54 protein-coding genes and 1 tRNA gene (2 of these 55 only partly in view) are annotated in these 56,931 nt (G+C 65.7%); 41 read left to right on the top strand and 14 right to left on the bottom strand.

The window, feature by feature from the left end:
* On the top strand, positions 1 to 460 hold the 3' portion of the coding sequence (locus FBY30_RS00695; protein WP_235009277.1) for a 2'-5' RNA ligase family protein. It extends 242 nt beyond the left edge of the window; only the last 460 of its 702 coding nucleotides appear in the window; its start codon lies beyond the left edge, outside the window; it ends in the stop codon at positions 458 to 460.
* Positions 461 to 518: 58 nt separating this feature from the next.
* A complete protein-coding gene (locus FBY30_RS00690; protein ID WP_235009526.1) occupies positions 519 to 1,490 on the top strand; it encodes a YihY/virulence factor BrkB family protein in 972 nt (323 codons plus the stop codon).
* 46 nt (positions 1,491 to 1,536) lie between these two features.
* On the opposite strand, the gene FBY30_RS00685 is transcribed toward FBY30_RS00690, so the two are convergent.
* Positions 1,537 to 3,825: a hypothetical protein gene (locus tag FBY30_RS00685; RefSeq protein WP_142130715.1), complete on the bottom strand. Its 2,289-nt coding sequence runs from the start codon at positions 3,823 to 3,825 to the stop codon at positions 1,537 to 1,539.
* 301 nt (positions 3,826 to 4,126) lie between these two features.
* On the opposite strand from FBY30_RS00685, the gene FBY30_RS00680 reads away from it, so the two are divergent.
* On the top strand, positions 4,127 to 5,428 hold the full coding sequence (locus FBY30_RS00680; protein WP_142130714.1) for an ABC transporter substrate-binding protein: 1,302 nt from the start codon (positions 4,127 to 4,129) through the stop codon (positions 5,426 to 5,428).
* A 31-nt stretch (positions 5,429 to 5,459) separates the two neighbouring features.
* Here FBY30_RS00680 and FBY30_RS00675 read toward each other — a convergent pair whose 3' ends face one another.
* The 5 genes from FBY30_RS00675 to sdhC all read right to left on the bottom strand — a co-directional run bounded on the left by FBY30_RS00675 (position 5,460) and on the right by sdhC (position 9,946).
* Entirely contained in the window at positions 5,460 to 6,233 is a 774-nt protein-coding gene (locus tag FBY30_RS00675; RefSeq protein WP_142130713.1) for an alpha/beta hydrolase, read from the bottom strand.
* A 175-nt stretch (positions 6,234 to 6,408) separates the two neighbouring features.
* Positions 6,409 to 7,191, bottom strand: a complete 783-nt coding sequence (locus FBY30_RS00670) for a succinate dehydrogenase iron-sulfur subunit (protein WP_142130712.1) — start codon at positions 7,189 to 7,191, stop codon at positions 6,409 to 6,411.
* A gap of 1 nt (position 7,192) precedes the next feature.
* Positions 7,193 to 8,992, bottom strand: a complete 1,800-nt coding sequence (gene sdhA / locus FBY30_RS00665; protein ID WP_142130711.1) for a succinate dehydrogenase flavoprotein subunit — start codon at positions 8,990 to 8,992, stop codon at positions 7,193 to 7,195.
* A 108-nt stretch (positions 8,993 to 9,100) separates the two neighbouring features.
* Entirely contained in the window at positions 9,101 to 9,562 is a 462-nt protein-coding gene (locus tag FBY30_RS00660; protein ID WP_142130710.1) for a succinate dehydrogenase hydrophobic membrane anchor subunit, read from the bottom strand.
* A 3-nt stretch (positions 9,563 to 9,565) separates the two neighbouring features.
* On the bottom strand, positions 9,566 to 9,946 hold the full coding sequence (gene sdhC / locus FBY30_RS00655; RefSeq protein WP_081620212.1) for a succinate dehydrogenase, cytochrome b556 subunit: 381 nt from the start codon (positions 9,944 to 9,946) through the stop codon (positions 9,566 to 9,568).
* A gap of 287 nt (positions 9,947 to 10,233) precedes the next feature.
* On the opposite strand from sdhC, the gene FBY30_RS00650 reads away from it, so the two are divergent.
* The 28 genes from FBY30_RS00650 (at position 10,234) to FBY30_RS00515 (ending at position 39,558) form a co-directional block, all read left to right on the top strand.
* Complete coding sequence (locus FBY30_RS00650) at positions 10,234 to 11,367, top strand: mannose-1-phosphate guanylyltransferase (protein WP_142130709.1); 1,134 nt, start codon at positions 10,234 to 10,236, stop codon at positions 11,365 to 11,367.
* A gap of 100 nt (positions 11,368 to 11,467) precedes the next feature.
* Complete coding sequence (locus FBY30_RS00645) at positions 11,468 to 12,685, top strand: amidohydrolase (protein ID WP_142130708.1); 1,218 nt, start codon at positions 11,468 to 11,470, stop codon at positions 12,683 to 12,685.
* 134 nt (positions 12,686 to 12,819) lie between these two features.
* Positions 12,820 to 13,254, top strand: coding sequence for a MarR family winged helix-turn-helix transcriptional regulator (locus FBY30_RS00640; RefSeq protein WP_142130707.1), 435 nt, complete (start codon positions 12,820 to 12,822; stop codon positions 13,252 to 13,254).
* Between the two features lie 44 nt (positions 13,255 to 13,298).
* Positions 13,299 to 13,730: an organic hydroperoxide resistance protein gene (locus FBY30_RS00635; protein ID WP_142130706.1), complete on the top strand. Its 432-nt coding sequence runs from the start codon at positions 13,299 to 13,301 to the stop codon at positions 13,728 to 13,730.
* Entirely contained in the window at positions 13,727 to 14,743 is a 1,017-nt protein-coding gene (locus FBY30_RS00630) for an NADP-dependent oxidoreductase (RefSeq protein ID WP_142130705.1), read from the top strand. The genes FBY30_RS00635 and FBY30_RS00630 overlap by 4 nt, the downstream gene beginning before the upstream one ends.
* A gap of 256 nt (positions 14,744 to 14,999) precedes the next feature.
* Positions 15,000 to 16,112 (top strand): BMP family lipoprotein, encoded by a 1,113-nt coding sequence (locus tag FBY30_RS00625; RefSeq protein ID WP_142130704.1) that lies wholly within the window; start codon positions 15,000 to 15,002, stop codon positions 16,110 to 16,112.
* Between the two features lie 224 nt (positions 16,113 to 16,336).
* Complete coding sequence (locus tag FBY30_RS00620) at positions 16,337 to 17,926, top strand: ABC transporter ATP-binding protein (protein WP_142130703.1); 1,590 nt, start codon at positions 16,337 to 16,339, stop codon at positions 17,924 to 17,926.
* Positions 17,919 to 19,316, top strand: a complete 1,398-nt coding sequence (locus tag FBY30_RS00615; protein ID WP_142130702.1) for an ABC transporter permease — start codon at positions 17,919 to 17,921, stop codon at positions 19,314 to 19,316. Before FBY30_RS00620 ends, FBY30_RS00615 begins: the two co-directional genes overlap by 8 nt.
* Entirely contained in the window at positions 19,313 to 20,833 is a 1,521-nt protein-coding gene (locus FBY30_RS00610; protein WP_142130701.1) for an ABC transporter permease, read from the top strand. Before FBY30_RS00615 ends, FBY30_RS00610 begins: the two co-directional genes overlap by 4 nt.
* A 6-nt stretch (positions 20,834 to 20,839) precedes the next feature.
* The gene (locus FBY30_RS00605; protein WP_142130700.1) at positions 20,840 to 21,262 is read left to right on the top strand and encodes a cytidine deaminase; all 423 of its coding nucleotides are present in this window, start codon (positions 20,840 to 20,842) and stop codon (positions 21,260 to 21,262) included.
* Complete coding sequence (locus FBY30_RS00600) at positions 21,259 to 22,590, top strand: thymidine phosphorylase (protein WP_142130699.1); 1,332 nt, start codon at positions 21,259 to 21,261, stop codon at positions 22,588 to 22,590. Before FBY30_RS00605 ends, FBY30_RS00600 begins: the two co-directional genes overlap by 4 nt.
* A 6-nt stretch (positions 22,591 to 22,596) precedes the next feature.
* Positions 22,597 to 23,226 carry a DedA family protein gene (locus FBY30_RS00595; protein WP_142130698.1) on the top strand — a complete coding sequence of 210 codons (630 nt, stop codon included), beginning with the start codon at positions 22,597 to 22,599 and terminating at the stop codon, positions 23,224 to 23,226.
* Positions 23,227 to 23,361: 135 nt separating this feature from the next.
* On the top strand, positions 23,362 to 24,087 hold the full coding sequence (locus tag FBY30_RS00590) for a DedA family protein (protein ID WP_142130697.1): 726 nt from the start codon (positions 23,362 to 23,364) through the stop codon (positions 24,085 to 24,087).
* A 67-nt stretch (positions 24,088 to 24,154) separates the two neighbouring features.
* Positions 24,155 to 25,291, top strand: a complete 1,137-nt coding sequence (locus FBY30_RS00585) for an adenosine deaminase (protein WP_142130696.1) — start codon at positions 24,155 to 24,157, stop codon at positions 25,289 to 25,291.
* Positions 25,292 to 25,352: 61 nt separating this feature from the next.
* Positions 25,353 to 25,952, top strand: coding sequence for a MazG nucleotide pyrophosphohydrolase domain-containing protein (locus tag FBY30_RS00580; RefSeq protein WP_142134776.1), 600 nt, complete (start codon positions 25,353 to 25,355; stop codon positions 25,950 to 25,952).
* A gap of 118 nt (positions 25,953 to 26,070) precedes the next feature.
* Complete coding sequence (gene eno, locus FBY30_RS00575; RefSeq protein ID WP_142130695.1) at positions 26,071 to 27,351, top strand: phosphopyruvate hydratase; 1,281 nt, start codon at positions 26,071 to 26,073, stop codon at positions 27,349 to 27,351.
* A 136-nt stretch (positions 27,352 to 27,487) separates the two neighbouring features.
* Positions 27,488 to 28,186: an FtsB family cell division protein gene (locus tag FBY30_RS00570; protein WP_142130694.1), complete on the top strand. Its 699-nt coding sequence runs from the start codon at positions 27,488 to 27,490 to the stop codon at positions 28,184 to 28,186.
* Positions 28,187 to 28,214: 28 nt separating this feature from the next.
* Positions 28,215 to 28,886, top strand: coding sequence for a DUF501 domain-containing protein (locus tag FBY30_RS00565; RefSeq protein ID WP_142130693.1), 672 nt, complete (start codon positions 28,215 to 28,217; stop codon positions 28,884 to 28,886).
* The gene (locus FBY30_RS00560) at positions 28,883 to 29,830 is read left to right on the top strand and encodes a Ppx/GppA phosphatase family protein (protein ID WP_142130692.1); all 948 of its coding nucleotides are present in this window, start codon (positions 28,883 to 28,885) and stop codon (positions 29,828 to 29,830) included. The genes FBY30_RS00565 and FBY30_RS00560 overlap by 4 nt, the downstream gene beginning before the upstream one ends.
* A gap of 4 nt (positions 29,831 to 29,834) precedes the next feature.
* Complete coding sequence (locus tag FBY30_RS00555; protein ID WP_142130691.1) at positions 29,835 to 31,244, top strand: S8 family serine peptidase; 1,410 nt, start codon at positions 29,835 to 29,837, stop codon at positions 31,242 to 31,244.
* A gap of 34 nt (positions 31,245 to 31,278) precedes the next feature.
* Positions 31,279 to 32,742, top strand: a complete 1,464-nt coding sequence (locus FBY30_RS00550; protein ID WP_142130690.1) for an NAD(P)/FAD-dependent oxidoreductase — start codon at positions 31,279 to 31,281, stop codon at positions 32,740 to 32,742.
* Between the two features lie 113 nt (positions 32,743 to 32,855).
* Positions 32,856 to 32,929, top strand: a tRNA-Leu gene (locus FBY30_RS00545).
* Positions 32,930 to 33,175: 246 nt separating this feature from the next.
* Positions 33,176 to 34,408, top strand: a complete 1,233-nt coding sequence (locus FBY30_RS00540; protein ID WP_142130689.1) for a branched-chain amino acid ABC transporter substrate-binding protein — start codon at positions 33,176 to 33,178, stop codon at positions 34,406 to 34,408.
* A gap of 152 nt (positions 34,409 to 34,560) precedes the next feature.
* Positions 34,561 to 35,568, top strand: coding sequence for a branched-chain amino acid ABC transporter permease (locus tag FBY30_RS00535; protein ID WP_142130688.1), 1,008 nt, complete (start codon positions 34,561 to 34,563; stop codon positions 35,566 to 35,568).
* Entirely contained in the window at positions 35,565 to 36,812 is a 1,248-nt protein-coding gene (locus tag FBY30_RS00530; RefSeq protein WP_142130687.1) for a branched-chain amino acid ABC transporter permease, read from the top strand. Before FBY30_RS00535 ends, FBY30_RS00530 begins: the two co-directional genes overlap by 4 nt.
* A complete protein-coding gene (locus FBY30_RS00525) occupies positions 36,809 to 37,780 on the top strand; it encodes an ABC transporter ATP-binding protein (RefSeq protein ID WP_142130686.1) in 972 nt (323 codons plus the stop codon). The genes FBY30_RS00530 and FBY30_RS00525 overlap by 4 nt, the downstream gene beginning before the upstream one ends.
* Positions 37,767 to 38,480: an ABC transporter ATP-binding protein gene (locus tag FBY30_RS00520; protein WP_142130685.1), complete on the top strand. Its 714-nt coding sequence runs from the start codon at positions 37,767 to 37,769 to the stop codon at positions 38,478 to 38,480. The genes FBY30_RS00525 and FBY30_RS00520 overlap by 14 nt, the downstream gene beginning before the upstream one ends.
* A 148-nt stretch (positions 38,481 to 38,628) precedes the next feature.
* Positions 38,629 to 39,558, top strand: coding sequence for a Bax inhibitor-1/YccA family protein (locus tag FBY30_RS00515; RefSeq protein ID WP_142130684.1), 930 nt, complete (start codon positions 38,629 to 38,631; stop codon positions 39,556 to 39,558).
* 98 nt (positions 39,559 to 39,656) lie between these two features.
* Here FBY30_RS00515 and galK read toward each other — a convergent pair whose 3' ends face one another.
* Together galK and galT are read right to left on the bottom strand one after the other, a co-directional pair.
* On the bottom strand, positions 39,657 to 40,838 hold the full coding sequence (gene galK / locus FBY30_RS00510; RefSeq protein ID WP_142134774.1) for a galactokinase: 1,182 nt from the start codon (positions 40,836 to 40,838) through the stop codon (positions 39,657 to 39,659).
* 2 nt (positions 40,839 to 40,840) lie between these two features.
* Complete coding sequence (galT, locus tag FBY30_RS00505; RefSeq protein WP_142130683.1) at positions 40,841 to 41,998, bottom strand: galactose-1-phosphate uridylyltransferase; 1,158 nt, start codon at positions 41,996 to 41,998, stop codon at positions 40,841 to 40,843.
* Positions 41,999 to 42,100: 102 nt separating this feature from the next.
* On the opposite strand from galT, the gene FBY30_RS00500 reads away from it, so the two are divergent.
* The 4 genes from FBY30_RS00500 to FBY30_RS00485 are packed head-to-tail and all read left to right on the top strand — an operon-like array spanning position 42,101 to position 46,338.
* The gene (locus FBY30_RS00500) at positions 42,101 to 43,066 is read left to right on the top strand and encodes an aldose 1-epimerase family protein (protein WP_142130682.1); all 966 of its coding nucleotides are present in this window, start codon (positions 42,101 to 42,103) and stop codon (positions 43,064 to 43,066) included.
* A 51-nt stretch (positions 43,067 to 43,117) separates the two neighbouring features.
* Positions 43,118 to 44,458, top strand: coding sequence for an AI-2E family transporter (locus tag FBY30_RS00495; RefSeq protein ID WP_200830603.1), 1,341 nt, complete (start codon positions 43,118 to 43,120; stop codon positions 44,456 to 44,458).
* 3 nt (positions 44,459 to 44,461) lie between these two features.
* Positions 44,462 to 45,700, top strand: a complete 1,239-nt coding sequence (gene ilvA, locus FBY30_RS00490; RefSeq protein WP_142130681.1) for a threonine ammonia-lyase — start codon at positions 44,462 to 44,464, stop codon at positions 45,698 to 45,700.
* An 8-nt stretch (positions 45,701 to 45,708) separates the two neighbouring features.
* Positions 45,709 to 46,338 carry a rhomboid family intramembrane serine protease gene (locus tag FBY30_RS00485; RefSeq protein WP_142130680.1) on the top strand — a complete coding sequence of 210 codons (630 nt, stop codon included), beginning with the start codon at positions 45,709 to 45,711 and terminating at the stop codon, positions 46,336 to 46,338.
* A gap of 138 nt (positions 46,339 to 46,476) precedes the next feature.
* Here the strand turns inward: FBY30_RS00485 and greA are convergent, their stop codons facing one another.
* Both greA and FBY30_RS00475 read right to left on the bottom strand, forming a co-directional pair.
* Positions 46,477 to 46,971, bottom strand: coding sequence for a transcription elongation factor GreA (gene greA, locus FBY30_RS00480; protein WP_142130679.1), 495 nt, complete (start codon positions 46,969 to 46,971; stop codon positions 46,477 to 46,479).
* Positions 46,972 to 47,122: 151 nt separating this feature from the next.
* A complete protein-coding gene (locus FBY30_RS00475; protein ID WP_142130678.1) occupies positions 47,123 to 47,581 on the bottom strand; it encodes a DUF4307 domain-containing protein in 459 nt (152 codons plus the stop codon).
* Between the two features lie 125 nt (positions 47,582 to 47,706).
* Between FBY30_RS00475 and mca the strand changes: the two genes are divergently transcribed.
* Positions 47,707 to 48,612: a mycothiol conjugate amidase Mca gene (gene mca, locus FBY30_RS00470; RefSeq protein WP_142130677.1), complete on the top strand. Its 906-nt coding sequence runs from the start codon at positions 47,707 to 47,709 to the stop codon at positions 48,610 to 48,612.
* 94 nt (positions 48,613 to 48,706) lie between these two features.
* Positions 48,707 to 49,060 carry a hypothetical protein gene (locus tag FBY30_RS00465; protein ID WP_142130676.1) on the top strand — a complete coding sequence of 118 codons (354 nt, stop codon included), beginning with the start codon at positions 48,707 to 48,709 and terminating at the stop codon, positions 49,058 to 49,060.
* A 25-nt stretch (positions 49,061 to 49,085) separates the two neighbouring features.
* On the opposite strand, the gene trhA is transcribed toward FBY30_RS00465, so the two are convergent.
* The gene (trhA, locus tag FBY30_RS00460; RefSeq protein WP_442858267.1) at positions 49,086 to 49,829 is read right to left on the bottom strand and encodes a PAQR family membrane homeostasis protein TrhA; all 744 of its coding nucleotides are present in this window, start codon (positions 49,827 to 49,829) and stop codon (positions 49,086 to 49,088) included.
* A 147-nt stretch (positions 49,830 to 49,976) separates the two neighbouring features.
* Here trhA and FBY30_RS00455 point away from each other — a divergent pair, with 147 nt between their 5' ends.
* Both FBY30_RS00455 and FBY30_RS00450 read left to right on the top strand, forming a co-directional pair.
* Positions 49,977 to 50,738 (top strand): isoprenyl transferase, encoded by a 762-nt coding sequence (locus FBY30_RS00455; protein ID WP_142074003.1) that lies wholly within the window; start codon positions 49,977 to 49,979, stop codon positions 50,736 to 50,738.
* Between the two features lie 239 nt (positions 50,739 to 50,977).
* A complete protein-coding gene (locus FBY30_RS00450) occupies positions 50,978 to 52,396 on the top strand; it encodes a PhoH family protein (protein WP_142130675.1) in 1,419 nt (472 codons plus the stop codon).
* A gap of 389 nt (positions 52,397 to 52,785) precedes the next feature.
* On the opposite strand, the gene FBY30_RS00445 is transcribed toward FBY30_RS00450, so the two are convergent.
* The gene (locus tag FBY30_RS00445; RefSeq protein ID WP_142130674.1) at positions 52,786 to 53,433 is read right to left on the bottom strand and encodes a GNAT family N-acetyltransferase; all 648 of its coding nucleotides are present in this window, start codon (positions 53,431 to 53,433) and stop codon (positions 52,786 to 52,788) included.
* A 42-nt stretch (positions 53,434 to 53,475) separates the two neighbouring features.
* Positions 53,476 to 54,270, bottom strand: a complete 795-nt coding sequence (locus FBY30_RS00440; RefSeq protein ID WP_142130673.1) for a hypothetical protein — start codon at positions 54,268 to 54,270, stop codon at positions 53,476 to 53,478.
* Positions 54,271 to 54,330: 60 nt separating this feature from the next.
* Here FBY30_RS00440 and FBY30_RS00435 point away from each other — a divergent pair, with 60 nt between their 5' ends.
* Together FBY30_RS00435 and FBY30_RS00430 are read left to right on the top strand one after the other, a co-directional pair.
* Positions 54,331 to 54,870 (top strand): prepilin peptidase, encoded by a 540-nt coding sequence (locus tag FBY30_RS00435; protein WP_142130672.1) that lies wholly within the window; start codon positions 54,331 to 54,333, stop codon positions 54,868 to 54,870.
* 43 nt (positions 54,871 to 54,913) lie between these two features.
* On the top strand, positions 54,914 to 55,384 hold the full coding sequence (locus FBY30_RS00430) for an NUDIX hydrolase (protein WP_142130671.1): 471 nt from the start codon (positions 54,914 to 54,916) through the stop codon (positions 55,382 to 55,384).
* A gap of 153 nt (positions 55,385 to 55,537) precedes the next feature.
* Here the strand turns inward: FBY30_RS00430 and FBY30_RS00425 are convergent, their stop codons facing one another.
* Positions 55,538 to 56,931 carry the 3' portion of an MDR family MFS transporter gene (locus tag FBY30_RS00425; protein WP_142130670.1) on the bottom strand. It continues 292 nt past the right edge of the window, so 1,394 of the gene's 1,686 nt are visible here — the last part of the coding sequence; the start codon falls outside the window, past its right edge; the stop codon is at positions 55,538 to 55,540.

Genomic DNA, 56,931 nt, shown 5'->3' with positions numbered 1-56,931 from the left:
GCTGGTGACCACCACCCCCACGCAGGACTGGGAAGCCACGCGCCGGCATGTCCGCGAAGTCGCCCGATGCCAGAGCCCCTTCATGGTCACCATCGCCGGGACCGGGACATTCCGCCCCGTTTCGCCCGTGGTCTTCATAAACGTTGAGGACGGGTTCGACGACTGCGTGGACCTGCACCGCAAGCTCCAGCAGGGCCCGCTCCACCGCGAGCTGCCTTTTGCCTACCATCCGCACGTCACCATCGCCCACGACGTCGCCCCGGAAAGCCTGGATGAGGCCGAAACGGTGCTGAAGAACTACAGGGCAACCTTCCCCGTGGTTAGCATGGGACTCTATGAGCACGATGCCGACGGCATCTGGCAGCTACGGGAAGAGCTGGACTTTGGGACCGAAACTGACAACGACGGCGGCACCCGCTTCACGGATGCTGCCGCGGACGCCCCAACCGAAGCAGGATAACCAGCAGCCGCTGCCTACCGAGCTCGACCGGCTGAAGCTGGCGGTTATCGAAAAACGGATTGAGTGGAACCGGGCGCGCCGGTCCGGAGGAAAGTTCGCAGCCCTGATGGCTCTGGGCCAGTGGTTTACCGCGCGCCTGAACGTCCTGCGGCCCATGAGGGCCTTCCGGCACTACAGCCTCCACTACGGGCCGTTGATGAGCGCCGGCATCGGCTTTAACATGTTCTTCTCCATCACAGGCCTGCTGGCCACCGGCTTTTCCATTGCCGGCCTGGTGTTGAGCGGCCAACCCGCCCTGCTGGACACCATCATCGGCAGCGTGGCCAGAAGCGCCCCAGGCCTCCTTAAAATCAATGGCGGCCAAGGCCTTGTGGACCCCAAGGACCTGCTGGACCCCAGCGGGCTTGGCTGGACCGCGGTGATCGGTGCCGTCGTCACCGTGGTCACCTCGCTGGGCTGGATCAACGGCCTGCGCGATGGACTCCGCGGTGTGCTGCAGCTGCCGCCGCTGATGGTCAATCCCATCCTGCTGAAGCTGCGCGACGCCGGAATCCTCCTGCTGCTGGGCGTGTCCCTGGTGATCAGCGCGGCTGCTTCACTGGTGTTCGGCACTGCGGCCGGGTGGGTTTCCAACTTCCTGCACCTCACCGACGCCTTGGCCGGGCCACTCACCACGTCCGTGAAGATCATTGTGCCGTTGGTCCTTAACTGGGTCACGGCGCTGATCATGTTCCGGCTGGCTGCGGGCCTGAAGCTGTCGCGCCGGGCTTTGCTGGAAAGCACCATCCTTGCTGCGCTGGGCACCACCATCCTGCAGATCTTCAGCACCGAGCTGCTGGGCGGTGCCAGCCGAAACCCCCTCCTGGCCTCCTTTGCCGTCATCATCGGGCTTTTGATCTGGTTCAACCTGGTCAGCCAGGTCTACCTCGTCTCGGCGGGGTGGGCGGCCGTACGCGAGGCGGACCTGGACTCCGGCGGCACTCCCCGCAAGGCCATCCTCGGTGCAAAGCGCGCCACGCCGCAGACGTGACACTGCCTGGCAAGCTGCACGCCCGGCGGGCCGGCAGCGTTGACCCTCAGGGCGCCGGCACCAGACCTTCCCACTTCACGGTCCAGCCGGACGGGAAACCGGGAGCATGGCGATCCGGACCCTGGTCCCACCCGGCGGCCATCAGCGCGGCGGCGGCAAGCAGACCGCCATTGCCCGGAAGGTACAGCGGCAGGGAATCCGTTTGGCGGTTGTGCCCGTTTGGCAGGACCGTGTTTTTGCCGGCGTCCTGCAGGAGCGCGTTTACGGCGGCTTCCGGATCGCCCAGCCGTGCGGCGGCCATGGCTATCACGGGATAGTCCCAGCCCCAGGTGCTGCCCCAGTCCCAGTCGGCCAGCACGTCGTCCAGGGTGGCCCGCATGATGTCTTCATCGATCAGGTCCGTCAGCGGGAGGACGCCGAGGGCGCAGAGCATGGAGGGATGGTCAGTCCGGATGGTGAACGGTTCCACGTCGATGGCTGCGTAGACACCCTTGACCACGCGCGGGCGCACCAGCCCGTCAGCAACCCTCTGCCAGGCCTGCATCGGTTCCAGTCCCAGCCGTTCCCGCCAGGCGGCGGCCGTCCGGAGGCCCCACTGCCAGTAGGCAAGTTCAAAGGTGGGATTCGTGACCTCTGCCCGCATGGATCCGTAGCTTTCCTGCGCCGGTATGAGCGGCGGGCCAAGTTCGAAACCCTGCGGCGTGGGGTGGGCGAAGCTGGCCATGAACGCCGCGGATTCGAACACGATGTCCGCGAACTCCTCAAGCACCTCCCGGCTGGGGCTGGCCCGATACACCAGTTCCGCCAAGTGGATGGGATGCGGTTGCTGCCAAATAAGGAACGTACCGATCGGGCTGGGGCTCTCCCGTCCATCCGGGCCTACCTGCTTTGGCCAGCGGGCGCCGTCGAACCCCTGTGCCCGCGCCGTCTGCCGGGACGTCTCCAGCACTGTTGAATACCAGCGCAGGGAGGGGAGGAGCAGCTCCACCCGGTCCCAGTGCGCAAAATGGGCAGCGTGCCACCAGTGCATCTCCAGGTGGAAGCGTCCCCGCCACGAGTTGCACACCAGGCCCGTTTCCTGCGGCGGCAGCGATCCGGAGCAGTTGACGGCGGTCAGGTACTGGGAGAGGACGATGCGTCGTTCCAGCTCCCTGGCCCTGGGGTCCGGCGTAGCGGCCAGTTCTATTGCACCTCCGGAGCGCCAGAACCTGGGCCAGTGCTCCGTTGACGCAGTCGCAACGTTGCTGCCGGGCTGGTTTTCGCCGGCAAGCGGAGGGGCGTCCGGGGAAAGCTCGACGCCGGGACGGGCCTTCCTGCCTGCGCCCACCTTGCCTGCCACCCGTGAAAGGCCGGCGCCGGCGCGGGGGATGCAGTCGCCGTCGCCTCCGGAAATGAATTCGATGGACAGGTCGATGACGTCCTGGCGCGGGAGGTCATCCCGGCGGATGCGTACTTGGTGCGGTCCCGACTGCTCCACCACCAGGCCCTGCCCCGTGACCACTACGTGGTACTGCGAGTTGTCCAGCTCGCGGTCCACCGTCCAGCTCGTGGCCCCCGGATGAAGCACTGCAGGCAGGGGTCCGTTGAGGGTTGTGGTGTGGGCGTCCGGCCGGCTCCAGTCCGCGGCGTTGTGCCACGCCTCAGATCCGTACGGGAAGTCGAGGGCGATGACCAGGCCGTCGCCGAGCGCAGGTGACTCCACGCGGATGCCGAGTTCGTCGCGGTGCGGATTGCAGGCCGTGGTGACCTGCACGGGGTGGCCGGCAACAGTGAAGGTGCTGGCGACAACACCCGACCACAAATCCAAGGTCTGGACGGTGTCGGAGAGCTCACCGGGGTTGATCGGCCGGCTGGCCCCGTCATGCAGAAGCTGGAAGCCGATGCGTCCCAGGTCCAAGCGGTGCGGATTGGCACGCAGCCATGTTTCCCCCACGGAGGTGCCCGTTTCGCGATCGTTCACGATGTCTCCCACCATGCCCACGTACGGCACCGGACCGCGCGGTGAATCGTAACGGACAGTGGAAGCTGCCAGCGTATAGCCTTCCCCGCCCGGCGCTGCATGCCAGCCCCACGTGGACTGGGTGCCCAGTAGGGTTCCCGGGGGGAGCGCATCCTCGCGCGGGCCTACAGGATACGCAGCTGGCAAGGTTTGAAGGCCAGTGAGGTCCATGGTGAAGGCGAACTCGCCGTTGCCTACCGATATAGGGCTCCGCGGATCAAGCTTCTGCTGCTGGACATTGTGGCGCTGGACCAGCACCTTCCTGTCGATAGGTTCTGGTGGCTGTTTTGCCTGGGCCATGGCCTGCGGCCGTACGGTGCTGCTGCGGCTGTGCACGGTGCACGCCCTCCTACGGGTTTTGTGTGGCTGACGCCGCGCTTTCTCCGAATGCACGGATGGCTGCCCTCTGTGCGAATAAGGGGCAGGGGCGCTAGAAAGCGGTTTCTGTGCTCCCATCTTTTACTGGCTTCCGCGGCGCCGTCAAGGCCTTCCGCGCACTGCCCTGCGCCGAAAGCTTTCGACGCGCGGGAAAGTCCAAAAAGCCCAATGCCCCCTCTATTGACGACCCCCAAAGCTATTGATACGTTTCACGAAACCGCTTTCCCGCCCCCTCCCAGTCAAGGAAGAAGCCTGCCCAATGTCGCGTCATGCTGCCCGAACAATCCGCCAATCCCTTGCCGTCCTGTCGGCCGCGGCCCTTTTGGCCGTGACCGCCGGCTGTTCCAGCCCGTCATCCAATAAGGCCGAGGACGGGCCGGTGGAAATCCGGTTCTCCTGGTGGGGCAATGCCGGGCGGGCAGACCTGACCAACAAGGCCATTGCGGAATTCGAGGCTGCCAACCCCAACATTAAGGTCAAGCCGGAATACGGCGACATCAGCGGCTACTTCGACAAACTCGCCACCCAAATGGCCGCCAACGACGCCCCGGACGTCATCACAATGGGCGGTGCCTACCCAGCGGAGTACGCCAACAGGGGCGCGCTGCTGGACCTGACCAAGGTGCAGGGCTCCCTGGACTTATCCAAGATCGACCAGGGCGCCCTGGAAAACGGCCAGGTCAAGGGCAAGCAGTACGGAGTCTCCACGGGTGCCAACGCCTTGGCGATCGTCGTGAATCCCGCGGTCTTCAAGGCGGCGGGCGTCCCCATGCCGGATGACAGCACATGGAGCTGGGATGACTTCGCCAGGATTGCCGGCGACATCACGGCCAAGAGCCCCAAGGGGACCTACGGAACGGCCACAGTCCTCACCCATGACTCTTTGGATGCCTTCGCCCGACAGCGCGGAGAATCGCTTTACACCCAGGACGGGCAGTTGGGACTAAGCAAGCAGACGGTGCAGGACTACTTTGACTACTCGCTGAAGCTCAGCGAATCCGGTGCTGCTCCGAGTGCGTCGGAGACGGTGGAAAAGCTCAACGTCAGCACGGAGCAGACCCTGATGGGCATGGGCAAGGCCGGGATGATGCTCACCTGGAGCAATTCGCTGACCGCCCTCAGCAAGGCCTCCGGCGCAGACCTGAAACTGCTCAAGCTGCCCGGCGAAAAGCCGACCCCGGGAATCTGGCTCCAGTCCTCGCAGTTCTACACGATCTCAGCCCGTAGCAAGCACACTGATGCCGCCGCAAAGCTTGTGAACTTCCTGGTCAACAACCCGGCCGCAGCCAAGATCATCCAGAGCGACAGGGGCATTCCCGGGAACTCTGAAATGCGCGCCGCCATCCAGGACCTGCTCACACCGCAAGGCAAGGTGGAAGCGGAGTACATCAACCAGATCGGAAAGATGGACTTCGCACCCACGTACATCGGCCCCACCGGTTCCACCGCCGTTTCGGAGATCACTGCCCGGATCAACACGGACGTGCTGTTCAAGCGGCTCACGCCTGAGAAGGCAGCCGAACAGTGGCTGAGCGAGAGCAAGGCGGCCATCGGCAAATAGGCCTCGGCCGCCCGGGGAGCCGGGTAGGGCGTCAGGCTGGCGCGGCGTCGAGGTACTGGTCAGCCCAGGCTGCGATGATGCGCGCGGCGCGGGCAGCCTGGCCCTTCCCCGTCAGCAGGTGGTCGCTGCCTTCAAGGGAGACAAAGTTCCGCGGGTGCCTGGCGGTCTGGAAGATGGTGCTGGCGTTCTCGATCCCCACGGTGTTGTCGGTGGGGGAGTGCAGCACCATCAGGGGCTTGTGCAGTTGCTTGATGCAGTCGGTCAGGTCCGCATTTTCCAGGTCCTCCACGAAGTGCCGGCGGATCTCCACCCGCTTGCCGCCCAGGTCCACTTCGGCGCTGCCCTCGCTGAGGATCCTGTCCAGTGCAGCGTCGAAGACGTGGGCCACGTGCTTGGGCGAGAAGGGGGCTCCTACTGTCGCCACGGCGTCGAGCTCCGGAATGTCCCGCGCGGCAGCAAGGACCGCCGCGCCGCCAAACGAGTGGCCCACCAGCAGGGAAATCTCCTTGCCCTCGCTGCGCATGAACTCTGCCGCCTTCACCGTATCGGCCACCTTGTGGCTGAACGACCCCTCGGACCATTCGCCCGCGGAGCCGCCCAGGCCCAGGTTGTCGAAGCGCAGCATCCCGATGCCGCTGTCCGCCAGCGCCTTGCACATGCGGGCCGCGGAGGGGCTGTCCTTGCCCAGGGTGAACCCGTGCGAGAAGACGCCCCAGCCCTTGACGGGACCTTCTGGGATGTCGATGATGCCGGACAGCAGCTCGCCTGTGGAGCCGGCGAACGTGACTTTTTCGGAGCGGGACAACGGAGACCCTTTCTGCGGGCGGACAGCTTGCTCTATCACTTTTGGTCCCTAAACCCCCGGCTTAGGGACCAAAAGTGATAGAGCATCCTGGGTGTATTTGTGTTGAAACGACGACGGCGCCGTCACCACACGTGGTGAGCGACGCCGTCGGCCGTTATAGCTGTTGTTGAACGTACTAGATCCTGCGGGCCAGGATGGCCTGCTTCACTTCAGCAATGGCCTGGGTGACCTGGATGCCGCGGGGGCATGCCTCCGAGCAGTTGAAGGTGGTGCGGCAGCGCCACACGCCTTCCTTGTCGTTGAGGATCTCCAGGCGCATGTCGCCGGCGTCATCACGGGAATCGAAGATGAAGCGGTGCGCGTTGACGATCGCTGCGGGGCCGAAGTACTGGCCATCGGTCCAGAACACCGGGCAGGAGGACGTGCACGCGGCGCACAGGATGCACTTGGTGGTGTCGTCGAAGCGCTCACGGTCCTCGGCGGACTGCAGGCGTTCCCGGGTGGGCTCGTGGCCCTTGTTGATCAGGAAGGGCATGACTTCGCGGTACGACTGGAAGAAGGGTTCCATGTCGACGATGAGGTCCTTCTCCACCGGCAGGCCCTTGATGGGTTCCACCGTGATGGGCTTGGACGTGTCCAGGTCCTTCAGCAGCGTCTTGCAGGCAAGGCGGTTGCGGCCGTTGATGCGCATGGCGTCGGAGCCGCACACGCCGTGGGCGCAGGAGCGGCGGAAGGACAGGGTGCCGTCCATCTCCCACTTCACCTTGTGCAGGGCGTCAAGGACACGGTCCGTGCCGTACATGGTCAGGTGGAAGTCATCCCAGGTGGCTTCCTCGGAAACCTCCGGGTTGTACCGGCGCACCCGCATGTGGACGTCGAACGTAGGGATTTCCCCGCCCCCGCCAACGCCGGCAGGAAGTTCAACCTTTGAGGCTGGCTCAGCGATTTCAGCGGTCATCTTAGTACTTCCTCACCATCGGCTCGTAGCGGGTAAAGACAACCGGCTTGGTGGCGAGGCGGATGCCGGCGATTGATTCCGCCGATCCGTCGGCCGGCGCGTGGTCGTCCTTGTACGCCATGGAGTGCTTCATGAATTTCTCGTCGTCACGCTCGGGGAAGTCCTCGCGGAAGTGTCCGCCGCGGGATTCCTCGCGGTGCAGGGCGGCCACGGTCATGACCTTGGCCAGTTCCAGCAGGAAGCCGAGCTCAACGGCCTCGAGCAGGTCCAGGTTGAAGCGCTTGCCCTTGTCCTGGACGTTGATGCGCTTGTACCGCTCCTCGAAGGAGGCGATGTCCCGCAGCACCTGGTTCAGGGTGTCCGCCGTGCGGAACACCTGCATGTTGGCGTCCATCGTGTCCTGCAGTTCCTTGCGGATCTGGGCCACCTTCTCATCGCCGGTGCCGTTGCGGGCAACGTCAAGCAGTTCGGTGGTGTAGGCCAGCGGGTTCTCCGGCAGTTCCACGAACTGTGCGGTCTTGGCGTACTCCGCAGCGGCGATGCCGGCGCGCTTGCCGAACACGTTGATGTCCAGCAGCGAATTGGTGCCCAGGCGGTTGGAGCCGTGGACGGACACGCAGGCCACTTCACCGGCGGCGTAGAGGCCGGGGATCACGGTGTCGTTGTCCTGCAGGACCTCGGTCTGGATGTTGGTGGGGATGCCGCCCATGGCGTAGTGCGCGGTGGGGAACACCGGCACCGGCTCCGTGTACGGTTCCACGCCCAGGTAGGTGCGGGCGAACTCGGTGATGTCCGGAAGCTTGGCATCGATGTGTGCCGGCTCCAGGTGGGTCAGGTCCAGGAGGACGTAGTCCTTGTTCGGGCCGCAGCCGCGGCCTTCGCGCACCTCGTTGGCCATGGAGCGGGCCACGATGTCACGCGGCGCCAGGTCCTTGATGGTGGGGGCGTAGCGCTCCATGAAGCGCTCACCCTCGGAGTTGCGGAGGATGGCACCTTCACCGCGGGCGGCCTCGGACAGGAGGATGCCCAGGCCCGCGAGGCCTGTCGGGTGGAACTGGAAGAACTCCATGTCCTCCAGCGGGATGCCACGGCGGAAGGCGATGCCCATACCGTCACCGGTCAGGGTGTGGGCGTTGGAGGTGGTCTTGAAGACCTTGCCCGCACCGCCGGAGGCGAACACCACGGACTTGGCCTGGAAGACGTGCAGTTCGCCGGACGCGAGGTCGTAGGAGACGACGCCGGCAACACGCTTCTGCTTGTACGGTGTGCCGTCTTCGCGGACAGCGTCCTCTTCAACGGTCAGCAGGTCCAGGACGTAGTACTCGTTGTAGAACTCAACGTTGTGCTTGACGCAGTTTTGGTACAGGGTCTGCAGGATCATGTGGCCGGTGCGGTCTGCGGCGTAGCAAGCGCGGCGGACAGGTGCCTTGCCGTGGTCGCGGGTGTGGCCACCGAAACGCCGCTGGTCGATCCGGCCTTCGGGCGTGCGGTTGAAGGGCAGGCCCATCTTTTCCAGGTCCAGCACTGCGTCGATGGCTTCCTTGGCCATGACCTCGGCTGCATCCTGGTCAACCAGGTAGTCGCCACCCTTGACGGTGTCGAACGTGTGCCATTCCCAGTTGTCTTCCTCGACGTTGGCAAGGGCAGCACACATGCCACCCTGTGCCGCACCCGTGTGCGAGCGGGTGGGGTAGAGCTTGGTCAGTACTGCTGTGCGGGCGCGCTGACCGGATTCGATCGCGGCGCGCATGCCAGCGCCACCGGCACCGACGATGACGACGTCGTACTTATGGACCTGCATACCAGACGCTCTTTCTCTCAAAATTCGCTATGAAACAACGGGGCGGCTTTGCCTGCTCCGCAAAACAGGGCCCGCGGGAAAGCCCGCGGGCCCGGGGTTGTGCCAGTGCTAGGCAGGGCAGAAACCGCCCGGAAGGGCAACGCCGTTCACCACGGGGCACGGGTTGAAGGTGAAGATCACCAGGGTGCCCAGGAGGATGATGACCACGGCTGCCGCGTAGAGCACGGTCTTCAGCCAGCGGCGGGTGGAGGTCTTCTCGGCGTAGTCGTTGATGATGGTCCGTACGCCGTTGGTGCCGTGGAGCATAGCCAGCCACAGCATGGCCAGGTCCCAGAACTGCCAGAACGGATCCGCCCACTTGCCGGCAACGAAGCCGAAGTCGATGGCGTGGATGCCTTCGCCCACCATGAGGTTCACGAACAGGTGGCCGAAGATGAGGACCACCAGCACCACGCCGGAGAGGCGCATGAACAGCCAGGCGATCATCTCGAAGTTGCCCTTGGAGCCGCCGCTGCGGCGGTACTGGGGGGCGATCCGCCCGCTGCGGGGGCTCTCGATGGTTGCAGTCATGGCTTAGTGACCTCCGAGGGCGAGGGACAGGTGGCGGATGGAGAAGGCAACCATGGTCACGACCCAGAGGGCCAGGACTGCCCACAGCATCTGCCGCTGGTACTTGGCGCCCTTCTTCCAGAAGTCGACCGCAATGATGCGCAGGCCGTTGAAGGCGTGGAAGACGATGGCGGCAACGAGGCCGGTCTCGCCCAGCGCCATCAGGGGGTTCTTGTAGGCGCCGATCACGGCGGTGTAGGCCTCCGGTGACACACGCACCAAGGAGGTGTCCAGGACGTGGACCAACAAGAAGAAAAAGATCACTACACCGGTAATGCGGTGTCCTACCCAGGACCACATGCCTTCACGGCCGCGGTACAAGGTGCCAGCTGGTTTTGTCGGCACTGATAAACCTCCCTGCAACACAGCGGCGCTGGCATGAGATCCATGCGGGGGGAACGCCTGCTGCGAGAGCACTCGTAGCTCAGGCCTAAATCTAGGCTCCGCTAACAGCTTATTCAATTTAGGCGTTTATTGGTGCCCAGTGCTGGTGCGGATTTTCGGGGGAAATGAGACCAACACCACACGCTTGCGGGCTTTTTGGGAAGCGGTGGGCGGGGGAGCGCGGCAAAATGCGGGACCATTGCGCAGCCACAGGAGCCGGATGCGGCCCTTCGGCTAAAGTAGCCGTGATGAGTACAGACAAAGTGACAAGCCCGGCATCACCCCTTGACCGCTTCATTGCGGTGATTCCGGCAGGCGGAGTGGGGACCCGCCTCTGGCCCCTGTCACGAGCAGCAGCTCCCAAGTTCCTTCACGATCTCACCGGTTCGGGCAGCACCTTGCTGCGCGCCACCTATGACCGGCTGCAGCCGCTGGCGGGCAGCCGGATGCTGGTGGTCACCGGCCAGGCCCACCGTGAAGCCGTATGCCGGCAGCTACCGGAAGTCCACGACGCCGACCTCGTCCTCGAGTCGGAGCCCAAGGACTCGGGCGCGGCCATCGGCCTTGCGGCGGCAATCCTGCATGAACGCGATCCCGACACCATCATGGGTTCGTTCGCTGCCGACCAGGTGATCAGCCCGGACCACCTGTTCCAGCAGGCCGTCCGCGAGGCAATCCACACGGCCGCCGCCGGCAAGATCGTGACCATTGGCATCAAGCCCACCCACCCGTCCACGGGTTTCGGCTACATCCGTTCCGGGAAGGCGCTGAACATCGAAGGCGCTCCCAGTGCCCATGATGTGGTGGAGTTCGTCGAGAAGCCGGACGAAGTGGTGGCCCAGCAGTACGTGGACAGCGGTGACTACGTATGGAACGCCGGCATGTTCGTGGCGCCCGTGTCCCTGATGCTCAAGCACCTCGAAGCCAACCAGCCGGAGCTGTTCCAGGGCCTGCAGGAAATCGCCCGTGCCTGGGACACCCCGCAGCGTGACGAGGTCACGGCGCGTATCTGGCCCACCCTGCCGAAGATCGCCATCGACTACGCAGTGGCCGAGCCCGCCGCCGAAGCCGGGGACGTCGCCGTCGTGCCTGGTACCTTCCGCTGGGACGACGTTGGCGACTTCGCCTCCGTAGGTCGGCTGAACAGTGCCAAGGAAGTGGACGACGTCACCGTCCTTGGCGAAGGTGCCCGCGTGTTCACCGAGAACTCAAGCGGCGTGGTGGTCACCGACACCAAGCGCGTCATCGCCCTGATCGGCATCCAGGACGTTGTCATCGTCGATACCCCCGACGCCCTGCTGGTGACCACCATGGCCAACTCGCAGCGGGTAAAGGCCGCCGTGGATGCCCTGAAGGCAAGCGGGGACACGGACGTCCTCTGACCTGGGAACCTGCCGGCGACTTCGGGCGCCGGCAGGTTCCGGATGTAATGCGGCGTCAGTGAATGGGTGCTTAAGCCCCTACCGTCGCTAGAGTGAAGCAGTGCGCAATTACACGACTGAAGCCGAGCCCACCGCCTTGGTGGCTCCGTGGCTCGAACCGCTCCTGCCGGAACTGATCGAATTCCGCCGGGACCTCCACGCGCACCCGGAACTGTCCTTCAAGGAGTTCCGCACCACCGACAAGCTTGCCGAGCGGCTGGAAGCCGCCGGCCTGAACCCGCGCCGCCTGGAAGGCACCGGGCTGACGGTTGACGTGGGCGAAGGCCCCATCGCCACCGCGCTGCGCGGCGACATCGATGCCCTGCCCATCATCGAGGAAACGGGCCTGCCGTTCGCGTCGAAGAACCACGGCGTCACGCACGCCTGCGGCCATGATGTGCACACCACCACCATGCTGGGAATTGCCCTGGTCCTGAACCGTATGCACCAGGAATCACCCCTCGGTGCCACCGTCCGGATCATCTTCCAGCCCGCGGAAGAGACCATGCCCGGCGGCGCGCACGCGTGCATCGAGCAGGGCGTCCTGGAGGGCGTTCCGCGGATTCTTGCACTGCACTGCGACCCCCGGATCGAGGTGGGCAAGGTGGGAACCCGGATCGGTGCCATCACGTCCGCCTCCGACACCATTCGGATCGAACTCTCCGGCCGGGGCGGCCACACCTCGCGGCCCCACCTCACGGAGGACCTGGTGTTCGCCCTGGCACAGATTGCGGTGAATGTCCCGGCCGTGCTGTCCCGCCGCGTGGACGTCCGCAGTGGCGTGTCCGTGGTGTGGGGGCAGATCACCGCAGGCTCCGCGCCCAACGCCATCCCCGGCTCCGGCTACATGGCAGGCACCATGCGCTGCCTGGACCGGGAAGCCTGGCACGCCGCCGGCGAGCTCCTTGACGAGGTGGTCCACCAGGTGGCCGCGCCTTACGGGGTGGACGTGCACCTGGAACACACCAGGGGAGTGCCGCCGGTGGTGAACTCCGAACACGAGACAGCCCTGATCGAGGCTGCTGCCCGCGCTGAAATCGGCGAAAGCGCAGTGGTGCTCACCCCGCAGTCCATGGGCGGCGAGGACTTCGCCTGGTTCCTCGCCGAACTTCCCGGGGCAATGATGCGCCTGGGCACCAAGACCCCCGGCGGCGAGGACTACGACCTGCACCGCGGCGACTACATCCTGGACGAGCGCTCCCTGGGCCTGGGCATTCGGGTGCTCACTGCCGCCGCCCTGCGGACCATCCGGGACCTCGAGCAGCCCTCCATCCCGTAGCCCCACCACCTCTGGGGCTGGCCCTTCACCAGAAGGCGCGGCCCGCCGTCGGGACAGCACGACGGCGGTTCAAGCCCGGGTGCCTCACTCGCAGATAAGTTGTACACAACTTAGTTGTGCGCTACCGTTGAGGTATGACCGAAGCGCCCCGCCTGGACCGGCAAGTTTGTTTTGCGTTGTACTCAGCCTCCCGGGCCGCCACCGCGGTCTACCGGCCGGTCCTCGACGAACTGGGACTTACCTACCCGCAGTACCTGGTGATGCTGGTGCTGTGGGAAAGCGAACCGCGGGGCGTGAAGGAACTCGGCGGGGAACTTGGACTGGACTCAGGCACCCTGTCCCCGCTCCTGAAGCGCCTGGAAGCACTCGGGCTCGTGGAGCGCCGGCGGTCCGGGGAGGATGAGCGCCGTGTCGCCATCCACTTGACTCCTGCGGGGCGAAGCCTGAGCGGGCCGGCCAGTGCCATCCCGCAACGGCTGGCAGACGCCGCCGGGCTTTCCCTGGACGAACTCGAACAACTGCGGGCCACCCTGGGCAAGCTCACGGCCGCACTGCATCAATCGCTCTGAGTGCTGAACCCTGCACCATCCCACCAACAGGACGGACATCTTTCGTGAAGACTCTCTACACCGCCGAGGCGCTTGCCTCCGGCGAAGGGCGCGACGGTACCGCGCGCAGCAACGACGGCAGGCTGGCAGTGGACCTGGCCAGCCCCGTCGAACTGGGCGGCAACGGCCAGGGCACCAACCCGGAACAGCTCTTCGCCGCCGGATACGCCGCCTGCTTCCACTCAGCCCTTCGCCTGGTGGGCCGCAAGGCAGGCGCGGACCTGACCGACTCGGCAGTGGCAGCAAAGATCCACCTGGGGCAACTGGACGGCGGCGCAGGCTTCGGACTGGCCGCCGAGCTTGAAATTGCCCTCCCTGCTTTGGACCTCGCCACCGCAGAGGACCTGGTGGCCAAGGCCCACCAGGTCTGCCCCTATTCGAACGCCACCCGCGGCAACATCAACGTCGACCTCAAGATCCTGGAGTACGCAGCATGAGCACAGCCCTGGCAACCACCACCCGTGAAATCAGGCTCGCCTCCCGTCCCGTGGGGCGCCCGGCCAGCGACAACTTCGAACTGGCGGAATCACCGCTGCCCGCGCTTGAAGACGGCCAGATCCTGGTGCGCAACCTCTTCATGTCGGTGGACCCCTACATGCGCGGCCGGATGAACGACGTCAAGTCCTACTCCGCCCCTTTCGCCGTGGGCAAAGCGCTCGACGGCGGCGCCGTGGGTGAGGTGGTCGCGTCCCGTTCGTCGGCACACAAGGAGGGCGACGTCGTCGTCCATTCCCTTGGCTGGCGCGAATACGCCGTGGTGGACGGCAGCGCTGCCACCCCGGCACGCACGGACTTGGCGCCGGCGTCGGCCTTCCTCGGCGCCCTGGGCATGACCGGGCTCACTGCATACACCGGCCTGCTCAAAGTTGCGGAGTTCAAGCCCGGGGACGCCGTCTTCGTCTCGGGTGCCGCCGGCGCGGTGGGCTCCCTGGTGGGCCAGATCGCCAAGGCCATGGGCGCCTCGCGGGTCATCGGCTCCGCAGGCTCACCTGCCAAGGTGGCGCGCCTCCTGGAACTCGGCTTCGACGCCGCGTTCGACTACCACGACGGTCCTGTCGTGGAGCAGTTGGAGAAGGCAGCGGGCCCGGCCGGAATCGATGTCTACTTCGACAACGTTGGCGGTGAGCACCTGGAGGCTGCCCTGGCGGTCCTCAACGTGGGCGGCCGCGTTGCCATGTGCGGCGCCATCGCACAGTACAACTCCACCGAGCCCACACCGGCACCGCACAACCTGATGCAGGCGATCGGCAAGCAGCTCACCCTGCGCGGCTTCCTGGTGGGCGGCCAGCGGCAGCACGCGGCAGAGTTCGCGGAGAAGATGGCCGGCTGGCTGGCCGACGGGACCGTGCGCTACGACGAGACAATCGTTGACGGGCTCGAGAACGCGCCGCAGGCCTTCATGGACCTCCTGGATGGCGCAAACACCGGGAAGATGCTCGTCCGGCTGTAGCCGCCGTACCCACCCGCAAGCAGTAGGGGCACCGCGCTTTTGCGGTGCCCCTACTGCTTGGTAACAACTTGTAAACAATCCTCCGGATGGGCTCCCGGCGTGCTATGGGGACGTGGCGCAGGCCACTAAAGTAAGTGCCATCAGTGCGCTCCGGCGCAGTGCTGCGTGCCTTCAGTGAAAACAGAATTTCAGCGCCGAAATGGACACTCATTGAATTCCAGCCCGTAGCGCCACTCGCATCATCCCTGGAGGAAAATTGAAGAAATCACTCCGTGCCGGCTTCAAGCGCGGTTCAATGGCCGGCGTGGCCACCCTCGGTGCGTCCGCCCTGCTGCTCACCGGCTGCGGCGCCGCCCCGTCCTCGCCCGGGGCCTCGGGTTCAGCCGGGGCGTCGGATTACACCGCATGCATGGTGTCCGACTCCGGGGGATTCGACGACAAGTCGTTCAACCAGTCCGGCTATGAGGGCCTGCAGAGCGCCGTAAAGGACCTCGGCATCCAGGAGAAGCACGTCCAGTCCAAGGCTGACACGGACTACGACCCCAACCTCCGCTCAATGGTCCAGCAAGGCTGCAAGCTCACGGTCACCGTCGGCTTCCTGCTCGGCGATGCCACAAAGTCCATCGCCACGGCCAACCCGAACAGCCACTTCGCCATCATCGACTACAACGACCCCACGTTCCCGAAGAACGTCAAGCCGATTGTGTACGACACGGCGCAGGCTGCGTTCCTGGCCGGCTATCTGGCCGCAGGCACTTCCAAGACCGGCAAGGTTGCCACGTTCGGCGGCATCAACATTCCTACGGTCACAATCTTCATGGACGGCTTTGCCGATGGCGTCAAGTACTACAACCAGAAGAAGGGCAAGAACGTCCAGCTCATTGGCTGGGACAAGGACAAGCAGGACGGCACCTTCGTAGGCGACTTCAAGCAGGTCGATAAGGGCAAGGTCCTGACCCAGGGCTTCCTTGACCAGGGTGCTGACATTGTCCTGCCCGTGGCTGGCCCCGTCGGTGGTGGCGCGGGCAGCGCAATTGTTGACGCCAAGTCCAAGGGCAAGGACGCCAAGCTCATCTGGGTTGACTCGGACGGCTACCTGACGGCCCCGGATTACAAGTCCGTGATCCTCACCTCCGTGCAGAAGACCATGTCTGCAGCTGTGGAGTCGGTCATCAAGGACGACAAGGACGGCAAGTTCGACGCTGCACCCTATATCGGCACCCTCGCAAACGGCGGCGTGGCACTGGCCCCGTTCCACGATCTCGATTCCGCTGTGCCGGCAGACCTGAAGACCGACCTGGACAAGCTCAAGCAGGACATCATCTCCGGCGCCGTCAAGGTCGAATCGAAGTCCAGCCCGGCCAAGTAAGCATTGAACCGCGGGGCGCGCTGCCCTTCCGCCGTCACCCCGGCCGAAGGGCAGCGCGCCTTGTTTTGCTGGCAACTCCAGTCGGCAGCGGACTTGTGCGCAGCCTGTATTGCCAGCTGTCTGCCCTGCCCAGGAACCATCCGCAACACTAGGCTGGGAATACCCGCTGCCTTGCCGCCGACAATACGGCGAAGCAGATCCATAACACACAGATTGGTTGGGGTTTGAAACTCGAACTGAAGGGGATTACGAAGCGATTCGGGTCCCTGGTAGCCAATGATCACATCGATTTGGTGGTCGAACCGGGACAGGTGCACTGCCTCCTGGGAGAAAACGGCGCGGGGAAATCCACCCTGATGAACGTGCTCTACGGCCTCTACGACCCCACCGAGGGCGAGATCCTGGTCGACGGCAAGCCTGTCGTTTTCAAGGACCCCGGTGAGGCGATGGCCGCCGGCATCGGCATGGTGCACCAGCACTTCATGCTGATCCCGGTCTTCTCCGTGGCCGAGAACGTAGCGCTGGGCAATGAGACCACCAAAGCTGCCGGCCTGCTCAACCTGGAAGCCACGCGCGAGAAGATCCGCCGGATCTCGGACCAGTACGGGTTCGACGTCGATCCCGACGCTATGGTGGAGGACCTGCCCGTCGGCGTCCAGCAGCGTGTCGAGATCATCAAGGCCCTGGTACGTGATGCCGAAGTGCTCATTCTTGATGAACCCACCGCGGTTTTGACGCCGCAGGAGACCGATGAACTCCTCGATATCATCCGACAGCTGAAACGGGACGGTAAATCAATCGTCTTCATCTCGCACAAGCTGCGCGAAGTCAAAGCCATCTCGGACACCATCACGGTCATCCGCCGCGGCAAGGTGGTGGGCCAGGCCGACCCCACCGCCTCTCCCACCGAGTTGGCCTCCGCCATGGTGGGCCGGACTGTCAGCCTGACCCTGGCCAAGGCACCGGCCAAAACCGGCGAGGTGACTTTCAAGGTCCGCAACCTGACCGTGACGGACCACAACGGCCAGCATGTCGTGGATAACTTGTCGTTCGACATCGCCAAAGGTGAAGTGCTCGCTGTGGCGGGTGTCCAGGGCAACGGCCAGACGGAATTGACCGAGGCGATTCTGGGCGTGCAGCCGCACGTGACCGGATCCATCACCCTCGACGGCGAGGAATTGCTGGGCAGGAGCGTGAAGCAGGTACTCGGTGCGGGCGTGGGCTTCGTCCCCGAGGACCGCACCCTGGACGGGCTCGTCGGCACGTTCACCATCTCCGAAAACATGATCCTGGACCTCTACGACAAGGCGCCCTTCGCACGTGGCGTCGGCATGAAACCCGGCGTGATTGCGGAGAACGCTGCCAAGAAGGTCGAGGAATTCGACGTCCGCACCCCGTCGGTGTCGGCCGCAGTGGGCACCCTGTCCGGCGGCAACCAGCAGAAGGTCGTCCTGGCCCGCGAGCTCTCGCGTCCGCTGCGCCTTTTTATCGCCTCGCAGCCCACCCGGGGGCTCGACGTCGGATCGATCGAGTTCGTGCACAAGCGTGTCATCGCTGAACGGGACCACGGGACGCCGGTCATGATCGTCTCCACCGAACTGGACGAAGTGATGCAATTGGCCGACCGCATCGCCGTGCTTTACCGCGGGCGCCTGGTGGGGATCGTTCCGGCCACAACGTCCCGGGATGTGCTGGGCCTGATGATGGCAGGCGTCCCGGCGGCAGAAGCCGAAGCCAGCGCCGCCGCCCACGCCCACAGTGGCACGACGACGGCACCGGATCCGGCCCGCCATGAAGGAGAGTCCCATGTCTGAAAAGATAACGCCGGAGCCGCAGGCGCCCGGCCAGGACAACGCGGAACAGCCCGCGGACATTCAGGTGCCCGGCGGCACCCCGTCCGAAGCCGTGGCCTCGGACGTGGTGCTTGACACCGCCGGCGGCCAGATGCCGCCGTCCGCTGTTCCGGCTGCGACGCAGCGGCCTAACCGGGATCAGGACCGTGAGGGCGGCGGGCCCGTGCTTCACCAGATCTTCACCGGCAACGCGATGGTGTCCGTGCTTTCCGTACTGCTGGCCATCGTGCTCGGCGGACTTCTGATGGCCGTGACCAACCCCAAGGTCGCCGCGGCGGCCGGCTACTTCTTCGCACGGCCCGGGGACCTCCTGACCGAAGTCGTTCGTCCGTACACCGCGCTGGTGCAGGGCTCAATCTTCAACTGGGCCGGCGCCGACCTGGCCGCGCAACTTTACCCGATCACCGAAACCCTTACCGTTGCCACCCCGTTGATCTGCGCCGGGCTCGGCGTAGCCCTGGCATTCCGTGCCGGCCTGTTCAACATCGGTGCACAGGGGCAGATCATTTTCGGTGCGCTCCTTGCCGCATACGCCGGCTTCGCCTGGCACCTTCCTGTCGGCCTGCACCTGCTGGTCGTCATCCTGGCCGGCCTCGTCGGCGGCGCAGTCTGGGGCGGCGTCGTCGGTTTGCTGAAGGCGCGCACCGGAGCGCATGAGGTGATCGTGACGATCATGCTCAACTACATTGCCAGCTTCCTCCTTTTGTTCCTCCTCACCACCCCTGCCTTCCAGCGCAAGGGTTCCACCAATCCAATCTCCCCGTTCCTTGACTCCACGGCGTTGTTTCCCGAACTGCTGGGCCCGCAATTTCGCCTGCACGCCGGTTTCCTGGCCGCGATCCTTGCCACCGTCTTCGTTTGGTGGCTGCTTAACCGTTCCACGATCGGTTTTGAATTCCGGGCCGTCGGGGCGAACCCGAATGCTGCCCGTACCGCGGGCATCAATGTCGCGCGCAGCACCATCCTGGTGATGGCCATTGCAGGGGCGCTGGCAGGCCTTGCCGGTGTGGCCCAGGTATCCGGCACGGAAAAGTACCTCTCCGGCGGCGTCGCCGCTTCCATCGGTTTTGATGCCATCACCGTGGCACTGCTGGGACGTTCGACGCCGTGGGGAACCTTCTTCGCGGGGCTGCTCTTTGGTGCCTTCCGCGCCGGCGGCGTGGCCATGCAGGCCCAGACACAGACGCCGATCGATATCGTGCTCGTCATCCAGTCCCTGATCGTGCTGTTCATTGCAGCACCGCCGCTGGTCCGTGCGATATTCGGACTCAACCCCCGTAAGAAGAAAACCACCACGAGTGGGACCGCAGGTTCGCGTACCGGCGGCGTCAAGAGCGGAGCGGCAGCATGAGCGCCACCACACAATCTCCCGCCGGCAAGCAGTCGGGCGCTGGAAAGGGAACCGGTCCCGCCTCCGGCCGTGGACGGACGGGCGCACAGGTAAGCGCAACGGAACTGGTCAGCTGGAAGGCAGGCATTGGTCTGGGCCTGCTGGCCATCCTGGGCACTGTACTCTTCGGCTTCCTGGCCAACGCCAAATCGGCCGGATTCCAGATCGCCGAGGCACGCGACCCCAACGCCTCCTCCGCAGCGGCCTGGATCACCCTGGCCGTGGCGCTGGCTGCCGCCGCCTACGTCGGTTACCGCTGGATCAGCCAGCGGCGCGCCGGCGCGGCAGTGGAACGCTGGATTCCTGCCACCACCATCGCCGCCGTCGTCGTCCTGGGCTTGGCCATCCTGGGCGTCGCCCGGGTGGAAAAGATCACCGTGCCTTCGATGGCGTTCGGCTGGATCTGCTCCATCGTGCTGCTCGCCCTGGCTGCTTACTCCTGCTTCCTGACGCTGCAGCGCAGGCGGACACCGGCATGGGTGGGGGCCATCTTCGCTTTGGTCTTCCTTGCCGGGTTCATGATCTGGATCGTCGCTGGTGGCCGGGACCCCGAGCCGTCCATTTCCCTCGGCGGCCTCCTCGCCGGTGCAGTGACCCTGGCCGTGCCGTTGGTGTTCGGTTCCCTGTCCGGCGTGCTGTGCGAACGGGCCGGCGTCGTCAACATCGCCATCGAGGGCCAGCTCCTGCTCGGCGCCTTCTCCGCCGCCGTCGTGGCCACCGTTACCGGCAACGTCTATGCGGGGCTGGTCTCAGCGGCCGTTGCCGGCGCTCTGGTGTCCTTGGTCCTGGCTGTGGTGAGCATCAAGTACCTGGTCAACCAGATCATCGTCGGCGTGGTGCTGAATGTCCTGATCAGCGGGCTGACCAGCTTCCTGTTCTCCACCCTGCTCACGGCCGATCCCGAGCACCTCAACAAGCCGGGCCGGCTCCAAACGATCGACATCCCATTCCTTTCCGACATCCCGGTCATCGGGCCTATCCTGTTCCGCCAGTCCCTGGTGGGCTACCTCATGTACGTAGCGGTGATCGTGGTCTACGTCGGGCTGTTCCACACCAAGTGGGGACTGCGGGTACGCGCCGTCGGCGAACACCCCCAAGCGGCAGACACCGTGGGCATCAACGTCAACCGGACCCGCTTCATCAACGTCCTCATGGGCGGTGCGATCGCCGGAATCGGCGGCTCCTTCTTCACCTTGGTGTCGGTGGACGCCTTCAGCAAGGACATGTCCGGCGGGCGCGGCTACATCGCCCTGGCCGCCATGATCTTCGGGCGCTGGAATCCCATTGGCGCGTTCCTCGCCGCGTTGCTTTTTGGCTTCGCCGACAACCTGCAAAGCATCATCACCATCATCGGTTCACCCGTGCCCAGCCAGTTCATGGCCATGCTGCCCTACGCCCTGACTGTCATCGCGGTGGCCGGCCTGGTTGGGCGTTCCAGGCCACCCGCGGCCGACGGCATCCCGTACGTCAAGGGATGACCGTCCATGGATAACGAACAACTGGATGACGCATCAGGCGTGGACTGGGCCGCGCTCGAGGCAGCCGCCGTCGCGGCAATGAAGAACGCCTACGCCCCGTACTCAAGGTTTCCGGTAGGCGCTGCCGCGCTCACCGGGGACGGCCGGATCGTCAGCGGCTGCAACGTGGAGAACGCCAGCTACGGGCTGACCCTCTGCGCTGAGTGCGCCCTGGTGGGAAACCTGCAGATGACCGGCGGCGGCCTGCTGCGGGCGTTCTACTGCGTTGACGGGGAGGAAAACGTCCTTATGCCCTGTGGCCGGTGCCGCCAGCTGCTGTACGAATTCCGTGCCCCGGACATGCAGCTCATGACCACTCAAGGCATCAAGACCATGGACCAGGTGCTGCCCGACGCCTTCGGTCCCGAACACCTGGAGGAGACCCGGTGACTGAGAACCGAACACCGAACAGCCGCGCCGAAGCGTTCGACGCCGTCGACATCATCCGCACCAAGCGGGACAAGGGGAAGCTGAGCCCCGAACAGATCGACTGGACCATCGACGCGTACACCCGCGGGGCCATCGCCGACGAGCAGATGGCGGCCCTCAACATGGCCATCCTGCTCAACGGCATGGATCGGGCTGAGATTGCCCGCTGGACGGCGGCCATGATCGCTTCCGGTGATCGGATGGATTTCTCCAGCCTCCGGCGTCCCGACGGCGGCCTGAAGTACACCACGGACAAGCACTCCACAGGCGGGGTGGGGGACAAGATCACCCTGCCGCTGGCCCCGCTGGTGGCGGTGTTCGGCGTCGCCGTGCCCCAGCTGTCCGGGCGGGGCCTGGGGCATACCGGAGGCACCTTGGACAAGTTGGAATCGATCCCCGGCTGGCGGGCCAACCTCAGCAACGATGAGATCCTTGCCCAGCTCCAGGACGTGGGCGCGGTGATCTGCGCCGCCGGTGCGGGCCTGGCCCCCGCGGACAAGAAGCTGTATGCGCTGCGGGATGTCACCGGCACGGTGGAGGCCATCCCGCTGATCGCATCATCCATCATGAGCAAGAAGATCGCGGAGGGCACCGGCGCGCTGGTCCTGGATGTCAAGGTGGGCAGCGGTGCGTTCATGAAGGACGAAGCCAAAGCCCGCGAGCTCGCCGAAACCATGGTGGCTCTCGGCAAGGACGCAGGAGTCAACACCGTTGCGCTGCTGACCAACATGGACACCCCGCTGGGCCTCACTGCCGGCAACGCCATCGAGGTGGAGGAATCGCTGGAGGTCCTGGCCGGCGGCGGTCCTGAGGACGTGGTGGAGCTGACCGTGCGGCTCGCCGAAGAAATGCTCGCCGCAGCGGGAGTGCACGACGCCGATCCCGCAGCCGCCCTGAAGGACGGCAGGGCCATGGACATCTGGAACCGGATGATCGAGGCCCAAGGGGGCGACCCCCGGGCAGCCCTTCCCGTGGCCAAGGAGTCCGACGTTGTGTACGCCCCCGCTGACGGGGTGCTGGTGGACCTGGACGCGCTCGCCGTCGGCGTAGCCGCATGGCGCCTGGGTGCCGGCCGTGCACGGAAGGAGGACCCCGTCCAGGCCGGGGCGGGGGTGCGTATGCACGCCAAGCCGGGTGCCACAGTCCGCGCAGGGGAGCCCCTGATGACGCTGCTCACCGATACTCCGGAGCGGTTCGCCCGTGCCCGCGAGGCCCTGGAACACGCCGTGGTTATTGCTCCGGAAGGTTCGCGGCCTGCCCAGCAGCTCATTATCGACCGCATAGCGTAGGGACCAATGCAGGCCATCAATGACTTCATCCTCGCCGCCGCCGGACAGCCATGGGTGCTGGTCCTCGTGCTGGCCTGCTGCATCATTGACGGCTTCTTTCCGCCGGTCCCCAGCGAGTCCGTGGTGGTGGGCCTCGCGGCGGTAGCGGCCACCGCCGAGGTTCCCAATCCGCTGCTCCTGGCCCTGGTGGCTGCAGCCGGGGCCTTCTCCGGGGACAACATCGCCTACCTCCTGGGACGCCGTGTGGGCACCACTCGATGGGCGTGGATGCGCGGGCCCCGCATGCAGGCCGCTTTCCGCTGGGCAGGCCGTGAGCTGCGGAAACGGCCGGCGTCACTGATCCTGGTGGCGCGCTTTGTTCCGATCGGCAGGGTTGCCGTCAACCTGACCGCCGGGGTCACCCACTATCCCCATTTGCGGTTCGTGGGGCTGACCGTCCTTTCCGCCAGCCTCTGGGCCACCTACTCGGTGGCGATCGGGCTTTTCTTCGGCCAGTGGTTTGAGGACAACCACCTCCTGGGTGCCGCAATTGCCATCGTCTGCGCCGTGGCACTCGGCATCGTGGTGGACCTGGTGATCAACAAATTCCGCGGCAAACCCAACGTGGTGGAACGGATCCGGGAACCCGGTGCCTGACCGGGGCGTTTAAGGGTGTAATTCCGGGCATTGGGGCGTAGCGGACAGGCCCCGGCGCATGGGACACTTAGGAACGATTTCCGCTTTGGCTGCGGCACATTGGCTGTGTCATTTTTCATACAGGAGCAACACCGCGTGGAGTTTATTAATGAGGCCGTGCTCCATGCAGCGGGCCAGTGGTGGATCTACCCCGTCCTGCTGGTGTTCTTCTTTGTGGACGGCTTCGCCATGGTGGTCCCCAGCGAGACCCTCATCGTGGCCCTTGCGGCGTTCTCGCGGCACAGCGGCGAACCCAACCTCTGGATCCTGGGTGTCACGGCGCTGGTCGGCGCCATCGCCGGCGACAACATGGCCTACATGCTGGGCCGCAAGATCGGCTTGGACCGGTGGGGGTGGATGCGCAAGCCCAAAGTCCGGAAAGTTTTTGCGTGGGCCCGCTACGAGCTCGAAAAGCGTGGGGCTGTGCTGATCTTTACCGCACGCTACATCCCGTGGGGCCGGGTGGCCGTCAACTACGTCGCCGGCAGCACAGGATTCTCGCACCGCAGGTTCTTTGTGTTCGACGCCTTCGCCTGCCTTACCTGGGTGGGCTACTCCCTTGGCATCGGCCTGCTGGCCAGCTCCTTCCCCTGGCTGCACCACAACCCGCTGCTCAGCGCGGGCATTGCGGTGGTGTTCGCCATCGTCCTGGGGGTCGTCATCGACCACCTGCTGCGCTGGTGGCACAAACGGCTGGGACGTGACGATACGCCGGACGCGGACGGCTGGACCGAAGGATCCTCCGGCTCCGGCCACGAGGGCCGGCCCGGCACGCAGGCCTTCGTGGTGCCGTCAGCAGAGGCAGGCCCCGCCGCCAAGTAGCAGCCGGCCTTGGACGGCTGCCATCGAGCCGCTGGCTTTGGACTCCGCCCCACCCTAAGGTGGGAACGTGACTGAGCCCATTGTTGACGCCGCCCCTGCCATCGATTTCGACCTGAAGAGCCTGCCCAAGGTCTCCCTGCACGACCACCTGGACGGAGGACTCCGCCCGGCCACCATCATCGAGCTGGCGGAAGCCGTTGGCCACACGCTGCCTTCAACGGATCCGGTGGCCCTGGGGCAGTGGTTCCGGGAATCTGCAGACTCCGGCTCACTGGTCCGTTATCTGGAGACGTTCGACCACACGGTAGCCGTCATGCAGACCTACGACGGCCTGTTCCGGGTGGCGAAGGAGTTCGTGGAGGACCTCGCAGACGACGGCGTGGTGTACGGCGAAGTCCGGTGGGCACCCGAGCAGCACCTCCAGAAGGGACTCAGCTTGGATGAAGTCGTCGAAGCTGTGCAGGAAGGCCTGGAGGCCGGCGTCGAGGCCGTCTCCGAGACCGGACGCGAGATCCAGGTGGGTCAGCTGATCACCGCCATGCGCCACGCCGACCGCGGCCAGGAGATCGCCGAACTGGCCATCCGCCACCGCAACAAGGGTGCCGTGGGCTTTGACATCGCCGGCGCCGAGGACGGCTTTCTGCCCAGCCGCTTCAAGGACGCCTTCACCTACCTTGCCCAGCACAATTTCCCCGCCACAGTGCACGCCGGTGAAGCAGCCGGGCTGGAGAGCATCCAGTCCGCGCTGGTGGACGGCCGCGCCCTCCGCCTGGGGCATGGGGTGCGCATCGCCGAGGACATCATGGTGGAGTTCGACGACGACGAGGAAGCCGGCGACACCGTCGGCCTGGTCACCCTTGGTGACCTCTCCAGCTGGGTCCGTGACCGCGGCATCGCCCTCGAAATCTGCCCGTCCTCCAACCTCCAGACCGGCGCGATTGCCGAATTCGGCGAAGGCATCGAAAGCCACCCCCTGGACATGCTCTACCAGCTGGGTTTCAACGTCACCATCAACACGGACAACCGCCTCATGAGCGGCGTCACCCTGACCGACGAGTTCAACCTGCTGGTGGAAACCTTCGACTACGACCTCGACGACCTGCTGGAGCTGACGCTGAATGCAGCGGAGGCGTCCTTCCTGCCCCTGGAGGAAAAGGAAGCGCTGGTGGAATACATCAACGACGCCTACGCCAACCTTGGCTGACCAAACACCCATTGAACGCCTGGTCACAGTGCTGGCGCAGCTGCGCCAGCACTGTCCCTGGATGGGGGCACTGACCCACGCATCGCTGGTGGAGTACCTCCTCGAGGAGGCCTATGAGGTGGCCGAAACCATCGAGGAGGGCCACCCGGACGCCGAGCTCCAGGGCGAGCTGGGTGACGTCCTGCTCCAGGTTGTGCTCCACGCCCGCCTGGCGGAGGAGCGCGGCGCGTTCACGTTCGACGACGTGGCGCGCGGCCTGGGTGCCAAGATGGTCCGCCGCAACCCGCACGTCTTCAGGCCGGACGGGTCCCTGCAGGACAGCTTCCCCGCCACGGTAGCGGAGATCGAGCAGAAGTGGGATGCAGTCAAGCGGGCCGAACGCCCGGAGCGCCGCGGAGCGTTCGAAGGAATTCCGGAGGCTTACCCTGCGCTGGCCAAAGCGCAAAAGTCGCTGGACCGCGCGGCCCGTGCCGGCCTTGAGCTGCCGGCGGGGGCCCCGGTCCCTGAAAGCGAGGACGAGCTCGGAACCCTGCTGCTCGCCGTCGTGCGCTCCGCCCGGGACAACGGGATGGACGCCGAGCGTGCCCTGCGCGCCGCCGTCCGCCGCTACCAGGGCGATGAAGGCCGGCAAGGCGGCGGCAGCGGGCCCGCGCCATCATGACGTCCGGCCCGTGACCGGTTTGAGTAACCCGGAGCACTCTCGACTACGCTAGTCGGTGACGAGTACGTCGAGTTTTCTGCCTGATTCCCCCCGTTAATTGCCCATAAGGAGCAAATTCATGGCGCTTATCGATGCCATCCACGCCCGCGAGATCCTCGATTCCCGCGGCAACCCCACCGTAGAAGTTGAAGTCCTGCTGTCCGACGGCCAGATTGGCCGCGCGGCAGTTCCATCCGGTGCCTCCACCGGTGAGCACGAGGCCGTCGAACTGCGCGACGGCGACAAGGGCCGCTACCTGGGCAAGGGCGTGCAGAAGGCCGTCGACGCTGTGATCGACCAGATTGCCCCCGCCCTGACCGGCTTCGACGCCACGGACCAGCGCAGCATCGACCAGGCCATGCTGGACCTGGACGGCACCCCCAACAAGGGCAAGCTGGGCGCGAACGCCATCCTGGGCGTGTCCCTGGCAGTCGCCAACGCAGCCGCAGCCTCCGCTGACCTGCCGCTCTACAAGTACCTGGGCGGCCCCAACGCGCACGTCCTGCCCGTGCCGCTGATGAACATCCTCAACGGCGGCTCCCACGCCGACTCCGACGTCGACATCCAGGAATTCATGATCGCGCCCATCGGCGCCGAAACCTTCTCCGAAGGCCTGCGCTGGGGTGTGGAGGTTTACCACAACCTCAAGTCCGTCCTCAAGGAAAAGGGCCTGTCCACCGGCCTGGGCGACGAGGGCGGCTTCGCCCCCAACCTGCCGTCCAACCGTGCAGCACTGGACCTCATCCAGGAAGCCATCAAGAACGCCGGCTACACCCCGGGCAAGGACATTGCCCTGGCCCTGGACGTTGCGTCCTCCGAGTTCTACAAGGACGGTGCCTACCAGTTCGAGGGCAAGGCCCTGTCCGCCACCGAGATGAGCGCGTACTACGCCGAGCTCGTGGACGCCTACCCGCTGGTCTCCATCGAGGACCCGCTGGACGAGAACGACTGGGAAGGCTGGAAGACCCTCACCGACACCATCGGCGACAAGGTCCAGCTGGTGGGCGACGACCTCTTCGTCACCAACCCCGCCATCCTGCAGCGCGGCATCGACACCAAGACCGCCAACTCCCTGCTGGTCAAGGTCAACCAGATCGGTTCGCTGACCGAGACCCTGGATGCGGTCAGCCTGGCACAGCGCGCCGGCTACACCACCATCACCTCGCACCGCTCCGGCGAAACCGAGGACACCACCATCGCCGACATCGCGGTGGCCACCAACGCCGGCCAGATCAAGACTGGCGCCCCTGCCCGCTCCGAGCGCGTTGCCAAGTACAACCAGCTGCTCCGCATCGAAGAGGAACTGGACGACGCCGCCCGCTACGCCGGACGCAGCGCGTTCCCGCGTTTCAAGGGCTAGTAACCGGCTAAACCCCTCCGCGGTGGCTATGGTTGAAAGACCATAGCCACCGCTGTTGTTTCCAGCAGCAGTTGTCCCAGAAGTGTTGTCCAGCACAGATAGTGGCGGCCCCGGCAGGCTGCGTTTCAGGAGTGTCATGGCTACCCGCCGCCCCAAAGTTCCCAAGGTCGCCCCCGCCCGTCCAGCCAAGGAAACGGCCGACGACGGGCCCTCCGGCGGTGCCGACGTCATCCGGGCGGATTTCCGCCCGGCCAAGGGAACGGCCGCCAGTGGGACGGCCGCCAGGGACACGGCCAGGCCGAAGGACAACCACGGGCAAGGAGCTTCCGGCCAGTCCGGCGCCGGAAAGGCGGGGGAGGCCGCCAAATCCAAGCCGGCCGCCGCACGCAAGGGCAGCAGTTCCACGGACAGCAAGGACACCCGGGCCGGCGAAGACGGGCAGCACCCCGTGCCCGCCAAGGCGTTTTCCGGACGCATGCTCGCGCTGGCCGTGGTGATGATTGCCATCACCATCATGCTCGCGCCCACGGTGAAGATCTTCTTCGACAAGAAGGCCGAAATCGACGCGCTGCACGCCGATATCGCAGCCCGCCAGGCCGAAGGCGACGCCCTCCGCCAGCAGGTTTCGCGGTGGCAGGACCCCAACTACGTCAAACAGCAGGCCCGCGACCGCATTAACATGGTTATGCCGGGCGAAACCGGCTACTGGGTTTTTGGCAGCGATGAGCCGGCCGGAGAAAGCAGTAGCCCCGCCGGCGCAGCAGCACAAGACCCCGCCGATCTGCCGTGGGTGGATTCCCTGTGGGAGTCCATCCGCCGCGCGGCCACAGACTGAACCGCACAAGGAAGGACGGCCCGCGACAGTGGAACACAACACGGCAGCCGCCCGGGACGAATCCCGCCAACCGACAGCACACGACCTTGAAGTACTGAGCAGGCAGCTGGGACGTCCCGTCCGCGACGTTGTGGAGATCCCGGCCCGGTGCGTCTGCGGCAACCCCCTGGTGGCGGCCACCGCACCCCGCCTCAGCAACGGCACTCCGTTCCCCACCACCTTCTACCTGACGCACCCGGTGATCACGTCCGCGGTTTCTAGGCTTGAGGCGGCAGGGGTCATGAACACCATGAACGAGCAGTTGGCCTCCGACGAAGGGCTCGCCGCTGCCTACAGTGCAGCCCATGAGGAGTACCTCGCCGCCCGCGAAGCCATCGGACAGCGTTCGGGCATCGGCCCGGTCCCCGAGATCGACGGCGTCTCCGCCGGCGGGATGCCCACCCGCGTCAAGTGCCTGCACGTCCTGGTGGGACACTCCCTGGCAGCGGGCAGCGGCGTCAACCCCCTGGGTGACCAGGCGATCGGAATGATCAGCGAGTGGTGGACGGCGGACAAGTGCTACTGCGACGGCGCCTGGGACACCACCGGCGAGGCACCATCCCGGGACCTCAGCCGCCATGGACCCCAGGGCCTGCCCGATATCGTGGGCCGGCCAGCTCCCGTGCGGAAGTCCGCCGGCAGCGCAGGGGCTGCGGAATGACCCGCGTGGCCGCCATTGACTGCGGCACCAACTCCATCCGGCTCCTGATCGCGGACATCGACCGCATCAACGGCAGCACCGGCCTGACCGACGTGGTCCGCGAGATGCGCGTGGTCCGGCTGGGCCAGGGCGTGGACGCCACTGGGGAACTGGCACCTGAGGCACTGGAACGCACCCTCGCCGCAACCGCCGACTATGCGCGCCTGATCAAGGAACACGGTGCAGAGCGGATCCGGTTCGTCGCCACGTCCGCCAGCCGGGACGCGCGCAACCGGGACGTCTTCGTGGACGGAGTCCGGGACCTGCTGGGCGTGGAGCCCGAAGTCATCTCCGGGGACGAGGAAGCGGCACTGTCCTTTGCCGGCGCCAGCAGCGTCCTGCCCATCCTGGACGGCCACCAGGTGCTGGTGGTGGACCTTGGCGGGGGAAGTACCGAGTTCGTCCTCGGCACTGCGGACGGCGTGACCGCGGCGAAGTCCGTGGACATTGGCTGCGTCCGCCTCACCGAACGGCACCTGCGCGACGATCCACCCACCCCTGCACAGATCGAGGCCGCGGAAGCCGACGTTGACGCCGCCATCGCCCGCGCCGGACGGGACGTGCCGCTGGAGCGCGCCACCGCCGTCGTCGGTGTTGCCGGCTCCGTCACCACCATCACCGCCCACGCCCTGCGCTTGCCGGAATACTCGCCGGACGCCATCCACGGCGCGGAACTGCCTGTCGCTGAGGTCCGCGCCGCCGCCACTGACCTGCTGACCATGACCCGGGACGAACGCGCGGCCCTGCCGTACATGCACCCCGGACGGGTCGATGTCATCGGTGCCGGGGGACTGGTGTGGCGCCGGATCCTGGAACGGATGGGGGAGCTGACCGGCGGGAGGATTACCGCGGCCACGGCCAGCGAGCATGACATCCTCGACGGCATCGCCCTGAGCATCGGGTAGGCCCATGGATTCCACAACAGCTTCCCCCCGCTTTTTGCCGCGGGCGGCGGCGGCCCTTATGGCCGTCCTCCTGGCCGCTTGCTGCTTCTGCGCCGGCCTCTTCACTGCACCCTCTGCAAGGGCCGATGAGTGGCGCGACAAGGAATACTGGCTGGCAGATTCCGGCATCACCAAGGCCTGGGAAGTGTCAAAGGGCGCAGGCGTCAAGGTAGCCGTCATCGACAGTGGCATCGATGCCCAGCACCCGGACCTCAAAGGTGCGGTCGTTGGCGGCTACGACGCATCCGGCTCAGGCCGGCCCGACGGCCAAAAGAGCGTGGGCTCCAAGCCCGAACACGGCACCCTGGTAGCTACGATGCTTGCCGGCCGCGGCCATCAGCCAGCCAGCGCAAGCCCCAGCCCCAGCCCGGGACCGGCGGGTACACCCCCCGACGGCATCATGGGCGTGGCGCCGGAAGCACAGCTCCTTTCGGTCTCCACCTGGCTGGGCTCGCCCAACCCTTCGGGCAAGAGCGACCAGGACCAGATTCCCGAGGCCGTCCGGTGGGCCGTGGACAACGGCGCCAAGGTGATCAACATTTCGCTGGGCAGTACCACCCCGCAGTGGCCGCAAAGCTGGGACGCCGCCTTCCTTTACGCGGAACAGAAGGACGTGGTCATCGTTGCCGCGGCCGGCAACCGGGTAGGCGGCAACACCCAGGTAGGCGCCCCCGCCACCATCCCGGGCGTCCTGACCGTAGCCGGGCTGGACCGGAAAAACGTTGCCAGCGTGGACGCTTCCTCACAGGGGATCAGCATCGGTGTCGCCGCGCCTGCCGAAAACCTCCTGGGCGGACTCCCCGGTGGCGGCTACGCGGAGTGGGCCGGCACCTCCGGCTCCACCCCCATCGTGGCCGGCGTGGCCGCCCTGATCCGGTCCAAGTGGCCGGACATGAGTGCTGAACAGGTAATCAACAGGATCATCACCACGGCCAAGGACGCGGGAGCCCCGGGCAAGGACCCGCTGTACGGCTACGGCATCCTCAACGCCGAGGCAGCACTCAAGGCCGATGTTCCGCAGGTGTCGGTTAACCCGTTGGGCACCATCGCCGAGTGGATCCGCGTCCACAGGCGGGGAAACGCTGCTCCCGCAACTCCACTGCCAACCGCCACCCAGGCGCCCAGCGCCGCACCCACGCTGCCCGAAGCAACCGTTCCCGCTGCCAAGGCGCCGTCCCCCCGGGACAGTGCCATCGGCGCCGCCGTCGTGATCGGGTTTGCCGTCCTGTTTGTCGCGATCATCGCGGCAGCCGCCATCCAGCTTCGCAGGGCCGCCCGCAACCCTGCCCTTACCGCAGAAGAACCGGACACAGGGGCGCTGGACAAGGTGCGTTCAGCAAGGAATTCCAACGTTACAGACCGTCGCCGAAGTTAGTGAAGATTTTCACAAACTGCGCTATCCTTGAACAATGGCAACCACCCCACAGCTCCAGGACCGTCCCAGGGTACTCGTCGTCGGCGGCGGGTACGTCGGCCTGTACGTAGCACTGAAACTGCAGAAGAAGATCGCGAATGCCGGTGGCATCGTTACCGTCGTTGATCCCCTGCCCTACATGACCTACCAGCCCTTCCTCCCCGAGGTTGCCGGCGGCAACATCGAAGCCCGCCACGCAGTGGTATCCCACCGCCAGCACCTCAAGCAGACGGAACTGATCCAGGGGCGCGTCACCTCGATCGACCACGTCAACCGCAAGGCTGTTGTGGCTCCCGCCGACGGCGGCGAAAACTTTGAGGTTCCCTACTTCGACGTCGTGCTCGCGGCCGGCGCCATCACCCGCACGTTCCCCATCAAGGGCCTGGCGGACAAGGGCATCGGCCTGAAGACCATCGAGGAAGCCGTTGCGCTGCGCAACAAGCTGCTCGAGCGCATCGAGGTTGCCTCCACCATGACGGACCCTGCCGCACGCGCCCGTGCCCTCACCTTCGTGGTGGTCGGCGGCGGCTTCGCCGGCATCGAGTGCATCACCGAAATGGAAGACCTCGCCCGCGCCGCAGTGCGCAACAACCCCCGCATCAAGCAGGAGGAAGTGCGCTTCGTGCTGGTCGAGGCCATGGGCCGCATCATGCCCGAGGTCACCGCCCAGCAGGCCGACTGGGTGGTGGAACACCTGCGCAGCCGCGGCATTGAGGTCCTCCTCAACACCTCGCTGGACAGCGCCGAGGGCACCCTCAAGCTCATCAACCTTCCGGACAAGACCCCCGCCCAGGAATTCGAGGCGGACACCCTGGTGTGGACCGCCGGCGTGCAGGCCAACCCCATGGTCCGCTCCACCGACTTCCCGCTCGAGCCCCGCGGCCGCGTCCGCGTCCTGCCGGACCTGCGCATCTCCGGGGACGAAGGCATCGTGGAGAACGCCTGGGCAGCCGGCGACATCGCCGCTGTTCCGGACCTCACCGGAAAGGGCCTGCCGGACGGCACCTGCGTTCCCAACGCCCAGCACGCCCTGCGCCAGGCCAAGCGCCTTGCCAAGAACCTCTGGGCTTCCCGCTGGGACAAGCCGCTGACCGACTACAAGCACAAGAACCTTGGTGCCGTGGCCGGCTTCGGCGAATGGAAGGGCGTTGCCAACATCAACCTCCTGGGCCGCATCGGCCTTAAGGGAGCACCGGCCTGGCTGGCCCACCGCGGCTACCACGGCATGGCCATGCCCACGTTTGAGCGCAAGTTCCGCGTCATCCTGAACTGGATCATCGGCTTCTTCGCCGGCCGCGACACCACCCAGCTGATGGACCTGGACAACCCCCGCGGCGCCTTCGTCTCGGCGGCAACCCCGGCCCCCAAGCCTGCAGCGGCACCCGCAGCCGTGCCGGCCGGCTCGGGTTCCACCGCTGCCGCGGCTCCCAAGGAGACCGTGGCGGCCAACGCCAAGTAGCGCGTCCGTTCCACCACGCTTCACAGCGTACGACGGCGGCCGTCCCCTTCCCGGGGCCGGCCGCCGTCCGCGTTTCCTGCCAAGGCACCCTTGGCAGGTACCATTGACCCGGCGCCCCAGTAGCCCAATTGGCAGAGGCAGCGGACTTAAAATCCGCGTGTTGTGGGTTCGAGTCCCACCTGGGGTACAACTGGCCGGGCCGCCACAATCAGCGCCGGCCATCAGGAAGTCGCCTGCAATCGCAGGCGGCTTCCTGCGTTTAATTCCGCATAGGCAACGACTGTTATAAGGCTGTGACCTCAGTCACTTAGCTTCGCTGCTGTCTATGCATTAGCTTGAACCTAAATCAGGAATTCCTGGTCCAATTCCGGGCGCCTCGGCGCTCCATTGATCCGTTCGCGCATCGCATGGCCCTGTTTCGGAAGGCAGACAAATGTACCGAAAGAAAGTCCTCACCTCGTTGGCAGCAGCAGCCACATTCAGCATGCTGCTGTCGGCCTGTGCCAACCAGGCGGGCCCCGGCACCACCGAAAGCTCCGGTTCGTCCAGCAAGGTGAACATCCCCGCCATTTCGAAAGTGGATGTCCCCTCCGGTGCCGTCAAACCGGCCGGTGACGGCAAGGCCACCTGCCCCGCGACCACCACGTTGGCCTACGCAGGCGCGCAGACCGGTCCCAACGCCCAGCTCGGCGTCAACATCTTCAACGGCATCCAGCTGGCCATCGACCAGCACAACAAGGCCAACCCCGGCTGCCAGGTCCAGTTCAAGAAGTTCGACACCGAAGGTGACCCCAACAAGGCCACCGGCCCTGTCACCCAGCTGGTAAGCGAGCAGGACATTGTTGGCGTGGTCGGCCTGCCCTTCTCGGGTGAATCCAAGGCCACGGGCAACATCTTCGAGCAGAAGGGCCTGGTCCACATCACGCCGTCGGCCACCAATCCCACGCTTACCGAGAACGGCTGGACCACCTTCTTCCGGGGCCTCGGCAATGACGCCGTCCAGGGCCCGGCAGCGGCCAAGTTCCTCACCGGCAAGCTGGGCGCCAAGAAGGTCTACCTGGTCCAGGACGACTCCGACTACGGCATTGGCCTGGGCACCTCCACCTCCGCCGGCCTCGGCAGCGCGCTGGCCGGAACGGAAAAGGTGACCACCGGGCAGAAGGACTTCTCGGCAGTCATCTCCAAGATCATGAACGCCAAGGCTGATGCCGTGTTCTACGCCGGCTACTACGCCGAGGGTGCACCGTTCGACCAGCAGCTGGTAGGCAAGGGCTTCACCGGAACCTTCGTGGCACCGGATGGCGTGAAGGACGACCAGTTCATCAAGCAGGCAGGCGACGCCTCGAACAACGCCTACTTCACCTGCCCCTGCATCCCCGGCGAGCTCATCACCGACTTCGCCACGGCCTACAAGGACGTCTCCAAGGGAGCAGAACCCGGAACATACTCGATCGAAGGTTACGACGCCGCTACTGTCCTCCTGTCCGGCATTGACGCAGGCAAGCAAAGCCGCGCGGACCTGCTGGCCTGGGTCAAGGCCTACGACAAGGACGGCCTGAGCAAGCACTACAAGTGGGACGCCAAGGGTGAACTCCAGGCCCCGACCGTCTACGGCTACAAGGTGGAGAACGGCAAGATCGTCCCCGTCGGTCCCATCGGGGAGTAGGAGTCCAGCAGGAATCGGCTGTGGGGGCCAGCAGATGCGGCCCCCACAGCCTTTTCTTCGCTTGGCAGCATTCCACGACCAACCCAGGTCACTAGACACAAGTCCCACGGCCGGGCCCACAAGGCCGCGTGCAACTGGATCAGGACGTTCCCATGCTTTCCACTCTTGTCCCACTACTCCCGACGGAAAACGACTGGATCACCTTCGACATACCGTCCCTGGCCGAGAACTTCTGGAGTGCCACTTTTGACGGCCTCACCTTCGGAGCCATCTACGCGCTCGTAGCGCTGGGTTACACCCTGGTCTACGGCGTCCTCAACCTGATCAACTTCGCCCACTCGGAAGTGTTCATCGTCGGCTGCTACGCAGTCTTCTTCACGCTCAGCAGCCTTGGCTTTGGTCCTTCCGTTCCCCGGCTGGACATCTGGGCAATCATCCTCAACCTGCTGCTGGCACTGGTTTTGGCCATGCTTGCCTCCGCAGTGACAGCCTTCCTGCTGGAACGCATCGCCTATAAGCCGCTCCGCAAGCGGAACGCCCCGCGCCTGGTCTTCCTGATTACTGCCATCGGCGCATCCTTCACCATCCAGTACCTGATCTACCTGTGGCGCGGTCCCAGTCCTGAGCTTGCCTTGACCATGTTCCGTCCCACCCCCATCTTCGATGTGTTCGGCACCATCATTGACTCCCAGCAGCTGGTCATCATCATCGCCGCGGTGATCATGATGGTGGGCATCGACAGGTTCATCAGCAAGTCGCGCACCGGCCGCGGCATCCGCGCGGTGGCACAGGATCCTGACACCGCCACGTTGATGGGCGTCAACAAAGAGCGCATCATTATTACCACCTTCGTCATCGGAGGCCTGCTCGCAGGAGCCGCCGCCTTGTTCTACGTCATGAAGATCCCGTCCGGTGTCCAGTACAGCGGCGGATTCGTCCTTGGCATCAAGGCTTTCGCGGCCGCAGTGCTCGGCGGCATCGGCAACGTCCGCGGCGCCCTGCTGGGCGGCCTGCTGCTTGGCCTGATCGGCAACTACGGCCAGATCCTGCTGGGCAACTCTCAGTGGACCGACGTCGTGGCCTTCGTGGTGCTGGTGCTCGTGCTGCTGCTGCGGCCCGAAGGCATCCTGGGAACCTCCCTTGGAAGGAGCAAAGCATGAGTATGACGGACGGCCCCACGCCGCTGCGGACAGCGGCTGCCGAACAGGCTGCAGAGGACCGCGAAGCCTCGGCGAAAGCCCCGGGCAGGAGCGCGCTCCGGCAGCAGGGGAAACGGAAACCCGGCTACTTCTCCGACCGGTGGCAGGCCTTGTCCCGCCAGCAACAGTGGGCATTCCTGATAGTCGTCGTGGTCCTGGCCTACCTGCTGCCGCTGATCAATCCGCCCATCATCACCACCGAACCCGGCAACAACTTCGCCCTTGCCTGCTTCGACATGGCACGCTTTGCGCTGATCGCGGTGGGACTCAATATCGTGGTGGGGTACGCCGGCCTGCTGGACCTGGGGTACGTTGCCTTCTTCGCGGTGGGTTCGTACGTTGCCGCCATGCTGACCAGCCCGGATTCGCCGTACCTGCACATTCCCTACCTGTGGACGCTTCCGGTGGCCATGGCGGTCACCATGTTCTTCGGCGTCATGCTGGGCGTGCCCACCCTCCGGCTCAGGGGCGACTATCTCGCCATCGTGACGCTCGGCTTCGGCGAGATCATCCGCATCCTCGCCACCATCATCCCGGCCATGAAGGGCCAGGTGGGCTTCCAGAACGTGGGCCACCCGCCCGGCGACGGGGCTGACGGCCAGCCGATCTTCTCCAACTCAAACGGCGTCCCCTGGTACTGGCTGACCCTGACCATCATCATCATCGTCACCCTGCTGGTGGGCAACCTGGAACGCAGCCGGGTGGGCCGCGCCTGGATCGCCATCCGCGAAGATGAGGACGCCGCGGAAATCATGGGTGTTCCCACCTTCAAATACAAGGTGTGGGCCTTCGCCATCGGTGCTGCCGTCGGCGGCCTTTCCGGCGCCCTGTTCGCCGGCCAGGTGGGGTTCGTCAACAACCAGAAGTTCGACGTCACCACGTCCATCCTGTTCCTCGCCGCGGTCGTGCTGGGTGGCGCCGGCAACAAGGTGGGGGCCATTCTCGGCGGAGCCCTGGTCAGCTACATCCCGCTCAGGTTCACTGCCATTGCCGAGTACAAATACCTGATCTTCGGCATTGCGCTGGTGCTGATCATGATCTTCCGTTCGCAAGGTCTGCTCCCGGCCCGGCAGCGACTGCTTGCCTACGGCCGGACGGCCTTGAACAAGGTCACCAGCCGCGACGCCACGGAACCCAAAGACACGGACACTCCGGCGTCGGGCCCCGATACCCGCACCGCCGGGCAGAGAGGAGCGGAGGCATGAGCTCCGAGGAAAGGCACGCAGGCTCCAGCAGCGTGGAAGAGCAACCGGCACATGAGGCCGCCGCCGCAACCCAGGAAAGCCCCGCGGCCCCTGTCGCGCCGGAACTGGACATGGATGCCCTGGCCGAGGCCGGGGTGGACCAGGAACTGGCCGAAAAGGTGGCTCCGGACCGCGATATCGCGGTCAAGGTGGGCGACAACATCGTCGAGGTGCAGAACCTGACCATCAAGTTCGGTGGCCTCGTGGCGCTGGACAACGTCAGCTTCAACATCAAGCGTGGCGAGATCCTGGGGCTCATTGGACCCAACGGCGCAGGCAAGACCACCTGCTTCAACGCGATGACCGGTGTTTACAAGCCCACCAGCGGGAAAGTGGTTTTGGAGGGCCAGGTCCTGAACGGCATCAAGCAGCACAAGATCACGCGCCTGGGCCTGTCGCGCACGTTCCAGAACATCCGCCTGTTCGGCGAAATGACGGCCCTGGAGAACGTGGTGGTGGGCCTGGACGCACGGCACCGGACCAGCGTAGGCGGGGCACTGCTGCGCCTGCCCACCCACATCCGGGAGGAAAAGTCGGCCATCGAACGCGGCATGGCCCTGCTGGACTTCGTGGGTATCGGCAGCCATGCTCATGTGCTGTCCCGGCAACTCCCGTACGGCTACCAGCGCCGGCTCGAAATCGCGCGTGCGCTGGCCACCGACCCAAAGGTGCTGTGCCTTGACGAGCCTGCGGCCGGGTTCAACCCGGCTGAGAAAGAGGAGCTGATGGCGCTGATCCGCACCATCAGGGATGAGGGCTACACGGTGCTGCTGATTGAGCACGACATGAAGCTGGTGATGGGCGTGACAGACCGGATCGTGGTGCTGGAGTTTGGGAAGAAGATCGCGGACGGACTGCCGCGCGAGATCCGCGAGGATCCCCGCGTTATTGCCGCCTACCTAGGAGAGCCCGAAGATGACGTTGCTTGAACTTGAGGGCGTATCCGTCCACTATGGCCGCATCCAGGCCTTGCGGGACATTTCCTTCACCGTGGAGGAAGGTGAAGTGGTGGCGCTGATCGGTGCCAACGGCGCAGGCAAGACCACCACCATGCGGACCATTTCCGGCCTGCTGAACTGCACGGAAGGCAAGATCACCTTCGCCGGCCAGGACATCACCAAGATGAAGGCCCACATCCGGGTGGTCCACGGGATTTCGCAGGCCCCCGAGGGGCGCGGCATTTTCCCGGGCATGACCGTCATGGAGAACCTGGACATGGGAACCTTTGGGCGCAAGGACAGGAGCGGCGTTGCGAAGGACCTGGACCGCGTCTTCGACCTGTTTCCCCGGTTGAAGGAGCGGGAGAAGCAGTTCGGCGGCACGATGTCCGGCGGTGAGCAGCAGATGCTGGCGATCGGACGGGCCCTGATGTCCAATCCGAAGCTGCTGCTGCTGGACGAGCCGTCCATGGGCCTGGCACCGCAGTTCATCCGCCAGATCTTCAAGATCATCAAGGAAATCAACAACCAGGGCACCACTGTCCTCATGGTGGAGCAGAACGCCAACCAGGCACTGGCCGGGGCGCACCGCGCCTTCGTGCTGGAAACGGGGGAGATCACCCGCAGCGGCACAGGCAAGGAGCTGCTGGAGGACCCTTCCGTCAAGGAGGCCTACCTGGGCGTGGGATAGTTCCGCTGCAGGGGCCCGGTGCGTGCAGGGACGCAACGGTCACGGTTCGGTTGCAACCGGGCCCCTGGGGAACTTTCCGGGCCGCCGCCACGTGGGAATTGGTAGCGTAACCAAACCATCACCCACACCCACATGGAGGAACACCGCAATGGCACTTGGCGGCAACCCGATCTTCAACGGAAAGAGTTTCCGTGGAGCCACCCAGGCACCGCCTGTCCCGCAGGCTCCTTATGGCGCTCCCTACGGCCAGCAGCCGTACGGGCAGTCGCCGTATGGCCAGCAGTCGTACGGCCAGGCTCCCTCCGGCCAGGGCTGGGGCGCGCAGTCCCAGAACATGACCGACGAACAGCTGCGGCAGATGTACGCCCAGCCCTCCGCCGGTCCCGCAGACACCGGCCGCATGACGTTTGACGACGTCATCATGAAGACCGCTGCCTGCCTCGCGGCCGTGATTGCCGGCGCCGCAGTCACCCTTGTGGTGGCACAGGGCCTGGCCTCGCTGCTGATGATCGTCGGTGCCCTGGGCGGCTTCGTGCTGGCTCTGGTCAACACGTTCAAGAAGCAGCCGTCGCCCGCGCTGATCCTGGCCTACGCAGCCCTCGAGGGCCTGTTCCTTGGCGGCCTGACCCGGATCCTCGACGGCATGTTCCCCGGTGTTGGCCTGCAGGCCGTGATCGGCACGCTGTCCGTCTTCGCCGTGACCCTGGTCCTCTTCAAGAGCGGCAAGGTCCGGGCCACGCCCCGCGCCATGCGGTTCTTCATGATCGCCCTTATTGGCTACGCCGTGTTCGCGCTGATCAACATGGTCATGATGTGGACAGGCGCCGTGCAGAGCCCGTTCGGCCTGCGCACCAGTTTTGAAATCTTCGGCATCCCGCTGGGCGTCTTCATCGGCCTGCTGGCCATCGGACTTGCTGCCTTCTCGCTCATCATGGACTTCACCAGCATCGAGGCGGGCGTCCGCAGCGGCGCCCCGCAGCGCTTCTCCTGGACGGCTGCCTTTGGCCTCACCGTCACGCTGGTCTGGCTGTACGTGGAAATCATCCGCCTGCTGGCCATCCTCCGCGGCGACGACTAGGCACCCAGGCAGCTTCCGCCGTCGTACGTTAAGCAGCGTGGGCCCCACCAATTGGTGGGGCCCACGCCCGTTAAAGGCGTTGTGCCGCCGCCACGTGATTAGGAGATCCGTTTCGCTCCGGCGGCAGGGGAGACGGTGAAGATCTCCGGTGCCGCAAAGCCGGCGCCGGCGAAAGCCTTCACGACGGCGTCACGCACCTTTTGTTCGGCGTCCACGGGGGTCAGCGCAATGGCTGCTCCGCCGAACCCGCCGCCCGTCATGCGCGCGCCGATGGCCCCATTGGCCCGGGAGGTGTCCACGGCCAGGTCCAGTTCGGGGCACGAGATTTCGAAATCGTCGCGCATGGAGGCGTGGCTGGCATCCAGCAGGGGGCCGATGGCGCTGGGGCCGGGGCCGCCCAGCAGCTCCACGGTCTGGAGCACCCGGTCATTCTCGGTGACCACGTGCCGCACCCGCCGGAACGTCACCTCATCCAACAGGCCGCTGGCCTCCTCAAGATCGGCCACCTCGACGTCGCGCAGCGCCTTGACGCCCAGTACCTCGGCGCCCAGCTCGCAGGATGCGCGGCGTGAGGCGTAGCCTCCATCGGAGTGCGAGTGCGACACCTTCGTGTCGATCACCAGGAGCACCAGGCCCGCGGGCTGGGTTTCGAAGGGCACCAGGCTTGCCGTCTGGTCCCGGCAGTCCAGGAAGACCGCGTGGCCCTCTGAACCACGCAGCGACGCGGACTGGTCCATGATGCCCGTGGGCGCACCGACAAAGTCGTTTTCCGCCCGCTGGGTGGCCAGCACCATGTCCTGGGCAGAAAGACCGGCCCCGGTGAGGTCATTGAGTGCGGTAATGACCGCGCATTCAATGGCGTGCGACGACGAGAGGCCGGCACCGAGCGGCACGTTGGAATCCAGGAGCAGGTCCAGTCCGGGGACGCCGATGCCCCGCTCCCGGAGTGCCCACATGACGCCCAGGGGGTACTTCGTCCAGCCCTTGGCTGTGCCGGGGCGCAATGAATCGAGGGTGGTGCTGACTACGCCCTGGTCACCATAGGTTGAGAGCAGCCGCACGGTGGAGTCCTGGCGGACGGCGACGGCCACGCGGGCCGTGCGGTCGATGGCGAAGGGGAGGACAAAGCCCTCGTTGTAGTCGGTGTGTTCGCCGATGAGGTTCACCCGCCCCGGGGCCTGCCATACGCCGTCGGGCGCGCTGCCGAACTCCTGCCCGAAGCGGGCGCTGAGGTCTGCACGGGCGGCAGGTGCGTTGCCAACCTGGTCCTGTTCCTGCATGCTCACGCGGAGGCTCCTTCCGGGGTGGCGGCCATGGCGGCAGCAGGCGTGGACGACGGCGGGACCACCACAGTGCGCAGGCGTTCCGCCACGTTTTCGGGGGTGGTGTCGTTGATGAAGGCCCCCATGGCTGCCTCGGACCCGGCCAGGTACTTCAGCTTATCGGCGGCCCGGCGCGGGGAGGTCAGCTGGAGGTGGAGGTAGCCGGCCGGCCGGAGGACGTCGTCCAGCGGCGCCTGGTGCCAGGCGGAGATGTAGGGCGTGGGTGTGGGATACAGCGCATCCACCCGCTTGAGCAGGTCCAGGTAGACCTGCGCCAGCTCATCTTTTTCCTCCCCGCCCAATGCGGAAAGGTCGGGTACATGGCGGTGTGGTACGAGGTGGATTTCCAGCGGCCAGCGGGCTGCGAAGGGCACGTAGGCACTGAAGTGCTTTCCTTCAAGCACCATCCTGCTACCGTCTTCCCGCTCGGCGCGCAGCAGTGAGCCGGTCAGGGTGTCCCTGCCGTCTTTGGCGTCGTAGTACTTCCTGGCCGCGGCGCCCAGGACCCCTGCGCGGGGCGTGACGTACGGGTAAGCGTAGATCTGGCCATGGGGGTGGTGCAGCGTCACGCCGATATCAGCCCCGCGGTTTTCGAACGGAAAGACCTGCTTGATGCCGTCCAAAGCGCTGAGGGCAGCAGTACGCTGCGACCACGCTTCGATCACCGTGCGGGAGCGCTCGGGTGTCAGTCCGCTGAAGGACCCCGTGTGTTCCGGGGTGAAGGACACCACTTCGCAGCGGCCGTAGGCAGGGCCTTTCGTTCCCCATGAGGGGTCCCCAGGTACCGGTCCCAGGGCCGGTCCGAGGGAGGGGAAGCGGTTTTCGAAGACCACAACGTCGTAATCGGCGGCAGGAATTTCGGAAGCGTTGCCGGGCGTGGTGGGACAGATGGGGCACTGGTCTGCCGGCGGCAGGTGGGTACGGGCCTGGCGGTGCGCGGCGATGGCCACCCATTCATCCGTCAACGCATCGAAGCGGACCTCGCCCGGTTCGCCCCGCGGCGGCAGCCCCCGGCGGTCTGTGGTGAGGTGCTCTGCGCGCGAGGCCCGGGTGCCGGCGTCGTCGAAGTAGATCAGCTCCCGGCCATCCGAGAGTGTGGTGCTGGTAATCCCTGTCATGCAAAAAGTCTCGCACAAACGATCAAGGATGAATAGTTAACAACAAAATCTAACAGTGCGGCATATGCGAAGACCCAGGCGGGCCGTTGTACGGTTATGCCCATGACAGCCTCTTCCGAACAGGGAATCACCGCACCTTCCGCAGGCGCCCGGCCTTGCGCCACCGGCCGGCAGTACGAGCTGCGGCGCGGCGATGCCGTGGCCGTAGTCACCGAACTCGCCGCAGGACTCCGCTCCTTCAGCCGGGAAGGGGTCCTGCTGACCGAGACCTACGGCGATGATGAGATCGCCCCCGGCGGTGCCGGCATTACGCTGGCGCCCTGGGCCAACAGGGTGGAGGACGGGCAGTGGCTCCTGGACGGCAGGAAGCAGCAGCTGGACATCACGGAGGTGTCCCGCAACAACGCCAGCCACGGCCTGCTCCGCAACACAGGCTACGCCCTGGTGGGGGAGTCCCCGCACGCCGTCGCCCTGGAGGCGGCCGTCTTCCCGCAGCACGGCTACCCGTTCCTGGTACGGCACCGCGTGGAGTACCAGCTTTCGGCAGACCTGGGACTGCACGTCCGGCAAACCCTCACCAACGATTCCGCTGCGGCTGCACCCTTCGTGCTGGGCGCGCACCCCTACCTGCGCCTTGGTGACGCCCCGGTGGAGGAACTGCGGCTGACCGTTGCCGCCAATACCCGGCTGGTGGCAGATGAGCGTTTGATCCCGCGTGGTTCGGCCCCGGTGGACGGGGACGTCGACTTCCGTTCCGGCCGGCACGTTGCGAACATCGCCGTGGACGTTGCCCTGACGGACCTGCAGTATGAAGATGGGAAGGCCCGGCATACCCTGGCCGCAGCCGACGGCAGCGCGGTGTCCCTCTGGCAGGATGAAGCCTGCAGCTATGTCCACGTCTATGTGAGCACGCTGTACCCGGGCAGGACCCGCGCGGTGGCCGTGGAGCCCATGACGGGGCCGGCCAATGCCTTCAACTCCGGCGACGGGCTTCGATGGTTGCCCCCGGGAGAGTCTTTCAGCATGGAATGGGGTATCGACTACACGCCGGGCGGGGTGGGCCGGTAGTTTGCCCGAGCCGTAGTTTGCTTTGGGCCGCTGCTGCGGAAGTATGGGGATATGACGCCTAAAGAGGACGACGTTACACTTGCCCATCCAGCGCCCGCCCATGCGGCACCGGCGGCCGCCGCGGCCCCGCCCCTGAGGGTCCTGGCAGACCGTGAACTGGACAGGGACATTCCCTACGGAATCCGCATCGCAGCGTCGTGGTCATGGCGCCTGGGCCTGATCCTCCTGATGGCCGGGACGCTGGTGTGGCTGCTCAGCCACATCACCCTCCTGATCATCCCCATCATGGTGGCCGCCCTCCTCGCCGGACTCCTCAGCCCGGTGACAGCCTGGCTGAAGAAGCGGGGACTGCCGGCGGGCCTGGCGGTAGCGGTAACCATCCTTGGTTTCATCGGCGTCATTGTCGGGGCGCTGGCCCTGGTGGGGCGGCAGCTGGTTGTTGGCTTCAGCGAACTCTATTCGCAGGCACTCGAAGGCGTCCGGCAGGTCCAGGACTGGCTGTCCGCAGGTCCGCTGCACCTCACCGCAGACCAGATCGACCAGTACATCAAGGAAGCCACCGATGCGGTGCAGAACAACAGCAGCAGCATCGTCAGCGGAGCCCTCTCCGTCGGCAGCACCGCCGGCCACTTCGCAGCCGGAATGCTCCTCTCGCTGTTCATCCTCATCTTCTTCCTCCTGGAAGGAGACCGGATCTGGGCGTTCCTGGTCCGGATGCTTCCGCGCAAGGCCAGGGCCGCCACGTTCGGCGCAGGCCACAAGGGCTGGGCATCCATGGTCAGCTATGCGCGCATCCAGATGTTCGTAGCGGCAGTCGACGCCCTCGGCATCGGCGTGGGTGCAGCCATCATCGGCGTCCCGCTTGCGCTGCCCCTCGGTGTCCTGGTGTTCCTTGGCTCATTCATCCCGGTGGTGGGTGCCCTGGTGACCGGCGTCGTCGCCGTCCTCCTGGCACTGGTGGCCAACGGCCCCGTCAACGCCCTCATCATGCTGGCAATCGTCCTCCTGGTCCAGCAGCTTGAGGGCCACATCCTGCAGCCGCTGGTGATGGGCAAGGCGGTATCGCTCCACCCGGTGGCCGTGATCCTCAGCGTTGCCGCCGGCTCCTACCTTGCCGGTATCCCCGGGGCGCTGTTCTCCGTGCCCATCCTGGCCGTAGCAAACTCGGCCGTTCGCTACATCGCCGCCAGAACGTGGGAACATGAACAGGTGCCGGTAATTGCCGGGAAGCCCATCACAGCCGGAGCGGGCGGGGACAACACCATCCAGGACGTTGAACCGCCTTCTGCATCCGACGCGGGGAGGGACGCGGCGGCCGGCACTGCAGCCGAACCCCGTGATGCCCGCACCTCTTCCATGGAGGGCCCCGGGGCAGAACCCAGAGGAGAGTAGTCCGTGAAGATCCTTGAAACCCTTCCCGTCACACTGGACGATGTCCTTGAGGCGCAGAAGCTGCTTGACGGGATTATCGCGCGCACTCCCGTGGAGTCATCGCGGGCCCTCGGAGGCATGGTAGGCGGCGACGTCTACTTCAAATGCGAAAACCTGCAGCGCGCCGGCTCGTTCAAGGTCCGTGGTGCCTATGTCCGGATGGCTCGGCTCTCACCCGACGAAAAGAAGCGCGGCGTGGTGGCGGCATCGGCCGGCAACCATGCCCAAGGCGTCGCAGTGGCTGCCAAAAGCCTAGGCATCAAAGCCCGTATCTACATGCCCCTGGGCGTCGCACTGCCCAAGCTCGCCGCCACCCGGAGCCACGGAGCCGAAGTCATACTGCACGGGCACAACGTGGACGAGGCGCTCGCCGAAGCCCAGCGCTACAGCAACGAAACCGGCATGGTCTTCGTGCATCCGTTCGACAACGTGGACGTGGTGGCGGGGCAGGGGACCGTGGGCCTGGAGATCCTGGAGCAGGTCCCGCACGTGGACACCGTCCTCATGGGCGTAGGCGGCGGGGGCCTCCTTGCAGGGGTCGCCGTGGCCATCAAGGCCCGCGCCCGCGAACTTGGCCGGGACATCCGGATCATCGGCGTCCAGGCGGAGAACGCGGCGGCCTACCCGCCCTCGCTGGCCGCAGATGCGCTGGTGCCGCTCAAGAAGGTGTCCACCATGGCGGACGGCATCGCCGTGGGGCGGCCCGGACAGCTGCCCTTCAGCATCATCCGGGAACTGGTGGACGATGTGGTCACGGTCAGCGAGGACTCCCTGGCCCGCGCCCTGATCTTCCTGCTGGAACGGGCAAAGATGGTGGTGGAACCCGCCGGCGCAGTGGGGGTCGCGGCCCTCATGGACGGCAAGATCGAGAACCCTGGCACCACGGTGGCTGTGCTCTCCGGCGGCAATATCGACCCCATGCTGATGCTCAAGGTCATCCAGCGCGGCCTCTCCGCCGCGGGCCGGTACATGACGGTCCGCATGATGCTTGACGATCGACCCGGCTCGCTGGCCACCATCGCCCGCATCATCGCCGAAAACGACGCGAACGTCACCGGCCTTGACCACACCAGGGTGGGGGGTTCCATCAGCATGGGTGACGTCTCCATCACCGTGAACCTGGAAACCAAGGGACACCAGCACGGGGAGCAGGTCCTCAGCGCCCTGCGTGCCGAGGGCTTCCAGCCGATCGTGGTGCATTAGGAGCGGCCATGGCCGGACTGGGTAACGGATTTCCGGGTAACGGGCGCAGCCCCGAGCGGCAGACCATCGCGTCCCGCGCGAAGGGCGGGCTGGTGGTGCTGGGTGGTTTCCTGGTCCTGCTGTTCGCCATCGAAGTAGTCAACACGCTGATGATGGGCGCCCTCACCCGGACGTTCGGCCTGCGCCCCAGGAGCCCCGACGGGCTGCTGGACATCTTTACCTTCCCGCTCCTGCATGCAAACCTGAACCATCTCCTGTCCAACAGTTTGCCCCTGGTGATCTTCGGCTTCCTGGTGTTCCTCTCCGGGCTGCGCGTCTTCCTCACCGCCCTGGCTTTCAGCTGGCTGGGCAGCGGCCTGACGGTTTGGCTCATCGGGAACGGTGTCACGGTGGGTGCTTCCGGCCTGGTGTTCGGGCTTTTCGCTTTCCTGCTGGTGCGTGGGTTCTTCAACCGCAGCTGGCGGCAGATCCTGCTCGCCGTTGTTCTCTTCATGGGCTACGGCAGCATTCTGCTCGGCGCCCTGCCGTTCGTGGCCGGCTACATCAGCTGGCAGGCACACCTTGGCGGTGCGGCCGGAGGGGTGGTGGCCGCCCTGCTGCTTCGTCCGCGCAGCCCGGCAATTGCGCGGGGACTCTGATGGAAGGTCCCGCCGGTGGCCTGCATCCATAAGAAATGAAAGAAGAGCGGCCGCCGTCCCGATGGGGGACGGCCGCCGCTCTTCTGCTGTAAAGGCTTCCTGCTTTCCCGCCCGTCTTGCGCGGGGCAGGGTTCAGGGCTAGCCCGTGTAGGGCTTGGCGGAGAGGATCTCCACCTTGATGTCCTTGCCGTTGGGCGCGACGTAGCTGAGGGTCTCGCCCTCCTTGTGGCCCAGGATGGCTGAACCCAGGGGCGACTTCTCGCTGAAGACATCCAGGTCCGAGTCGCCGGCGATTTCGCGCGACCCCAGCAGGAAGGTCTCCTCGTCACCGGCGATCCTGGCGACCACGATCATGCCGGGTTCCACGATGCCGTCATCGGCAGGTGCTTCACCCACATGGGCATCGCGGAGCAGTACCGTCAGCTGGCGGATGCGGGCTTCGATCTTGCCCTGCTCCTCCTTGGCCGCGTGGTAGCCCCCGTTCTCCTTGAGGTCCCCCTCTTGCCGCGCTGCTTCAATCTTCTGGACGATCTCCGCCCGGCCTGCGCCGGAAAGGTGGTCCAGCTCTGCCTTCAGGCGGTCAAAAGCTTCCTGGGTCAGCCAGGCTGCAGATGCGCTGTTGGTGGTAGACACGGACTTCTCCTCTAGTGGTCCTACATGCAAAAGACCCCGCCACGGTGGCCACTTGTGGAACAGTAACCAGCTCAGCGGGGTAAAGGTATCTCTCCATTGTAGTCAATCCTCTGGAGATAACCCAACAGGGAAGCGTCGCAGATCACATGCGTTATGACTCTGCGCCGGGGATCCAGCAGCTGTCCACCACGCCGGACACCGACGCCGACTCCGTGCGCAAGGTGACGCGCTGGGCCACTGTCCTGCCGCCGTCGGGAGTTCCATCTGCCGCTGTTGGCGGAATGTCCACCACTTTCCAGCCCACCACGGCAAATTTGGAATCAAGGGCCTTCACGGCGCACTTGACCGGGTTCCCCGGTTCACGGGTGACCTGGAAGTCAACCTCGGCGAGCGTGGCATCGGTGGTGCTGTAGCCCACGTCCTTGTACGTCACGCCGGAAAGCGAGTTGGAGGTAGTGACCCAGGCCAGGAACCCGATTCCCACGGCCATCGCGGCGGCGATGGCAGCGCGGGCGGCCTTGGGGGAGAGCCGGCGCTTTTTAGCACCATAGCGATTGGCTAGGCTAGAGTCTGCGGGCGCGGGTTGGGCCGGCTGGTCCGGGGAAGTCACCAGACCAGTTTAGTGCCCTTTCCGCCGCCGCCTGGCGGGGGTTCCAACTGCCGGGCAATTGCCCCGCGATCATCATCCGTAAGCTGCCACCAGCCGCAGAAAAAGAATTAGGAGCCGTCCCTTCCATGACAGCGTCCAGCAACTCCCAGGTGCCGCTCCGGCTGCTCGCGGTCCACGCCCACCCGGATGACGAATCCAGCAAGGGCGCTGCGACCATGGCGATGTACGCTGCCGCCGGCGTGGACGTCCTGGTGGCAACCTGCACGGACGGGTCCCGGGGCGACATCCAGAACCCCGCCGTCGAAGGTGAACCGCACCCCAAGCGCGACATGGCCGGCGCCCGCCGGCTCGAGATGCAGCGGGCCGCTGCCATCCTGGGCATCCGCCAGAGGTGGCTCGGCTTTGTCGATTCGGGCCTTCCCGAAGGCGACCCGCTCCCGCCGCTCCCCGCCGGCTCCTTCGCCACCCTGCCACTGCACCAGGCGGCAGCACCCTTGGTCCGGCTGGTCCGTTCCTTCAAGCCGCACGTCATCCTCAGCTATGACGAGAACGGCGGGTACCCGCACCCGGACCACATCATGGCGCACAAAGTAGCTGTTGAAGCGTTCGAGGCCGCCGGCGATCCCAGCCGCTATCCGGACGCGGGGGAAGCGTGGGAACCCAGCAAGCTCTACTACGACCGCGCCTTCAGCCCCGAGCGGTTCCGCGCGCTGCACTTTGCCTTGGAAGAAGCCGGGCTGCAGTCGCCCTACGCTGAACGCCTGGCAGCCTGGCTGGAGTCCGACGCCGAGGGGCACACCCCGCCGCCGGCGGCGCACCCCACCACCACGCAGATCGATTGCGGCGACTTCTTTGAAACGCGCGACGACGCGCTGCGCTCCCACCGCACGCAGGTGGACCCCCTCGGGTTCTTCTTCGCCGTTTCCCCGGATATGCAGCGCCGCGTCTGGCCGTGGGAGGACTATTCCCTGATCCACTCGCGGGTGCACTCGGAGCTCCCCGAAAAGGACCTGTTTTCAGGGCTAAGATAGACAGGCAGGCTATTTCTATCCCGCGTAGAAGATGGGCCTGACGGCCGCTTCCGTCCGCTGCCTGCTGCATCCGTTCCACCAGAAGGTATCCACCGTGCATTCTCTGCTCCTCACCCTGGCCACCACACCGACCCCGATGCCCACCCCCACGCTTCGGGACGGCATCTCCGAGGACCAGGTGACACCGGGCCTGCTGGGGTTCATCATGACGGCCTTCTTTGTGGTGGCAACCGCCCTGCTCATTGTCGATATGGTGCGACGGATCCGCAGGGTGCGCTACCGCGCCCAGGTGGAGGAAGAGCGCATGGCTGCGGCAGCTGCGGCCGACGTTGACGCCGCGGATGCCCAGGACGGGCTCGACGACGGCACGCACCCGGCTGCCAATCCTTCTGCGCAGGACTCGAACGGAAGCGGCCCGGCGGACGGGCTTTCGCGCCCGCGCGAGTAGGCGTATGCCTGAGGGCGTGCAGTCCCTAGGAGAGGACCGCCAGCGCGATCGCCACGAAATGGGCGGCGAAGGCGAACACCGTGAGTGCGTGGAACAGTTCGTGGAAGCCGAAGTGGTAGTAGCTGAAATTGGGCTTCTTCAGGGCGTAGAAAACAGCGCCAGTGATATAGAGGACGCCGCCCATGCAGATCAGCACGGCCGCGGGGACGCTTGCCTGGAAGAACTGCGGCAGGTAGAAGAGGGCGCCGCAGCCCAGCGCGATGTAGATGGGCACGTAAAGCCAGCGGGGCGCGTCAGTCCACAGCAGCCGGAACAGCACGCCGAGGATGGCCCCGGTCCAGATCACCCATAAGAGCACCACTGCCTGCTGGCGTTCCAGGAGTGTCCATGCCAGCGGTGTGTAGGTGCCGGCGATCACCAGCATGATATTGGTGTGGTCCAGCCGTTTCAGGACGAGTTTCACCCGCGGTGACCAATTGCCGCGGTGGTAAACGGCACTGACTCCGAACAGCAGGACGCCGGTGGCGGCGTAGACGGCAGAGGTGATCCTGCGGTCCGTGGTGGGGGCAAGGGCCACCAGGATGATGCCGGCAGCCAGGGCCAGCGGTGCCGTGACCGTGTGAATCCAGCCCCGCCATTTCGGTTTGATCATCAGCAGTTCCGCCAGGCGGACGGCGGCATCATCCACGGCGTTGGATTCCGGTTCCGCGCCGGCGTTCGGGTCCTCCGGCTGGGGTGCCGGGGAGGCCTTGGGGGAGTCGCTGTTCATGCCACCAGAGTAACTTACGGCCGGGTAAGTTACTCATCGGTAACATGCTGGGCGGACTGTTGCCCCGTGCTGCAGGTCCCGGAGTTCCGCGGGCGGTAGCCTAGGATGTGGATGTACGTACGGCAGGAAAGTCAGGTGAGTGGACGCGTGGAGTTGCCCGGGTTCCTCTATGGCTATTACGAGCGCCGGCTGCTCAAGGACCTTCCGCGGGACCGCATTCCCCGCCACATCGGCGTCATGGTGGACGGCAACCGCCGCTGGGCCAAACAGTTCAATGCACCCACCAGCCAGGGCCACCAGGCCGGCGCTGACAAGATCCACGAATTCCTCGGCTGGTGCCAGGAGCTCGGCGTCAAAGTGGTGACGCTCTACATGCTGTCCACGGACAACATGAACCGATCCAGCGAGGAACTCGACCTCCTGATGGGCATCATCGCCAACACCCTGGACCGGCTGGACGAGGACGCCAACATTTCTGTCCATGCCATGGGTGCTCCTGAACTGCTTCCCGACTACCTGGCAGAGCGGCTCAACAAGCTCACGGCCAGGACCCCCGTCCGGGAGAAGATCCACGTCAACGTTGCGGTGGGGTACGGGGGCCGCCGGGAGATCGTTGACGCCGTTAGGGAACTGCTGCATGACGCCGTCGCCAAGGGCATGGACATCTCCAAACTTGCCGATGACTTGTGCGTCGATGACATCTCACGCTTCCTTTACACCCGCGGCCAGCCGGACCCCGACCTGGTGATCAGGACGTCGGGGGAGCAGCGGCTTTCAGGCTTCCTCATGTGGCAGAGCGCCTACAGCGAGTTCTACTTCTGCGAGGCACTGTGGCCGGCCTTCCGCAAGGTGGATTTCCTCCGCGCCCTGCGCGATTACGCGGGCCGGCAACGCCGCTTTGGTACCTGAAACCCCCGGTTCACCACGAGTTCATACATCCGCCGGAGAAATCGCCGCCAAATAGTTGCGGAAATCACCTGCAGTGGATTTACGTTATATCCATCAGCAGGCAAAACCGCCGGCTGATCGGGGAGGCCAGTACATGGAGCGAAACATCGCACCGGTTGTATGGGAGGCCGGATCCGGCCTCGTGGCCGAGCCGCCTCACCAATAACAATTCCGGGCTTGCGCCCGGGGCTGGAGTCGATGTGGCTACTTCTGAACAACTGCCCGAGGTCCTGGCTGGACAGGGCGGGAAAGCTACCTCTCGCGATGAGCGAACCACCTTTGAAACCGGCGCGGCAACTGATGCCGCGGCCGGTTTTGCTGTCTCCGGAAGGGAAGCCGACATCCACACCTTCGTCATCGACACCTCCGTCCTGCTCTCCGATCCCCGCGCTCTCCTGCGGTTCGCCGAACACGAGGTGGTTGTCCCCGTCGTCGTCATCACCGAACTCGAAGCCAAGCGGCACGACCCCGAGCTGGGCTACTTCGCGCGGAAGGCCCTGCGGCTCTTGGACGATCTCCGGGTCAAGCATGGCGGCCTGAACCAGCCCCTGCCCATCGGCGATGAGGGCGGCACGCTCATGGTGGAGCTCAACCACATCTCCGCAGAGGTACTGCCGCTGGGCTTCCGCAGCGGCGACAACGACAGCCGCATCCTCGCCGTGGCCAAGAACCTGGCCAACGAAGGACGCGACGTCACCGTCGTCTCCAAAGACCTGCCCATGCGGGTCAAAGCCTCCGCCATGGGGCTCACCGCCGACGAGTACCGCAACGAACTGGTCAAGGACTCAGGCTGGACAGGCGTCGCCGAAATCGAAGCCGACGAGCAGGAAATCTCAACCCTGTACGGCCACGAACCCGTCTTCATCCCCGCCGCGGCCGAACTTCCCGTCAACACCGGGCTGGTGCTGCTCTCCAACCGCGGCTCGGCACTCGGCCGGGTAGGTGCCGACAAGCATGTGCGCCTGGTCAAGGGCGACCGCGACGTATTCGGACTCCACGGCCGGTCCGCCGAGCAGCGGCTGGCCATCGACATGCTCATGGATCCCGCGGTCGGCATCGTCTCCATCGGCGGACGCGCGGGCACCGGCAAATCCGCACTGGCTCTCTGTGCAGGACTCGAGGCCGTGCTGGAGCGCCGCGAACACCGCAAAGTGATCGTCTTCCGGCCCCTCTACGCCGTGGGCGGCCAGGAACTCGGCTACCTGCCGGGCTCCGAATCGGAGAAGATGAACCCTTGGGCGCAGGCAGTCTTCGACACCCTGGGCGCATTGGTCAGCCAGGAAGTGGTGGAGGAGGTCATGGACCGCGGCATGCTCGAAGTCATGCCCCTCACCCACATCCGCGGACGCTCCCTCCACGACGCCTTCGTGATCGTCGATGAGGCCCAGTCCCTCGAAAAGAACGTCCTCCTCACCGTCATGAGCCGCATCGGACAGAACTCGAAAATCGTCCTTACCCACGACGTCGCCCAGCGGGACAACCTCCGGGTCGGCCGCCACGACGGAATCGCCGCCGTCGTCGAAACCCTGAAAGGACACCCGCTCTTCGGCCACGTCACCCTCACCCGCTCCGAACGCTCGCCCATCGCAGCCCTCGTCACCGAACTCCTGGAGGGTTAACATGCCCTTTGCGAGTGGCAGTGGCTGAGTTCGTCCGCCCCGAGCGCTTCGCCGTCGCTTAGACACCTCCCGGCGCGCCGCTTCGGTCGCTGGGCGACCTGCGCGGCGCTCTGGTCGGCGATGCGCTCCTACGCGAAGCACTCGGGCCGGACGTGTGCCAAGGCGCGCCAAGGGGCGTAAGCAGGCAAAAGCCGGGTTACGGTCCTTCTCGTAGGAGCGCATCGCGGTGCATCGGCCGCCGGAGGTCGCCCAGCGACCGGAGGTGGCCCTATGCGCTGTAAGCGTCGTCCCGAGGGACCCGACGCGAGCCTGCGAGCGTTGGGAAGGGACCTACGCGCTAAGCGACGGAGAAGGGCCGTGGCCCGGCGTACCCAGCCACGGACAGGCACTCAACGCACGCTGAGGAACTTTGCCGCTGCTTCGTGGCCCTCGACCTGTAGCTGCCAATCCGGGCGTTTGAAGGTTTCCGGGGTGACCCGGACCAGCTGGACTGTTTGGACTTGGTTTCCCCAGGCTTTGCGGGTGGTGCCGTTCAGTTCGTAGCCGAGGGAGCGGGAGACGCCGAGGGAGGCTTGGTTCCAGGCGGCGGCTTCGGATTCGGCGACTTCTGCGCCAAGCCAGTCGAAGGCCCAGAGGACGACTGCGGCACGCATCTCCTTGCCCAGGCCCCGGCCCTGGACGGACTGCTTCAGCCAGGACCCGGTGCTGACTGTCTTGAGTGCCCCAAAGTCCTTGGCGCCTACGTCTTGGCAGCCGATGAACTGGCCGTCGTGCCAGATACCCAGGAGCAGCGTCCAGCTCTCCGCCGTGCATTCGGCCCGGCAACGCCAGTACCAGCGGGCCATGTTGGGACCGAGTTCGTCGTCAGGAAGCTCCGTCCACGGATTGCTGAAGGGGTTCCTGTCCGGTTCGTGGATCCCGCTGCGGGCGGCGTCGACGGCTGCGGGGATGTCCTGGTCGGTGATGGGACGGAGCTCCAGCCGCGGCGTGGCCAGGGTGAGGTCGAACAGGGGCCAGATGGAGCTCATCGTCGTCATCCGCGAAGCCTAGCCGATCGCTGCCGGGAGGACGTGTCACGCTCAGGCGGGGATGTCCCAGCTGATGTGCCTGCGGACGTCGGTGAGGTTCATGGACTGGGCCAGGAACAGGTCGTCGAGCATGTATTCGTCCACGGCAAGGATCCGGATCCAATGGCCGTATTCCTCCGTGCCCGCCTCAAGGGATGTGCTGGCGACGCATACACCGGTGCCCACGTCCACGCGGAGCCGGGAAATGCCCGGAAGGCACAGGGGAGCGGCCGGATCAATTGGCCGGTAGGCGGCGTTGGGCGCCACAACGGCTTCCAGGGCGGGCCGGCCTTCGTGGTCGCCGTGCCGGACCTTCCGAATATCCAGGGCGTTGCTGCCCGGAAACTCGATAGGTACGGGGGCATTGCCGGCGAGCTCCACGGGGTCCAGCGCAGCCGCAAAGCGGCCGTTGCCAAACCCTGGCTCGCCGTAGGCCGCTTCGGGCCGGCGGCGCACCAGCCCGGCGTCATCGTAAACGGGGGTCACTAAGTGTGGAGGCAGGAGCCAGGACTTGCGGGTGGCACTCACGTAGAAATCGTCCCTGGAATCGTTGATTCCCGTGGTGCTGTGCAGGACCAGGCTTTCCGGGCTTTCCAGCCGAAGCGCCCCGGGACGGCGCAGCCAGGCACGGACAAAAGGCGCGCCGGGAGTTGGCGCCGACTCAAAGGCCTGGTCCCAGTACTCAAACCTCAGCGACTGCCACTTCCACGGGGATGAACGGCACAGGTTCCGGAACATGCCGGCCAGGTCCGCGGGGGCGGCTGGAGGGCCCGGATCCGGGCGGCGGCGGGAGTCCCAGGTGGACATATCCACATTTTACGCGGGGGTGGTACGGCCGGAACGGGTGGATCCAGTAGCATCCGAGGAGTGATCGGACGACTCGGCGACCTCTGGCAGCACACCCCGCTGGCCTTCTGGCTGGTCCTGGCCGCCTGCCTGTACTTTGCGGTGATGGCCGTGCGGCTCACCATCATCGATGTCCGACACCACCTCCTGCCCAACAGGATCGTCTTCCCGTCCTACGGGGTGGCCGGGGCACTTCTGCTTGCAGCGGCTGCAGCAACCTGGGCCGGCCCGGACGCGGGGAGCGCCGGCGGGATCCTGGCCGTTCCTGCCCTCCGCGTGGTGGCCGGTGCTGGGGTGCTGTGGCTGTTCTATTTCATCCTCCGGTTCATCTATCCGCCGGGCATGGGCTTTGGCGACGTCAAGCTCGCGGGAGTATTGGGCATGTACCTTGGCTACCTCAGCTGGGGGCACCTGTTCGCGGGAACCTTCCTCGCGTTCCTGCTGGGCGGACTGTGGTCCCTGGCCCTGCTGGCGGCCCGGCGGGGAACCCTGAAGTCTTCCATCCCGTTCGGCCCGTTCATGCTGGCCGGGGCCGCAGCCGCCATGCTGCTGCCCGCCTGAGCGCCCTGCGGTCCCTCAAGGACCTGTTGGATAGGCTGTGGTTATGCCTGCACCCGATTACGTCCTGAAGCTGCGCAAGAAGATCGGCAACGATCCCCTCTGGGTTCCCGGAGTCCGGGGCGTGGTGGTGGATGATGCCGGCCGGATCCTGCTGGCCCAACGGGCGGACAACCGGCAGTGGGCACTGGTCAGCGGGATGCTGGACCCGGGGGAGCAGCCCGCGCGTGGCCTGGTCCGGGAGATCTTTGAGGAAACGGCCGTGGTGGCGGAGGCCGAACGCGTGGTCTCCGTGGGTGCGGTAGGCCCGGTTACTTATCCCAACGGTGACGTGTGTGAGTTCCTGGACGTGGTGTTCCTCTGCCGTTATGTCTCCGGGGAGGCCAGGGTCAATGACGACGAATCCCTGGCCGTTGGCTGGTTCAGCCTCGATGAACTTCCCCAACTCATGCCGGGGCACCTCACCAGCATCCGCCAGGCCCTCGCCCCCTCCGGGGCCGTCCACTTCGAGCCCTAAAGCCTCCTGTACGGATGGCACAGGCACAATAAGAAACAGGGGCGCCGCAACCCCCAAGATTGCGGCGACCCTGTTGGTCTCTTGCCTGCCGGCGTTAGGCGGGACGCCCCGGCAACCGGCCCGGCAGCGGCCGGGGCAAGCGTCCGACGGCGGTCAGCGGCCGTGGGAAACCAGCTCGCCGTCGTCGTCCTTCACGATGTCCCCGCCCCGCCCGGTGCCCGCGATACCGGCAGCGGCCCCGGGGAGTCCGGCGGCGAGCCGCTCGGCTTCCTCCCCGCCCACTGCCTCGCCGCGTGCCACCATACCGGCAGTATCCGACAACGGGATCTGCTTCAGCGTGATGGCCAGGAGCAGCGCCACGGCGATGAAGGGGAGCAGGTACCAGAACACCGGGGCCAGGGAATCGGCATAGGCATTCACGATCGCGTCACGCAGCTGCTCCGGCAGCTGGTTCAGCGCCTGCGGGTCCAGCGTCCGGGTGGACTGCCCGGCCTGCTCCGCAGAGGCTCCTGCCCCAGTGAAGGCGCTGGTAAGGGCTTCCGAGAGCCGGGTGGTGAAGATCGAACCGAACACGGCCACGCCCATGGCGGCGCCCACTTCGCGAAAGTAGTTGTTGGTGCTGGTGGCGGTGCCGATCTGGTGGGCCGGCACGGAGTTCTGGACCACCAGGACCACCACCTGCATGATCAGGCCCAGGCCTGCGCCAAAGACGAACAGCTGGAGGCAGATCACCCAGATGGGAGTGCTCGCCGCGAGCGTGGTCATCCACAGCATGGCGGCCATGGTGAAGACCGCGCCCAGGATGGGAAACATCTTGTATTTCCCGGTCTTGGAGATCCGGATGCCCGAGTAGATGGACGTGCCCATGAGGCCGGCCATCATCGGCAGCATCAGCAGCCCGGATTCGGCTGCCGACGTGCCCGATGACATCTGGAGGAAGGTGGGGACGAAGGCGATGGCGGAGAACATGCCCAGGCCGAGCGTGAAGCCGATGGCGGTGGCGTTGATGAAGATCCGGTTGCGGAACAGGCTCAGCGGGATGATGGGATCCTCCGCACGGCGCTCCACCAGCACGAACGCGGCGGCGGACAACAGCAGGCCGGCGCCAAAGGCCCAGGTCAGTGGGGAATCCCAGCCTTCGTCCTTCTTGCCGCCGAAGTCGGTGAAGAAGATCAGGCAGGTGGTGGCGGCGGACAGCAGCACGACGCCCAGGATGTCGATCCGCTTTTCGGCCTTCTTGTTGGGCAGCGTGAGGGCGAACCAGGCAATGGCGAATGCCGCGAGGCCCACCGGGATGTTGATGTAGAAGGCCCATTCCCAGGTCAGGTGGTCCACGAAGAAGCCACCCAGGAGCGGCCCGGCCACGGCGGAGAGGCCGAAGATTGCGCCCAGCGGGCCCATGTACTTTCCCCGCTCCTTGGCGGGAACGATGTCGGCGATGATCGCCTGGGAGAGGATCATCAGGCCGCCGCCGCCGAGGCCCTGGATGGCGCGGAAAATGACGAAGCCCCAGAAATCGGTGGCCAGGGCGCAGCCCACCGAAGCCA

It is taken from the genome of Arthrobacter sp. SLBN-83, assembly GCF_006715285.1.
In the GTDB taxonomy this organism is placed as follows: domain Bacteria; phylum Actinomycetota; class Actinomycetes; order Actinomycetales; family Micrococcaceae; genus Arthrobacter.
The sequence above is the reverse complement of the archived record's forward strand: the minus strand, read 5'-3'. Positions and strand labels throughout refer to the sequence as shown.

What these genes read in the sequence shown, in the direction of transcription:
- FBY30_RS00535 (WP_142130688.1), top strand. Translation starts at nt 34,561, where the DNA reads ATGCTTTCCACTCTTGTCCCACTACTCCCGACGGAAAACGACTGGATC.
- FBY30_RS00515 (WP_142130684.1), top strand. Translation starts at nt 38,629, where the DNA reads ATGGCACTTGGCGGCAACCCGATCTTCAACGGAAAGAGTTTCCGTGGA.
- FBY30_RS00430 (WP_142130671.1), top strand. Translation starts at nt 54,914, where the DNA reads ATGCCTGCACCCGATTACGTCCTGAAGCTGCGCAAGAAGATCGGCAAC.
- FBY30_RS00520 (WP_142130685.1), top strand. Translation starts at nt 37,767, where the DNA reads ATGACGTTGCTTGAACTTGAGGGCGTATCCGTCCACTATGGCCGCATC.
- FBY30_RS00640 (WP_142130707.1), top strand. Translation starts at nt 12,820, where the DNA reads ATGACCGAAGCGCCCCGCCTGGACCGGCAAGTTTGTTTTGCGTTGTAC.
- trhA (WP_442858267.1), bottom strand. Translation starts at nt 49,829, where the DNA reads ATGAACAGCGACTCCCCCAAGGCCTCCCCGGCACCCCAGCCGGAGGAC.
- FBY30_RS00530 (WP_142130687.1), top strand. Translation starts at nt 35,565, where the DNA reads ATGAGTATGACGGACGGCCCCACGCCGCTGCGGACAGCGGCTGCCGAA.
- FBY30_RS00610 (WP_142130701.1), top strand. Translation starts at nt 19,313, where the DNA reads ATGAGCGCCACCACACAATCTCCCGCCGGCAAGCAGTCGGGCGCTGGA.
- FBY30_RS00440 (WP_142130673.1), bottom strand. Translation starts at nt 54,270, where the DNA reads ATGTCCACCTGGGACTCCCGCCGCCGCCCGGATCCGGGCCCTCCAGCC.
- FBY30_RS00550 (WP_142130690.1), top strand. Translation starts at nt 31,279, where the DNA reads ATGGCAACCACCCCACAGCTCCAGGACCGTCCCAGGGTACTCGTCGTC.
- FBY30_RS00525 (WP_142130686.1), top strand. Translation starts at nt 36,809, where the DNA reads ATGAGCTCCGAGGAAAGGCACGCAGGCTCCAGCAGCGTGGAAGAGCAA.
- FBY30_RS00485 (WP_142130680.1), top strand. Translation starts at nt 45,709, where the DNA reads ATGGCCGGACTGGGTAACGGATTTCCGGGTAACGGGCGCAGCCCCGAG.
- FBY30_RS00540 (WP_142130689.1), top strand. Translation starts at nt 33,176, where the DNA reads ATGTACCGAAAGAAAGTCCTCACCTCGTTGGCAGCAGCAGCCACATTC.
- FBY30_RS00560 (WP_142130692.1), top strand. Translation starts at nt 28,883, where the DNA reads ATGACCCGCGTGGCCGCCATTGACTGCGGCACCAACTCCATCCGGCTC.
- galT (WP_142130683.1), bottom strand. Translation starts at nt 41,998, where the DNA reads ATGACAGGGATTACCAGCACCACACTCTCGGATGGCCGGGAGCTGATC.
- galK (WP_142134774.1), bottom strand. Translation starts at nt 40,838, where the DNA reads ATGCAGGAACAGGACCAGGTTGGCAACGCACCTGCCGCCCGTGCAGAC.
- FBY30_RS00630 (WP_142130705.1), top strand. Translation starts at nt 13,727, where the DNA reads ATGAGCACAGCCCTGGCAACCACCACCCGTGAAATCAGGCTCGCCTCC.
- FBY30_RS00680 (WP_142130714.1), top strand. Translation starts at nt 4,127, where the DNA reads ATGTCGCGTCATGCTGCCCGAACAATCCGCCAATCCCTTGCCGTCCTG.
- FBY30_RS00495 (WP_200830603.1), top strand. Translation starts at nt 43,118, where the DNA reads ATGACGCCTAAAGAGGACGACGTTACACTTGCCCATCCAGCGCCCGCC.
- FBY30_RS00595 (WP_142130698.1), top strand. Translation starts at nt 22,597, where the DNA reads ATGCAGGCCATCAATGACTTCATCCTCGCCGCCGCCGGACAGCCATGG.
- FBY30_RS00670 (WP_142130712.1), bottom strand. Translation starts at nt 7,191, where the DNA reads ATGACCGCTGAAATCGCTGAGCCAGCCTCAAAGGTTGAACTTCCTGCC.
- FBY30_RS00555 (WP_142130691.1), top strand. Translation starts at nt 29,835, where the DNA reads ATGGATTCCACAACAGCTTCCCCCCGCTTTTTGCCGCGGGCGGCGGCG.
- FBY30_RS00580 (WP_142134776.1), top strand. Translation starts at nt 25,353, where the DNA reads ATGGGGGCACTGACCCACGCATCGCTGGTGGAGTACCTCCTCGAGGAG.
- FBY30_RS00605 (WP_142130700.1), top strand. Translation starts at nt 20,840, where the DNA reads ATGGATAACGAACAACTGGATGACGCATCAGGCGTGGACTGGGCCGCG.
- FBY30_RS00445 (WP_142130674.1), bottom strand. Translation starts at nt 53,433, where the DNA reads ATGACGACGATGAGCTCCATCTGGCCCCTGTTCGACCTCACCCTGGCC.
- mca (WP_142130677.1), top strand. Translation starts at nt 47,707, where the DNA reads ATGACAGCGTCCAGCAACTCCCAGGTGCCGCTCCGGCTGCTCGCGGTC.
- sdhA (WP_142130711.1), bottom strand. Translation starts at nt 8,992, where the DNA reads ATGCAGGTCCATAAGTACGACGTCGTCATCGTCGGTGCCGGTGGCGCT.
- FBY30_RS00650 (WP_142130709.1), top strand. Translation starts at nt 10,234, where the DNA reads ATGAGTACAGACAAAGTGACAAGCCCGGCATCACCCCTTGACCGCTTC.
- eno (WP_142130695.1), top strand. Translation starts at nt 26,071, where the DNA reads ATGGCGCTTATCGATGCCATCCACGCCCGCGAGATCCTCGATTCCCGC.
- FBY30_RS00570 (WP_142130694.1), top strand. Translation starts at nt 27,488, where the DNA reads ATGGCTACCCGCCGCCCCAAAGTTCCCAAGGTCGCCCCCGCCCGTCCA.
- FBY30_RS00500 (WP_142130682.1), top strand. Translation starts at nt 42,101, where the DNA reads ATGACAGCCTCTTCCGAACAGGGAATCACCGCACCTTCCGCAGGCGCC.
- FBY30_RS00615 (WP_142130702.1), top strand. Translation starts at nt 17,919, where the DNA reads ATGTCTGAAAAGATAACGCCGGAGCCGCAGGCGCCCGGCCAGGACAAC.
- FBY30_RS00660 (WP_142130710.1), bottom strand. Translation starts at nt 9,562, where the DNA reads ATGACTGCAACCATCGAGAGCCCCCGCAGCGGGCGGATCGCCCCCCAG.